Source organism: Pantoea folii (assembly GCF_056678875.1).
The window spans coordinates 1-52,511 of the sequence record NZ_JBWXON010000029.1; the positions used below are offsets into that span (position 1 = coordinate 1).

A 52,511-nucleotide genomic window follows, 5' to 3' on the forward strand; every position below is an offset into this window, starting at 1 on the left:
TTTCTTCACTCCCTGCTGAGCCGTCTGCGTTGCCGCTTTGCCGTCTCAGTGGTGGCGCATTATAGGGAGTTATTCGGAGCTGACAAGGGTTTATTGCAAAAAAATGATCGTTCGACCTAAATTTAGCCACAACGCTTTATTTCACAACGATTTGCCTGGTAACTGCACAAAATCCTGGGCAAAAACCGCCACTTTATTCCAATCGGTGTATTCCACTTCTTTAGAGGTATCGGTCTCACCGCCCGTCATACGCATAATCAGTTGAATCATGACACGGTCAAACCAGCGATAGTGGGGATAACGCAACGCGCCGGCAAACACCGCACAGCAATCTGGCTGCCAGGGTGACTGCTCCAGGAACTTATGCGTATAGGCGTTGGTTGCTGGCGTGCACTTATCCGCTTTACGTGCCGTAAGATTGACGCTGAAGAAGCCACTGACGCGCTGATGCAGCTCAGTCTTATGCTGAGTAACAAACTTCATTAATGCCGGATGGAAATGTCCGTAACGGATTGAAGCGCCAATCAGCACGCGATCATACTGCGACCACTCAACCTGCTGTACTTCCAGTAAATCAATCACGTCACACAGCTGCTGCGGCGCTAGCGTCTGTGCAATACGCGCCGCGATCTCACGGGTTTGCCCATCACGGCTGGAATATAGAATCAATGCTTTCATTAGATAATCCTGTTTCTCTTATTCACGCCAGAAGGTCGGGGTGAACAGGACCAGCAGTGTGAACACCTCAAGGCGTCCAAACAGCATGGTTAAAATCAAAATCCACTTAGCGACGTCATTCATAGACGTGAAGTTATCCGCTACAACACCTAAGCCTGGGCCGAGGTTATTCAGCGTCGCGGCAACCGCAGCGAAAGCGGAGAAGTCATCGACGCCCGTCGCGATAATCGCCAGCATGCTGAGTAAGAACACCAGCGCATAAGCAGAGAAGAATCCCCATACCGCTTCAAGGATACGCTCCGGCAGTGCGCGATTACCCAACTTGATGGTGTAGACCGCGTTCGGATGCACCAAACGCTTAAGCTCACGCGACCCCTGCTTAAACAGCAGCAGAATACGAATCACCTTCAAGCCACCGCCAGTCGATCCCGCCATACCGCCGATAAAAGCCGAACAGAGCAACAGTACAGGCAGGAATAATGGCCAGCGCGCAATACTATCGGTGGTAAAGCCAGCAGTCGTTGCCATCGACACCACCTGGAAAAAGGCCTGGTTCAATGTTTGCCAGCCGCTGGCATAGACGTTGTGGAACCACAGCACTACCGTACAGATCAGCACTAACGTCAGCTGTACGCCAATAAACATGCGAAATTCGGGATCGCGCCAGTAAACTTTGAGGCTGCGGCCGCTCAATAAAGAGAAGTGCAAGCCATAGTTACAGCCCGAGATCAGCAGGAACACCGCCACGATGGTATTGATGGTAGGACTGTTGAAGTAGCCGATACTCGCATCATGTGTAGAAAAGCCACCAATCGCGATGGTCGAGAAGCTGTGACCGATGGCATCAAACACCGGCATGCCCGCCAGCCACAGCGCCACCGCACAGGCCACGGTAAGTAAGACATAGATTAGCCACAGCGTTTTAGCCGTTTCCGCAATACGCGGACGCATCTTGTTATCTTTTAACGGGCCCGGCATCTCAGCACGATAAAGCTGCATGCCACCCACGCCCAGAATCGGCAAGATGGCCACCGCCAATACAATGATCCCCATACCGCCCAGCCATTGCAGCATCTGACGATAGAACAAAATCGCTTTCGGTAAGGTATCAAGGCCCACCAACGTAGTGGCGCCCGTGGTGGTCAGCCCAGAGAAGGATTCGAAGAAAGCATCGGTAACCGAAAGGTGCGGCTGTTCAGCAAAAATGAAAGGCATCGCACCCACACTACCCAGCACCGTCCAGAACAGCACGACGATCAGAAACCCTTCGCGCGGTTTAAGTTCGGTTTTCTTTTTGCGATTAGGCCACCACAGCAGCGAACCAATCACAATCGCCATCATAAAGGTCTGGCTAAACGCGCGTCCGGCGCCATCGCGATAAATTAAGGCCACCAGCCCCGGTAGGATCATCGTCACCGAGAATAAAATTACCAACAGTCCCACGATGCGGGTAATGGCGCGAAAATGCATTCAGCTGTTCCTTTAAACAGATGCTTTTAGTTGTCCAGCGGGATGAGCGTCAGCGCGCCCCGGCTGTAATCAGAAAGGTTTTGCCGAAAGCCATCAATTTGCGGATGCGGCAACGCCAGACGTAGCGCGATACGATCCTGATAATGGCTCTCTTCAATGATGCCGTCAAAGCGTTGCAACAGACGCTCGATATCACTCAACTGGGCATAATCACATTGCAAGGTAAAAGATTGCATCGGCACTTTACGCGCTCGCATCAGTTGCTTCAGCCCCTGCTGCACGCCGCCGCCATACGCTTTCACTAATCCACCGGTACCCAGCATGATGCCGCCATAATAGCGCACTACCACTGCGGTAATTTCACCGACGCCGCTACCCATTAGCTGTGCCAGCATCGGTTTTCCCGCCGTGCCAGAAGGCTCACCATCATCGGAGAAACCCAGCTGCTGCGAATCATCCGGCGCACCGGCAACCCACGCCCAGCAGTGATGGCGCGCCGCAGGATGTTCCAACTTCACCTGCTGGACAAAAGCACGCGCCGCCTCAACGCCAACGGTATGCGCCAGATAAGTCATAAAGCGGCTTTTCTTGATGGTTTCCTCGCTGAGGCTCACAGCCTCAGCGGGAATATCGTACGCATCCATCAGGCCAGATGCAGATCGCGCGTCATGTTTTCAACGCGATTGGCATGGATCACCACATTGTCTTCGATACGAATACCCCCGTACGGTTTCAATGCGTCGATCGCCTGCCAGTCAAAGTACTGGCTGTATTTACCGCCACGCAGTTTTGCCAGTAGTGAATCGATAATGTAGAAGCCTGGCTCGATGGTCAGCACCATGCCCGGCTCGAGCACGCGGGTACAACGCAGATAAGGATACTGTGATGGTGCCGCCAGGTGCGCGCCATTGTCATCCTGCATAAAGCCTGCGACGTCATGCACCTGCAAGCCCAGCGGATGGCCCAAACCGTGCGGCATAAACGGACCGGTCAGGTCTTCCGCCACCAGCGTCTCTTCGGTCAGACCTTTCACCAAATCGAACTTCAACAATAGACGGGCAATACGCTGATGCATTTGCAAATGGTAATCGGTGTAACGCACGCCCGCTTTCAACGTCGCAATCAGCGCCAGCTCTTCTTTATTCATCGCCTCTACCATTTCGGCATAACGCGATTTGCTTTGGGCTGCATAGCTGCGCGTCAGGTCGGCGGCGTAACCAAGGTATTCCGCACCCGCATCAATCAGGAAACTGTGGCGCTTCGCAGGTGGCTGATGGTCGAGCCTGGTGTAGTGCAGCACCGCAGCATGTTCGTTAAGCGCGATAATATTGCCGTAGGGCACATCCGTATCACGATGGCCAGTCGCCGTCAGATACGCCTGGTTGATATCGAACTCACTCATACCTGAGAAGAAGGCTTCTTTTGCCGCACGATGTCCTGCTACCGCCAGCTTCTGCGCTTCGCGCATACAGGCCAGCTCGTAATCCGTTTTGATGCTGCGATGGTAATGAAGGAAGTCGATCACGCCTTTTGGATTCACGCGATCGCTATTGATGCCGAGTTGTGTGGCGCGGGAGGGCACAGGTCCGATATAAGCCACATTGTCGCGCTGAGCCGGCAGCAGTTGCCCAATCTCATCGGCATCTTTCAGGCCCACCACCTCAACATCCTGAGTCCAGAAGCTGTTGGGCAATGGCTCGACGTTATGCCAGTAATCCACAGGTGAGTAGAACCACAACTTTGGCTTGTTAACGCCATCGATCCATAACCAGCAGTTAGGCACTTGTGTGACAGGAACCCAAGCCTTGAATTGCGGATTCACCTTAAACGGGTAGTCGTGATCGTCGAGAAAAACGGTTAACAGCTCGCCAGAGTGAATCAACATCGCATCAAGTTTAAAGCGTGCCAGCACCTGTTGCGCTCGCTGTTGCAGCGTATTGATATGCGCGTGATACAGGGTTTTCAGTGAATCCATGGACTTGTCTCCGATATCGCGAAATTGGCCGCAGTGTAGCACAGCCTCAAGTCTGTTGCCGTGCTGCACTCGCTGTGATCGGCGTATCAAATAAGCAAAGACTCGTTTGCAAAAAATTAACATGCCGCCCACACTCCAACTCATCTGGTATGACCAGATCACCTTTCGCGGTTTCAGGAGACGGACATGCTCTACCAAGGCGATACCCTTTCAGTTCACTGGCTTGATGACGGCATTGCCGAGCTGATTTTCGATGCCCCCGGTTCAGTGAACAAACTCGACACCAAAACAGTTGCCTCATTGGGCGATGCACTCAGCATGCTGGAGCAACAGCCCGAGTTGCGTGGCCTGCTGCTCACCTCGGCCAAACCGGCATTCATTGTCGGTGCCGATATCACCGAATTCCTGTCGCTATTTGATGCGCCAGAAGAGAAGCTGAGCCAATGGCTGGCGTTTGCCAACAGCATCTTCAATCGCCTGGAAGATTTGCCGGTGCCGACTGTCGCTGCGATTGACGGCTACGCGCTGGGCGGCGGCTGCGAGTGTGTGCTGGCGACAGATTTCCGCGTCGCGACGCCTGCTGCACGCATCGGCTTACCGGAAACCAAACTGGGCATCATGCCGGGGTTTGGCGGCAGCGTGCGCTTGCCACGTTTGCTCGGCGCTGATAGCGCACTGGAGATCATCGCCGCTGGAAAAGATGTTGATGGCACCAGCGCCCTGCAACTCGGTTTGGTCGATGCCGTGGTGAGCAGCGATAAACTGCGCACCGCAGCGCTCACCATGCTTCAAGATGCGATGGCACAAGGCAGCTGGCAGGCCCGCCGGGCACCTAAACTAGCGCCTCTGAAGCTCAGCCCGATTGAAGCGGCGATGAGCTTCACCATTGCCAAAAGCATGGTGATGCAAACAGCAGGCAAGCATTATCCCGCGCCTATCACCGCGGTGAAAACCATTGAAGCGGCAGCCGGTTTACGTCGTGACGATGCATTGAAACTGGAAACCGCTGCATTCGTGCCGCTGGCACAAAGCGATGTGGCGTGCGCGCTGGTCGGTATCTTCCTGAACGATCAATATGTCAAAGGCCTGGCGAAGAAACACAGCAGTGCAGCCGGTGCACCGCAGCAAGCGGCCGTGTTGGGCGCAGGCATTATGGGGGGTGGGATTGCTTATCAGTCGGCATGGAAAGGCGTGCCGGTGAAAATGAAAGATATTAATCCGCAGGCGCTGACGCTGGGGATGACGGAAGCCAGCAACCTTCTTAACAAGCAACTGGAACGCGGCAAGATTAACGGTGCCAAACTGGCGAGCGTTCTCACGACGATTCAGCCCACGCTGGATTACGCCGGTTTCGAACGTGCCGATGTGGTGGTCGAGGCCGTGGTCGAGAACCCGCAAATCAAGGCCAAAGTGTTGGCAGAAACCGAGCAACATCTGCGCGATGATGCCGTACTCGCCTCCAACACATCGACCATTCCGATTAGCCAGCTGGCGCAATCGCTGCAGCGTCCAGAAAACTTCTGCGGCATGCACTTCTTTAATCCCGTACCACGCATGCCACTGGTTGAGGTAATCCGTGGCGAGCAGACCTCAGAAGCCACCATCAGTAAAGTGGTGGCCTGGGCCAGCAAGATGGGCAAAACGCCGATCGTGGTGAATGACTGCCCGGGTTTCTTTGTGAACCGTGTGCTGTTCCCCTACTTTGCCGCTTTCAGCCTGCTGCTACGCGATGGCGCTGATTTCCGTCAGATCGATAAGGTGATGGAGAAACAGTTCGGCTGGCCTATGGGCCCGGCCTGGTTGCTGGATGTGGTGGGCATTGATACCGCCCATCACGCACAACAGGTGATGGCGCAAGGCTTCCCTTCCCGCATGCAGAAGGATTACCGCGACGCGATTGATGTGCTGTTTGAAGCCAAACGCTACGGCCAGAAAAACGGCCTGGGCTTTTACAGCTGGGAGCAAGATAAAAAAGGCAAAACCCAGAAGAAAACCGATCCGGCTGTTGATGCGCTGCTGGAACCGATTTGCGAGCCGAAACGCGTGTTCAGCGATGAGGACATTGCTAACCGCATGATGCTGCCAATGCTCAATGAAGTGGTGCGCTGCCTCGAAGAGAAGATTATCGCCTCACCGGCTGAAGCCGATATGGCGCTGGTGTACGGCCTCGGTTTCCCTCCGTTCCGAGGGGGTGCCTTCCGCTATATGGATACGCTCGGCCTTAGCAATCTGGTTGATCAAGCCAAACGCTACACCCCACTCGGCCCGTTGTATGCGGTACCTGAACTGTTAGTGCACAAAGCGCATCAGCATCAAAGCTGGTATCCCGCAGCCCAACCGATTGACGAAGCGACACTGCAAAGTGCCTGAGGTAAAGAATATGGAAAAGGTAGTCATAGTTGATGCGGTACGTACACCGATGGGCCGTTCAAAAGGCGGCGCGTTTCGTCAGGTCCGCGCGGAAGATCTCTCGGCGCATCTGATGCGCGAATTGCTGAGCCGCAACCCCGGCGTTGATCCGGCCTCTCTGGATGACATCATCTGGGGATGCGTGCAACAGACGCTGGAACAGGGCTTCAACATTGCGCGTAACGCAGCACTGCTGGCCGAAATTCCGCACCGCGTGCCAGCCAGCACGGTGAATCGCTTGTGCGGTTCGTCAATGCAGGCGCTGCACGATGCGGCACGCGCCATTATGGTGGGCGATGCGCACAGCTGTTTGATTGGCGGCGTCGAACATATGGGCCATGTGCCCATGAGCCACGGCGTTGATTTCCATCCGGGTTTGGGCCGCACCGTGGCAAAAGCTGCAGGCATGATGGGATTAACCGCTGAAATGCTGGCGCGCATGCATCACATCACCCGTGAGCAGCAGGATGCCTTTGCGCTGCGTTCACATCAGCGCGCCTGGGCTGCGACTCAACGCGGCGATTTCAAACGCGAAATCGTGCCGACCTATGGCCACGATGCCGACGGCGTGTTGAAACGCTATGAAACGGATGAAGTGATTCGCGAAGATACCACGCTGGAAGGGTTGGCTGCGCTGCGTCCCGCGTTTGATCCGGTCAACGGCACCGTTACGGCGGGTACATCATCGGCACTATCCGATGGCGCGGCTGCCATGTTGATCATGAGTGAAAGCCGCGCGCGCGAACTCGGCCTGACCCCGCGTGCGCGTATTCGCAGCATGGCAGTGGTCGGCTGTGATCCTTCCATTATGGGTTACGGTCCGGTGCCAGCCAGCAAACTGGCACTGAAGCGCGCCGGATTAAGCGTGCAGGATATCGATCTGTTTGAGCTTAACGAAGCCTTTGCCGCGCAGACACTGCCGTGCATTAAGGATTTGGGATTGCTGGATCAGCTTGATGAAAAAGTGAATTTGAATGGCGGCGCGATTGCGCTGGGGCACCCACTCGGATGCTCAGGGGCGCGTATCAGTACGACGCTGCTCAATCTGATGGAACGTCGTGATGCGCAATTTGGTCTGGCGACCATGTGCATTGGCTTAGGTCAGGGCATCGCGACGGTATTCGAACGCGTTTAATATGTTGATGCACGTGTTCCCGCCCTTTCGGGCGGGCTTTTTTACTCAGATAAAGGCAAACGCATCGCCAAACATCTGCGCTTCAACCGCACCACGTTCCGCGCAGAAACGCTCGCGCGCTATCTTCGCCATCTCGAAACGACCCGCAATATAGATATCGTGCTCGCTGAGAGTTTCATAGTCCTGCATCACGGCGGTCAACACCGTGCCACTACGTCCATCCCAACCCTCTGCGGGTTGCTCCACCACCGGAATCACCTTGAGATGAGGATGCTTGACCGCCAACGCGTTCAACTCATCCAGATCGTACAAATGCATCAATTCCCGGCCGCCCCAGTAGATGGCGATATCGCGGTCTGGCTGCTGCGCCAGTGCCGTCAGCAGAATCGAACGTGCATAGGAGAAACCGGTGCCGCCCGCGATCAGAATAATGGGGCGATCGCTGTCTTCACGCAGCCAGGCATCGCCATGCGGCATATCCACCGTGATTTGACGATCGTTTTTGATGCGATCCATCACCGCCATCGCGTAGAGATTGAGGTCAGATGCGCCAATGTGCAGCTCAATGATGTCTTTTTCCATCGGGGTTGAAGCCAGTGAGAAGGGGCGCTTATCACGCTCATCCATCACCACCATCAGATATTGCCCCGCGCGGAAAGTAAAATCCGCCGCCGGAATCAAACGAACGCGGTAAACGGTATCCGTAATCGCTTCGACCGAAGTCACCTTGCAGTTTAACGTCGTCATACGTGCCCTTTTTTATGGTTTTCTGCCGCCTTTAGCGCTGCGGCGGCTCGGCAAAGATAGCTAACTCATCCCAAATGGCGTCAATACGCGCGGTCACCGCCGGATCTTTCACAATCGGTGTGCCCCATTCGCGAGTGGTTTCGCCCGGCCACTTATTGGTGGCATCAAGTCCCATCTTCGAGCCCAGGCCGGAAACCGGAGAGGCGAAGTCGAGATAGTCAATTGGCGTATTCTCCACCATCACGGTATCGCGCGCCGGATCCATACGCGTGGTGATCGCCCAAATCACATCGTTCCAGTCTCGTGCGTTGACGTCGTCATCGCATACGATCACAAACTTGGTATACATAAACTGGCGCAGGAAAGACCAGACGCCAAACATTACGCGCTTGGCATGCCCGGCATATTGCTTCTTGATCGTCACCACCGCGAGGCGATAAGAACAGCCTTCCGGCGGCAAGTAAAAATCGACAATTTCCGGGAACTGCTTGATCAGAATCGGCACCAGCACTTCATTCAGCGCCACACCCAATACCGCAGGTTCATCCGGTGGACGACCGGTATAGGTTGAATGATAAATCGGGTTACGGCGTTGCGTTACGTGCGTCACGGTAAACACCGGGAAGCTATCTACTTCATTGTAGTAGCCCGTGTGATCGCCGTAAGGACCCTCTGGTGCCATATCGCCCGGCTCGATATAACCTTCCAGCACGATTTCTGCACTGGCGGGTACTTCAAGCTCGTTCGACAGGCACTTCACCACTTCGGTTTTGTTACCACGCAGCAAACCGGCAAAGGCATACTCCGACAGCGTATCCGGCACTGGCGTCACGGCGCCCAGAATCGTGGCCGGATCGGCACCCAGCGCCACGGACACCGGGAAGCGTTCGCCCGGATGGGCTTTGCACCACTCCTGGAAATCCAGCGCGCCGCCGCGATGCGACAGCCAGCGCATGATCACGCGGTTTTTGCCGATCACCTGCTGGCGATAAATACCCAGATTCTGACGTTCTTTATGCGGACCACGCGTGACGGTTAAGCCCCAGGTAATCAACGGCGCGGCATCGCCCGGCCAGCACTTCATCACCGGAATGCGCGACAGGTCGACATCATCACCGCTGAACACTTCTTCCTGACACGGCGCATTGCGCAGGCGCTTAGTCGGCATGTTCAGCACTTGTTTGAACTGCGGCATCTTATCGAACAGATCGCGGAAGCCTTTTGGCGGCTCGGGTTCTTTCAGAAACGCCAGCAGCTTGCCCACTTCGCGCAGGGCACTGACTTCTTCCTGTCCCATGCCCATTGCCACGCGCTTGGGAGTACCGAACAGGTTGCACAATACGGGCATGTCGTACCCTTTCGGGTTCTCAAACAGCAGCGCCGGACCGCCGGCACGCAGAGTGCGATCGGCAATTTCGGTCATCTCCAGCTCAGGATCGATCTCCTGAGTGATGCGCTTTAACTCGCCGCGCTGCTCTAGCAACGCGAGGAAGTCTCGTAAATCCTGATATTTCATGCGGCGTTAGCTTCCAGCCAGAGTGAATTGGCCATTATAGGTCTGATTCACGCTGGCGTGTTGTGGTTTGTGGTTCAAGCTGGCTGACAGGAGAAAGGCACCAGCGATTGAATGGCCAGCACATCGTGATGTGCGGCGATTGGCTCACCATGACGGAACACTTTAAAGTCTTCGCCGCGCGCGCTGTAGTAACGCAGGCGGTTTTCACTGACGTGCAGGAAACTGGCTTCTCGCAGGGCGATCACCGACTCATGTGGGTTGACCGCACAAAACTCCGCCAGACGCTCATCCCGCGTCTCCCCCATATGCCCGCTGACGTGAGCATCCAGATAGTGCGGATTGATCTGCACCGGGAACAGACCTAATGCAGGCAAGACCACGCTGCTGCGCACCGGCATATCGTTGGTGGTACGGATCGATGGCGTAGCCACATTGCAACCGGCGCTCCAGCCGACGTAAGGCACATCTCGCTCACGCACGGCACGCTGAATCGCCACGATCAGTCCGTGCTCATGCAGCATCTGATTGAGGAACCAGGTGTTGCCGCCGCTCACCAGGATCAACTCCGCCTGTTCAATCGCTGCCACCGGGGAGTCAAACTCATGCACGGTGCGCACCTGAATACCCAATGAGTCAGACAGGTCTTGTGCACGCTGCGCATGGTCGCCACGAATAATGGCATAAGGCACCAGCACCGCCGACGTAATGCCGCGCTGCGCAATCATTGCGTGCAGTTGTGGGTGAGCGTAGCTCAACAGTGGCGCGTCTTCGGCCACTTTGCCATTACTTAATAAGAACAGTTCCATCAGCCAGTCCTTTTTCAAATGAGAGCGAAAGATGGGGAAGGAGTCTGATACAGATGGTCATCAGCCGTCAATTTTCTTGCAAGAAAGCGTTAATAAGCCGCACCAATCGGAAAATTCGTAGTGATTTTTATTTCACAGCCGCGTTTCCACTGGCCGATGCGCTATAACTCTGACAGCAGGTTTGTTATTCTTAGCGTCCAATATTTGGGAGCAGTTATGGAATCCTGGTACTTACTCTATTGCAAACGTGGACAGCTGTTGCGCGCGAAAGAGCATCTTGAGCGGCAGGAGGTGAATTGCCTCAGCCCGATGATCGCTCTGGAAAAGATTGTGCGCGGTAAACGCACCACGGTGAGTGAGCCGCTGTTTCCCAACTATCTGTTTATCGAATTCGATCCGGAAGCGATTCACACCACCACCATCAGTAGCACGCGCGGCGTCAGCCACTTTGTGCGCTTTGGCGCGCAACCGGCGACGGTCTCCAGCGAAGTGATTGAAGCGCTGCAAACCGATGTGCCGCAAATTATGCTGGATCCAGAAACGCCACAAAGCGGTGATGAAGTGATCATCACCGAAGGGACTTTTGAGGGGCTGCGCGCTATTTTTGCCGAGCCTGATGGCGAAACCCGCTCGGTGTTATTGCTAAACCTGCTCAACAAACAAGTGATGCGCAGCGTCGACAACAAACAGTTCCGTAAGCTTTAAACCAGTTTAAACAGCTGACGTGCGTTGTGATTGACCTGCGCACCCAGCGCTTCAGCCTCCTCCCCACGCCAGTTCGCCACCTGCTGCACAATATGCGGCAGGAAACAGGGCTCGTTTCGACGCGAAGGCGGCCGTGGATGCATATCACGCGGGAGCAGATAAGGCGCATCGGTTTCCAGCAGCAGACGCTCTGCTGGAATCAGCGGCAGCATTTCCCGCAGCTCCAGTCCACGCCGCTCATCGCACACCCAGCCGGTAATGCCCACCGATAAGCCCAAGGCCAGGCACGATTCCAGTTCATCACGCGTGCCGGTAAAACAGTGTGCCACCGCGCCCGTCAATTTCGGCAGCCACGGCTCCAGCACTGCCACAAAACGATCGTGTGCTTCGCGGCAGTGGAGGAACACCGGCAGTTGTAACTCTGCTGCCAGCGCCAGCTGTGCATCAAAGGCGTATTCCTGCTGGTCGTGCGCCGCGAGATTGCGGTTAAAATCGAGGCCGCATTCACCGATGGCCACCACTTGCTCACTCTCAGCCAGACGGCGCAGCGTGTTCGCCGTGTCTGCCGACCATTCACTGGCGTGATGCGGATGCACGCCGGCTGTAGACCAGCAGTAGCCTGGATGCCTTGCCGCGAGCTGACGCGCCTGCTGGCTCTCCAGCGCATTGGTGCCGGTAATCAGCAGGCCGGTGACGCCTGCTTCGCGCGCGCGTTTAACCACCTGATCGCGATCTTTTGCGAATTGCGTGCTGGTCAGGTTTACACCGATATCAAACATGTCTTCTCCCAAATAAAAACCGCCCAATGTGTGGGCGGTTTAGATTCTTAACGCTCATCCCGCTCGCTTGCGGGAATGCCTTGTCAGGATTCGGTATTTTGTTCCTCATCCTCTGAATCTGACGCCTTGCGCCCTTTACCCACATAGTAACGGGAGAAGAATACGCCGACTTCAAACAGGCAGTACATCGGAATAGCGAGCAAAGTTTGCGAGAAAACATCCGGCGGTGTGAGCAGCATCCCAACAACGAACGCGCCCACCAGCATGTAAGGACGTTTCTTTTTCAAATCTTCTGGTGAGGTAATGCCGGTCCAGCACAGCAGCACAATCGCAATCGGCACCTCAAACGCCACACCAAATGCCATGAAGATAGTCATGACGAAGTCGAGGTAGTTGGTGATATCGGTAGCGATGGTGACACCCTGCGGCGCGGTTTTGGCAAAGAAGCCAAATGCCAGCGGGAACACGATGAAGTACGCGAAGGCCACGCCAACGTAGAACAGCAGCGTGCTGGAGAACAGTAACGGCATCACCAGCTTACGCTCATGGCGATACAGCGCAGGCGCCACAAAAGCCCACACCTGATACAAGATCACCGGCACCGCAAGGAACACCGAAACAATGATGGTGAGCTTAATGGGGGTGAAGAACGGTGAAGCCACGTCAGTGGCGATCATGCTGGCACCGGCCGGCATCTGGCTAATCAGCGGCGAAGCCACTAAGTGATAGATGTCGTTGGCGAAATAAACCAGGCACAAAAAGATAGCAAACACCGCAATAATGCAGTTCAGCAAACGCTTACGCAGCTCAATCAGGTGGCTGATGAGCGGTTGGGTATCTTCAACGGCCATGTTTATCTTTCATCTTTTACGGTGGGGGTGGGCGTCGCATTCTGCGCGGTATTAACAGGTGCCTCAGCCTCTGCTGTTACCGGTTGAGGTTTCTGAGCCGGTGCGCTGGCCTTGTGCTCTGCCGCCACTGCCTGAGGTGCCTGAGCCGGTGCGCTGGCCTTGTGCTCTGCCGTCACCGCCTGAGGTGCCTGAGCCGGTGCGCTGGCCTGATGCTCTGCCGCCGCGGGAGTGACCGGAGGCTGGCTTACCGGTGCAGAAGAGGTGCCTGCAGACGGCGGTTGATGAATGGTGTTCGCTTCATCTTCCGCTTTCTCGATATCGATGCTCTGCTGTACAGAACGCTTCATCGAATCGGCGGTTTTACGCAACTCTTCCATCGACTCTTTCAGTTCCGGTGACAGTGAGCCACGGCCCGCTTCCTCGACCTTTTTCAGGCTGTCCTGCAATTCCTGCAGTTTCAGCTCCTGCGCCAGTTCGTTTTGCACGTTAGCAGCCAGGGAGCGAATCGCCCGAATCCAGCCCACGACGGTTTTCACCGCAACCGGTAATCGTTGCGGGCCTAGAACGATCAGCCCGATAACGAACACCAATACCAGTTCACTAAAACCAATATCGAACACAGTTAACCCTTACTTGTCCCGGGCGTCGTCTTTACTCGCCGAGGTTTGCTGTTTGTCTGCCAGAGTCTTGGCGTTGAAGTCAGCGTCCTGCTCTTTCGGCTGATCCTTTTTATCGTCTTCATCGCCCATGGCTTTTTTGAAGCCACGAATAGAAGAACCTAAATCCGAACCCAGGTTACGAAGTTTATTGGTACCGAACAGAAGAACAACAATGACGGCAATGATTAACAATTGCCAAATACTGATACCGCCCATGAGATATGCCTCTAATATTCTGTGAAAAACTTTGAGTTGAAACGCACAGAAAGCCCGTATGAATTCGGGCTTTAGCCTGCGACATTACGCGATTTGCACCAGGCAAACAATCAGTTTGTCTTGCGCCAGCCTATCAGCCAGGTGACGATGCCAGCGGCCATTAATAAGGCGGGGAAGAAATCCCAGTCGGGTCGACTTAACAGCACCGCGGTGCCACTTAATAACAGTGTAGCCCCTACACCAAACAGATAACGTGCCTTGTGATGGCGCGTGCGTTGCGCATTCATATCGTTGACCAGTTTATCGACGCTGTGCTGCAATAATTTATGCTGACGCATGCTGTCGTAGAACAGTTCAGGCAACTCCGGCAGTTTTTCAGCCCAGAATGGCGCCTTCTCTTTCACTGCGCGCAGAATCGCAGGAATACCGATCTGATCTTTGATCCAGTCTTCGAGGAACGGCTTCGCGGTTTTCCAAAGATCGAGCTGCGGATAAAGCTGACGGCCAATCCCTTCGATGTAGAGCAATGTTTTCTGTAACAGCACCAGCTGCGGCTGCACTTCCATATTGAAGCGACGCGCGGTGTTAAACAGGTTCAGCAGCACGTGGCCAAATGAAATCTCAGCCAGTGGTTTCTCAAAAATCGGCTCACAGACGGTACGAATGGCGAATTCAAAATCTTCCACATTGGTATCCGGCGGCACCCAGCCCGAATCCACGTGCAGTTCCGCCACTTTGCGGTAATCACGGTTAAAGAAGGCAATGAAGTTTTCCGCCAGATAGCGCTTATCTTCTTTATTCAGCGAGCCGACAATGCCGCAGTCAATCGCGATGTACTGCGGATCTTCTGGATGGTCATAACTGACGAAGATGTTGCCGGGGTGCATGTCAGCATGGAAGAAGCTATCGCGGAACACCTGGGTGAAGAACACCTGCACGCCGCGTTCTGCCAGCAGCTTCATGTTGACACCATGCTTCTCCAGCGTCGCCACATCAGAAATGGGAATGCCGTAAATACGCTCCATCACCATCATCGATTCGCTGCAGTAATCCGAGAACACTTCCGGCACATACAGCATCGGGCTCTGCTCAAAGTTACGACGCAGCTGAATGGCGTTCGCCGATTCGCGCAGCAGATTGAGTTCATCAATCAGGGTCTTTTCGTAATCGCGCACCACTTCAACCGGGCGCAGACGACGACCATCCGGCAACAGACGAGGAACCCAATGCGCCATGCGGTAAATCAGCTTCATATCCGCTTTAATCACCGGCAGGATGTCCGGACGAATCACTTTGATCACTACGTCACGGCCGTTAGACTTAAGCGTGGCAGTGTGAACCTGCGCAATCGAAGCAGAAGCCAGCGGCTTAATATCAAAATCGTCAAACCATGTGTCGACAGGACCGCCAATGGATTGTTCAATCTGCTGCTGGGCTTTCAGCCCATCAAAAGGCGCCACGCGGTCCTGCAACACCGCCAGTTCATCGGCGATGGCCGGTGGGAAGAGATCACGGCGCGTCGAAAGCATCTGACCAAATTTGATCCACACTGGACCAAGTTGCTCCATTGCCAGACGAATGCGCACGCCCGTCGATTCATTTTTGTGCTTGTTAGGGATCCAGAAAATACAACGTCGCCAGATACGAAGCGGCAACGTGATGCGCATGTGAGGGATCAGTTCATCAAGCCCGTAAGTCAGAAAGACCTTGATGATGAAGTATAAGCGCCGAATTTCTCCCAGCGTCATTTCGCCTCCAGCTGTGCTAAACGCGCTTCGAGCGCATTAAGCGAACGTTCCATCGCTTCAACCTCTTCACAGAACCACGCCAGCTCCAGTGCACCGGGCGCAACCCGCCACTCTTCCGTCAGCACCTGACCGAGATAATCCTGCCGACGTGTCACCTGTTGCTGCACAAATTTCAGCGCCTGCTGAGCAGCCTGACTGACACCCTGCGCAGCAATGTCGCCGATCCACGGCGCCAGATACTCGGCTGGATCGAGCTCAGCAAGATCCATTAGCGCGGAGAATTGCTGAACCACTTGCAGATCGCCTTCCACGTCCAGCTCACCGCTACGGATCAAACTGGTCAGCTGCTGGCGATCGCGCAGTTTCGGCAAGGTGCTAAGGCGCAGACTCACGCTACAGTCGCTGCTGTCCTGCCAGTCACTCAGCACATCCAGCTGCGATTCGCTAAACACCAGCACCAGAGGGAAATCCAGCTCCTGCAGGCGCAGCATCAGCACTTTACCTGCCAGACGTTGACGCGCGGCTTTCAGGCTACGATCACGATACAGAACACGATTGAGGGCGGTTTCAAGGCCGCCCGTGATTAGCGGGGTAAAAGTCATGATCAATCAGAACTTAAAGCCGCGATGCAACGCCACAATACCGCCGGTCATGTTGAAGTAAGTGGTATTTTCAAAACCCACATCGTTCATCATCGCCTTCAGGGTTTCCTGATCGGGATGCATACGAATCGATTCTGCCAGATAGCGATAGCTATCGGCATCCTGCGCCACCAGCTGCCCAATACGCGGCAGGATGTGGAAGGAATAGGTATCGTAGGCTTTGCTCAGCGGTTCCAGCAGCGGTTTGGAAAACTCCAGCACCAGCAAGCGTCCGCCTGGTTTCAGCACCCGGAACATCGAGGCCAGTGCCTTCTCTTTTTCGGTGACGTTACGCAAACCGAAAGAGATGGTGATGCAATCGAAATAGTTATCCGGGAACGGCAGCGCTTCGGCGTTGGCCTGCACATAGCTGACGTTGCCTGACACGCCCATATTGCGCAGCTTCTCGCGGCCCATCTTCAGCATCGAGCTGTTGATATCCGCCAAAACGACCTGACCCGTCTCGCCCACCAGGCGAGAGAATTTTGCTGTCAAATCACCGGTGCCGCCGGCCAGATCCAGCACACGCTGACCACGACGCACGCCGCTGCTGTCGATGGTAAAACGCTTCCAGACACGATGGATGCCAAACGACATCAAATCGTTCATCAGGTCATATTTTGCCGCTACGGAATGAAACACGTCCGCGACTTTATCGGCCTTTTCGCTTTTCGCGACGGTCTGAAAGCCAAAATGAGTAGTTTCCTGCTGTGATTCATTTGCCATCGGGTTTACCTGTTCCACAAACAATTCTTGCCGAAGTGTATCAGAGTCGCGCTACGCGAGCACGCGACCACCGTGCTATTCGTTGATGCGGCGCAGTGAAGCGGTGGAAGAATCTGCCACATTTTCATCAGGCTTGGGATCGTCCGCCCAATCTTCATCCGCCTCTTCCGGCTGCGCTTGCTCCACCAGTTGGGGATTGATCGGCCGTTTGATTTCCACACCTAACGCGCGGAAGGATTCGCTTTGCGCAATCAAATTGCCGCGCCCTTCTGACAGCTTTTTCATCGCCTGATGATAACTCTGCTGCGCTTTATCGAGGCTGTGACCGATACCGCTCATATCATCCACAAACAGCCGCATTTTATCGTACAACCGCGTAGCTCGGTCGGCGATGCGTTGCGCATTGCGACTCTGATGCTCATAACGCCACAGGTTGTTGATGGTGCGCAGCGCCACTAGTAATGTCGTAGGGCTTACCAGCATGATGTTCTGCTGCAGCGCTTCGCTGATCAGCTCTGGCTGCCGATCAATCGCCAACAAGAACGCGGGCTCGACCGGAATAAACATCAACACATAATCCAGAGAGCGTAAACCGGGCAATTGTTGATAATCTTTTCGCCCCAGCAGCCGAATATGGCCGCGCATGGCGTTAACGTGCTCCTGGATCGCCTGCTCGCGCGTGGCTTCATCTTCCGCGTTGAAATAGCGTTCGTAAGCCACCAGCGTCATTTTTGCGTCAATCACCACATCCTTGCCCTGCGGCAACCGCACGATCACATCCGGTTGCATCCTGCCCTGCTGTTCCAGCTGCACGCTGACCTGCGTCTGATATTCATAACCTTCGCGCAGGCCGGAAGCCTCCAGCACGCGCGCCAGCACCACTTCACCCCAGTTGCCCTGAATTTTGTTGTCGCCTTTCAACGCTTTGGTGAGATTGACCGCTTCCTGTGCCATCTGTGCGTTAAGCTGTTGCAGCTGGCGAATTTCATGAGCCAGCGTATGGCGTTCGCGGGCTTCCTGGCCAAAGCTATCCGTCACCTGGCGACGGAAACCATCCAGCTGTTCACGCAGCGGACCAATCAACCCGTTGAGGCTTTGCCGATTCTGCTCATCCACCCGACGTCCGCTGTTTTCAAAGATGCGGTTGGCCAGATTCTCAAACTGTGCGCTGAGACGCTGTTCGCTGTTAGTGAGCAGGCGCTGCTTCTCTTCTGCGCCAAAACGCGTCTCTTCTAAACGGATGGTGACTTCACGCAGTTCAGCTTCTTGCGCACTGTTCACTTCCAGCTGATTGCGCAATTCCCGGCTAAGCTGCTCGCTTTCGCCACGCCAGTAATCGAGCTGTTGCAGCCGTTCCTGTGCACCGCTAAGCGTGCCATGAAGCTGCCGCAGTTCTTGCTCGCGCTGCAGAATTTGTTGTTGTAACTGTTCGAGCTGCTGCTGCTGACGGTGTTGCGCCTCTTCCAGCAGTCGGCGTTCTGTGGTGAAGCTGGCGTGCTGGTGCCCGGCACGCAACTGGGCCAAAATCCAGCCGAGGCCCAGTCCGGCCAGCGCCAGCGCACCGCTAATGATAAGTTGCTGATCCATAATCCCCCCGCGGATCGTTTCGCTGAGGGAAAAGGTAAGTCGCTACTGTATGAATGTCCAGACAGTTGTGTAGCTGGCAGATGATTTACAGCGCTTTCACCGTCAAATCACCCGCCTTCCACGCATCAATCAGGAAAAACGGCATCGGCAACAGCCATTCACTGCCCTTCACTTTGGCGGGATAGCACCAGCTTTGTCCGTTGTGAGTGAGTTCAACCTGCTGCCAGCCGTTATCAACATTCTCCACCTTGCCCGCCATGCTGGAATACCCTGCGTTGCTGCCGACGTGAAAACGCTCGGTTTGCCAGCGAATTGGCGGATGTGCGGGCCACGCCTGGGCATGATGGAATCGGAAGATGTCATCATGATTCAGCAGGCTTTCGCGCACCGTCGGCCACAACGCCACTTTGAGGAAGTATTGATCGGTGAAGCGTTCACTGCCGCTGTACTGGGCGATAAAGTCGCGTATCTGCTGTTCAACGTTGTGGAATACGCCATGACAGCCGCCCCACATGCCTGCCAGCAGCAGTTCGGTATGCGTAAAGTAGTCACGCATGTGATGGAACCAGCAGGGCGATTGCAGCCAGGCTTCTACCGCCGCCACTTCACGCTCCGACAGCAGGGAGTCCGCATCTCGCACGATATAACGCTTGACGCATGGATCATCCATCACCAGAAAGCGCCACAGCGTCGGGAATATGGTCTTCTCATGTGACATATCCACTAACTGGACATTTGACTGCTTCAGACGCTGCCAGACGTGTTGCGGCACGCTGTCGTCAAGATAGATGCGACACATCCAACCGGGATAGAACTCGCGCGCAACGTCGATATTTTTGATCAGCGTTTCACAGTAGCGCGGTTGGCCGCCATACAGACTGAAAGAGATGATATTTTCAGTTGGATTGGTGGGATTGAAACACGGCGGCGCTTCTGCGGGATACGCCACTGTGTGGCCCTGACGAAAGATCGCGTCAGACTTCTCCAGCGACTCACGGCCGTAACGTGCCACTTCATCGTGCTTTTCCAGCCAGCCACACACTTCGGTTAAGCCATCGAGCCAGGTGTCGGAAGCCTGCGCACGCTGCGCTGCCGATGCCTGATAGATCTTTTGATAAGTTTTGTAGGATTTTTTGTACTCCCCCACGCGCATTAGCGTCAGCGCATAGTCACTCAGTACCTGCATGTTTTGCGGCATGACGCGCAAAACCTCTTCACAGCACTGACGTGCCACGGGGAAATCAGAGGCCGCCATCGCCTGGCGGAAACGCGCTGCCACGCTCTCAATGCGAGACTGAGCAGCCGTGGAAGGATGATTAAAGGCAGGACGCGGAGCAGAAACCGTTTTGCGCATAGTTGTTTTCTCAGTATCAGCTGAAAAACGTGCGCAATGTGATGGCAGCAGGGAATTCCTTATCCGTAATACCTGCTGCCTTGCGCACTAAATTAAGCGACGCGCGGCTTCTACAACAATTTTCACCGCATCGCTTTCGGTCTGTTTCATGGTCGCGGCATCCGGGATCTCTTTCTGCGTACGGTTAACGATAACACCCGCCACCATGCCCGCTCGCAGCCCCTGACTGGCGCACATGGTTAACAGTGTAGCGGATTCCATCTCATAGTTAAGAACCCCCATTTGCTGCCACTCTTGCATTGAGCCCTGGAAGCGATTCACCACACGTCCTGAGAACGTGTCGTAACGCTCCTGCCCCGGATAGAAGGTGTCAGATGAAGCGGTGATACCAATGTGCGTTTTGGCACCGCAGGCTTCTGCTGCGGCCACCAGCGCGGTGGTGCAGGTGAAATCGGCCACTGCCGGGAACTCCATCGGCGCAAAGTGCAGGCTGGCACCGTCAAGACGCACCGAAGCAGTAGTCACCAGCACGTCGCCTACATTGATATTCGGCTGGATCGCCCCGGTCGTGCCCACACGCAGGAAAGTGCGCACGCCGAGCTGCGCCAGTTCTTCCACGGCAATAGAGGTCGATGGACCGCCGATCCCGGTAGAACAGACCACCACCGGCTTGCCATCCACTTCCGCCAGGTAAGTGGTGAATTCACGGTGCGAAGCCAGATGCTGCGGATTATCCATCAGCGCAGCGATTTTTTTCACACGCTCCGGATCGCCGGGAACGATAGCCAGTGTGGCTCCTTTCAGATCGGCTTTAGTGATACCAAGGTGGAAAACGTCAGACTGGGCCATAACAGACTCCTGATAGATAAGGGATATGCGTGTCACTCTACGCCAGAGCGCCATATATATATGTGATTTATTTCACCATCGACAATGAAACTTACATTATCAGAAAATTATTATGTGATTCACATCACACATTGCAGCTCGGCAATTCTGAATTGCTACAAGCGGTGCTGTGTAAGTTCGGGTGGCAGTGTTAATAGAGAAGAAGAACATAAGTACACATCCCTCTGAACCCTACGTCAGCCTTGCTCCTGAAGCAGGCTATAGTTACGTGATTGCGCATTTGCTAGCACGGAGAGAACCATGAAAACCGAAGACAATATGGCACAAAAATCAGTAGCCGGTGGCTTTGCCCCTGCCGTTCAGCCCATCGCCAGCAGCACCATTACCACCGTCAGTGACGCTATTCACACCGGTGAAACTTCTGTTCCCAGCCAGGGAGAAAACCTTCCGGCTTATTATGCTCGCCCCAAATCCTATGAAGGCAAACTACCGGTGATTCTGGTGGTGCAGGAGATTTTTGGCGTTCATGAACATATTAAAGATATCTGCCGTCGTCTGGCGCTGGAAGGCTATCTGGCGGTCGCACCTGAACTCTACTTCCGTGAAGGCGATCCCGGTGACTACAGTGATATCCCGACACTGTTCAAAGAACTGGTCAGCAAGGTGCCCGATTCTCAGGTGCTGTCCGATCTCGATCACGTTGCCAACTGGGCCGCACGCCACGATGGCGATATTCGTCGCATGGCCATCACGGGCTTCTGCTGGGGCGGACGCATCAGTTGGCTGTTCGCCGCGCACAATCCGCAGGTGCGGGCGGCAGCGGCCTGGTATGGTCGGTTAGAGGGTGAGAAAACCCTCAAACAACAAAAACATCCTATCGATGTAGCCGTCGAGCTTAACGCACCGGTGCTCGGATTGTACGGCGGTCAGGATGAGAGCATCCCGTTAGAGAGCATTGATAAGATGCGTCAGGCACTGCATGCCGCCAATGCCAAAGCGGAAATCGTGGTGTATCCGGAAGCGGGACACGCGTTTAATGCCGATTATCGCCCAAGCTACCATGCTGACTCAGCCGCTGATGGCTGGGCACGCATGCTGGCCTGGTTTAAACAGTATGGCGTTGCACCCAACGCGTAATAACAAGGGGCGCTGCAAGGCGCCCCTGTTTCTCACGATTAAGCCGATTCTGCGCGCAGCTTTTTCGCGGCGGTCACCATGTTCGCCAGCGCCTGCCGGGTTTCACTCCAGCCACGGGTTTTCAGACCGCAGTCCGGGTTGACCCACAAACGCGCGGGAGGAATACTTTGCGCCGCTTTACGCAGCAGCTCTTCCATCCATTCAACGCTGGGTACGTTCGGGGAGTGTATGTCATACACACCTGGCCCAATTTCGTTCGGGTATTCGAACGCTTTAAACGCATCCAGCAATTCCATATCCGAGCGTGAGGTTTCGATGGTAATCACGTCCGCGTCCAGTGCCGCTATCGATTCCATGATGTCATTGAACTCGCAATAACACATGTGCGTGTGGATCTGCGTTTCATCCTGCGCCACAGCCGCGTTGAGGCGGAAGGCATCCACTGCCCAGGTCAGGTACGCCGCCCAATCCGACTGGTGCAAGGGTAAGCCTTCGCGCAGCGCGGGTTCATCAATCTGGATGATCCCGATCCCGGCTTTTTCCAGATCTTCCACTTCATCACGCAGCGCCAGTGCAATCTGTTTAGCAAGGGTTTCCCGCGTCACGTCTTCACGCGGGAATGACCAGCACAAAATCGTGACCGGGCCGGTGAGCATGCCTTTCACTGGCTTTTCAGTCAGCGATTGCGCGTACTTCGCCCACTCAACGGTAATCGGCTGCGGACGACTGACATCACCGATGATCACCGGCGGCTTCACACAGCGAGAGCCATAGCTTTGCACCCAGCCATTTTGCGTAAACACGAAGCCATCGAGGTTTTCGCCGAAGTATTCCACCATGTCATTACGCTCTGCTTCGCCGTGCACCAGCACATCCAGCCCGAGCCGTTCCTGTTCGGCAATCGCCTGCTTGATGTGCTCCGCGATGCCGGTGCGATAGTGGCCTCCATCGATATTGCCTTTTTTGAAGTCGAGTCGCAGGCCGCGAATTTCGGTGGTTTGCGGGAAGGATCCAATCGTGGTGGTCGGCCAGGCAGGCAGATTAAAGCGATGGCGCTGCGCTTTGGCGCGTTCGTCATAGTGGCTGGCGCGCTCAACGTCTTTGGCCTGAATATTCGCCAGACGTGCGCCCACTGCGGCATTGTGCACGCGCGAAGAATGAGAACGGGCGCGAATCGGCGCGCTCCACTCCGTCAGCGAGGCCGCATCGTTATTATTGAGCGCCTGGCTCAACAACCTCAGCTCAGCACACTTCTGTAAAGCAAAGGCAAACCAGCTTTTCACTTCCGCATCGAGCCGGGTTTCGACACTGAGATCGATCGGGCTGTGCAGCAGCGAGCAGGAGGAACCAATCCACAGATTTTCACGCTGCCCGACCAGCGGTTGCAGGCGATCGAACCAGCAGCTGAGCTCGGCACGCCAGACATTGCGGCCGTTGATCACCCCGACTGAGAGCAGCCAGTCGGCGGGGAGCTGTTGGTGGATATGCTGGATGTCATCTCTGCCATGCACCAGGTCAACGTGTAAACCTTGAACCGGTAGCGTCTTAATCACGTCGAGATTTTGACCGATGCTGTCAAAGTAGGTCGTCAGTAGCAGTTTTACATGACCTTGTAGCGCATCGTAGGCAGGCTTGAACGCATCACGCCATTCCTGTGGCAGCTCCAGCACCAGCGCGGGTTCATCGATCTGCACCCATTCAATACCGCGCTGATGCAGTTCAGCCAGCACTTGCTGATAGACCGGCAGTATCGCTTTCAGCAACGACAGGCGGTCAAACGGCTCACCTTTGACTTTGCCCAACCACAGGTAAGTGACCGGTCCCAGCAGCACCGGTTTGATCGCGTGACCCAGCGCCAATGCTTCATCCACTTCTTCAAGGAGCTGTGTCCAGCTTAGTGAGAACTGCTGGCCCTGAGTGAATTCCGGCACCATATAGTGATAGTTGGTGTTGAACCATTTGGTCATTTCAGCGGCGGCAGCAGGATTGCCGCTGGGGGCGCGGCCACGTCCCAGACGGAACAGCGTATCGAGATCGACCGATCCATCCTGGTTCTGATGGCGCGCCGGCACATTGCCCAGCATCAGGCTGGTGGTCAGCACATGATCATACCAGGCGAAATCGCCCACGGGCAGCAGATCCACCCCCGCGTCTTTCTGCTGTTGCCAGTGGCGAGCGCGCAGCTCGCACCCCACGGCCAGCAGCGCTTCCTGTGAGCTGTTACCTGCCCAGTAGCTTTCCTGTGCTTTTTTCAGTTCACGACGCAGACCGACACGAGGGAAACCGAGCGTATGGTTCAGAATGGTCATTTAGTGATCTCCAGATATGCTTAACGGGTCGAGCCCGTTTACGTTCATCCAGCGAGTGACATTGCCGTCCGCTGAACGCCTGAACTGGACGAAAGTCATGTGGCGGTGGCGCTTGCTTGAGATGTTTAGCCGTCCAGATGTTTACACCGCCATAATCTGCGGGTACTGTATGTTCCTCAAGCGCAATTTGTTCAATCTCGATGTGAAGGACTCTCATGATCGAACTCAAACATCTGAGAACGCTGCAGGCGTTGCAAAATACCGGCTCGTTGGCCGCTGCCGCCGCTCAGCTTCATCAGACACAATCGGCGTTATCGCATCAGTTCAGCGATCTGGAACAGCGGCTGGGCTTTCGCCTGTTTGTGCGCAAGAGCCAGCCGTTGCGGTTTACGCCGCAGGGGGAAATCATGCTGCAGTTGGCCGAGCAGATTTTGCCGCAGATTCAGCAGGCGTTGCAGGCATGCCACGAGCCGCATCAGACCACGTTACGCATCGCCATTGAGTGCCACAGCTGCATTCAGTGGCTAACGCCAGCCCTCAATAATTTCCGCCAGAGCTGGCCGCAAGTGGTGGTCGATTTTAAATCGGGCGTGACTTTTGATCCCCAGCCCGCCCTGCAACAGGGCGAACTGGATGTGGTGTTGACCTCCGATATCCTGCCGCGCAGCGGTTTGTTCTATACGCCGATGTTTGATTTTGAGGTACGTCTGGTGCTGGCCCCGGACCATCCGCTGGCGAAGCTGGAACATATCTCGCCGGAAGATTTGGCCGATGAGGTACTGATGATCTATCCGGTGCAGCGTCAGCGTCTCGATATCTGGCGTCATTTCCTGCAGCCTGCAGGCATCAGCCCGGCGCTGAAGAGTGTGGATAATACGCTGTTGCTGATTCAGATGGTGTCAGCACAGATGGGTATTGCGGCCCTTCCGCATTGGGTGGTGGAGAGTTTTGAAAAGCAGGGTCTGGTGGTGACCAAGACATTGGGTGAGGGTTTGTGGAGCCGTTTATATGCCGCCGTGCGCGATGGTGAGCAGCGTCAGCCGGTGTTAGAAGCCTTTGTGCGCTTCGCCCGCCAGCACGCCTGTGACCATCTGCCGTTTGTACGTGATGCCGCTCGCCCGGGTTCATTGCAGTCAATTTCTTGATCATCCCACGGGCGACCTGTGTCGCCCGTGCTGTTATCCCTGCCCGGCCTGCTCTATAATGCGCCGCCTCAATCCGCGACCAAGAGAGTTTCACCATGACGAGTAACGATGTTCTGCGCAGCGTGCGCTATATGCTTGATTTGAGCGATAGCAAAGTGGTGGAGATTTTTGCCTTAGCGGGCAGTGAAGTGCCGCTGGAGGATGTGCAGGCGTGGATGAAGAAGGATGAAGACGCGGCATTCCGTAAGCTGCCGGACGTGCTGATGGGCTATTTCCTCAACGGTTTGATTTTCTTCCGTCGCGGTAAGAGTGAAGATGCACCAGCGCCGTCAGTCGAACGTCGTATGAATAACAATATTTTCATCAAGAAGCTGCGTATCGCCTTTGCGCTGAAGACCACGGATATTCCGGTGGTGCTGGAGAAGGCAAACTTTAAGATTTCCCAGGCGGAAGTCGGTGCGATTTTCCGCAATCCGGATCATAAAAACTACCGCGAGTGCGGTGACCAGATTCTGCGTAACTTTTTGAAGGGATTGACGATGATGAATCGTCCTGCGGCGCCCGCGAAAAAGCCCTGATGGCTTTGTGTTAGTGCTCAGTCGGGAAAGGGCTGATTGCTATGTGTTAGTGCTCAGTCAGGGATAGCATGGCAGATCGCAAAAGAAGCCCACATCCCTGTGGATCGGCCTCGCCATCCATAGCTCGGACGCTTTACTCCTCTGCCACGCTATCCCTTCCCTTTAGCTTTGAGCGTCGCTTTGATACCAGGTCAGATGCAGGCCGCTCCGATCATGAAGGAATCTCACTTCCCTGTTGATCGGCCTGTCTCTTCACTCTGGCTCAGGTGCTACTTTTTACTAACACCTCATACAGCGAAGCCAGAGCAAAGCAAAGAGCGTCTTAGCAGTTCAGCTAATTAGGCATCGCTTTTAGCGACATGCCCCACTACCCAACGCTTGTGCACGTATAGTGAAGCGAAAATGACGATCGCCCCGGCAATAAAGCTCGGCCAGTGCGGTTTTTCCTGCCAGATCGCCAGATTCACCAGCAAGCCCGCCGGCACGTGCATGTTGTTCATGATGCCCAGCGTACCGGCATCGACCTGCGTCGCACCGTAGTTCCACATAAAGTAGCCCAGCCCGGAAGCCGCCACGCCCAGCCACACCAGAATGCCCCACTGCAGTGAGGTGGTTGGCAGTTTGTTCGGGTTACCCCACAGGCTCCACGCAATGATGGCGATGATCACCGCGCCAAGATAGAACCAAGAGAAGGCCGTGTGTTGCGGCATTGGGCGGGTTTCCTGCAAGCGCTTGTAGCCAACCATACCAATGGCGAAGCAGATGTTAGCCGCCTGAACCAGCAGCAAACCGAACCAGAAATGATCGCTGACTTTGTCATAGCGAATGATGGCCGCACCGGCTACCGCCAACAGCGCGCTGAAGGCATAGCCTATTCGCAGCCGACGTCTGCTGAGCAAATCGTAAATCAACGTGACGTAGAGCGGCGTCATCACGGTAAACAACAGGAATTCTGTCACGCTCAGGTAGGTATAAGCCTCAAAACTCAGCAGATACATGATGCCGAGTTGCAGCATCCCCACCAGCATATACAGCAGGATGGTTGAGGCGCGATAGCCCTTCCAGCGCAGGAAGGGCAAAAAAACGAGCGCAGCCAACCCAAGGCGCATTAGTACAGAGAACCAGGAGTCAACCTGGCCCGCAAGGTATTCCCCTATCAAACTAAAGGAAAAAGCCCACAAAATGGTGGTAACGATCAGTAACAGCACGGTATTGATCCCAAAATGAACAGTGGCGCTAGTGTAAACAAACTGTCGTGGACGGGCTGAAATATCTGGTTGACGAGTGGTCAAATTAAAATCAAACAAATCGCCGTATCCCCGTCACTCATTAAGATAAGGCCCACTGCTGAAATCAGGTTGCTGGTTGCAGATGCAGTGAATCTGATTCGACACGGCAACGGATTCCCCTTACAAACCCAAAAGCCCCGACGCTTCATGCGCGAATACCAACATTTCCTGGTTTATATCGCTCTTTAATGTCATCAAACTGTAACAATTGTGTCACACATCACAGTAACGTAGCGTAACCATCACTATCCTTTGCGCGAAATGGAACTTTGGTTTTGTTGTTACGCCAGAGGGCATTTGACCCAACCTGCTGGGAATTTATAAAAATATTGCGCCCTGGAGGGCCACCTTCATGTTAAGTATCTTCAAACCGGCACCGCATCAGCCGCAAGTCGCTGACGATCGTGTCGATCCGCTCTATCGTCGGCTACGCTGGCAAATCTTCATCGGCATTTTCTTTGGCTATGCCGCCTATTACCTGGTCCGTAAAAACTTTGCGCTGGCGATGCCCTATTTGGTTGAGCAAGGCTTTTCGCGTGGCGATCTTGGCTTTGCGCTGTCCGGAATCTCCATCGCCTACGGTTTTTCCAAGTTCATCATGGGTTCCGTCTCTGACCGTTCAAACCCGCGTGTCTTTTTACCTGCCGGACTGATTCTGGCCGCTGCGGTGATGCTGTTTATGGGCTTTGTACCCTGGGCCACCTCCAGCATCATGGTGATGTTTGTGCTGCTGTTCCTGTGCGGTTGGTTCCAGGGTATGGGCTGGCCACCGTGCGGGCGCACCATGGTGCACTGGTGGTCACAGAAGGAGCGTGGCGGGATTGTCTCGGTGTGGAACTGCGCCCATAACGTGGGCGGTGGTATTCCACCCTTGCTGTTCCTGCTGGGTATGGCGTGGTTTAACGACTGGAAAGCCGCGCTCTATATGCCGGCGTTTGGTGCCATCCTCATCGCGATTATTGCCTTTGCTCTGATGCGCGATACGCCGCAGTCTTGTGGTTTGCCGCCGATTGAGGCGTACAAGAATGATTATCCGCCAGACTACAGCGAGGATCATGAGGAGGAGTTGACGGCGAAGCAGATTTTTATGCAGTACATCCTGCCTAATAAGCTGCTGTGGTATATCGCGCTGGCCAACGTGTTCGTTTACCTGCTGCGCTACGGCATTCTCGACTGGTCACCGACCTACCTGAAAGAGGTGAAGCATTTCACGCTGGATAAATCTTCGTGGGCTTACTTCTTCTATGAATATGCGGGCATTCCCGGCACCTTGCTGTGCGGCTGGATGTCGGACAAGGTGTTCAGAGGCAATCGTGGCGCCACCGGCGTGTTCTTTATGACGCTGGTAACCATCGCGACGGTGGTGTACTGGCTTAACCCACCCGGCAATCCAGGTCTCGATATGCTGTGCATGATCGTCATTGGCTTCCTGATCTACGGCCCGGTGATGCTGATTGGTCTGCATGCGCTGGAGTTAGCGCCGAAGAAAGCGGCCGGCACGGCAGCAGGCTTTACCGGTTTGTTTGGTTATCTCGGCGGTTCAGTGGCAGCCAGTGCGATTGTCGGTTACACCGTGGATTACTTCGGCTGGGATGGTGGATTCATGGTGATGATTGCCGGATCGGTGTTGGCGGTGATTTTGTTGCTGCTCACCATGGTCAGCGAGCATAAACATAAGAAACAGATGGCATAACAAAAATGGGCCAGTATCACCGGCCCATTTTTTTTAAGCAAGGAACAACTTACGTAGCGTATGCGGCACCGCATCTTCAGCGTTGCTGCCAATCACTTCCAGCGTCGGCAAGGTATCTTTCAGGCGCTGCTGCGCATTACGCATGATGCAGCCTTTACCCGCCATACTCAGCATTTCCACGTCATTCATGCCATCACCAAAAGCGATGCACTCTTTCAATGAGAAGCCAAGCTGCTTTGATACCGCCTCCAGCGCGTGACCTTTGGATACGCCACCCGCCATCACTTCCAGACAGGTCGGCAGTGAGAAGCTGACGTTAACGCGATCGCCCCAGCGCGCTTCGATCGCTAGCTCCAGCGGCACCAGACGTTCAGGATCGTCGCAGGTAAAGAACACCTTGCTGATGCCGTCGGTTTCAAGCATGCCCGGCTGATAAACCTGATAGTTAAACACCGACTCACGGAAGTAGTCCTGCTCCTCCGGGCGATGGCGGCTCATATACCACTCATCGTCACGATACACGTGCGTCAGGATATGTTCATCGTGGTACTGCAGACCGTAAAGCTCGCTGGCGATGTCGGCGTCGAGGTTATGGCTAAACACCAGTTCACCGTCTGCGTTGTGTACGCGGGCCCCGTTGGAAGTAATCATGTACGCCGGAATGCCAAGGTTATCGCGCATCTGGCCTACGTCGATATAGTGGCGGCCGGTGGCGAAAACGAAGTGGACATCTTGCGCCACCAGTTCCTGCAGCGTGGTACGGGCAAAAGGTGTCAGGCGGTGTTCCGGTGAGAGCAGCGTGCCATCCAGGTCGGATGCGACGATGTGGTACATGTAAACCTCTGGTATTGATGTCGGAAAATGAGTTAAACGTGGCGCTCGAAAAAATCGACCACCAGGTTGAGCGCTTCAGCGCGCATGGCGTCTGTTTCGAACAAAATCTCGTGACGCGCGCCTTGAATCACATACGGCACGGTGCCTTCGCAGGGATGTCCCGCCTCAGCCATCGCCGTACAAAAAATATCTTGCGAGCGGTTATCCACCACATCGTCTTCACTGGCCTGCAATACCAGGGAAGGCGTGGTGATTTTCGCCGCCTGGCTGATGATACTGCGTCCGGCATGCACGCCTTCGCGCACCCAATGATAGGTTGGGCCACCGACGCGCAGCCCCGGATCGTCCGCGTAAAAACGCAGGTTGCGCCGATAGCGCTCCCGGCTGTGCGTCAGGCGATTAATGCCAAACGGGCTGGCGCGCCAGCGGCCGGTGCCAAGCGCATAGCGTTCGCGAATCGCCGGCAGTTTTTCCGCCCAGTCCAAAATCGGGTGAGCCATCCAGTCAGGCAACGGCAGCACAATGCCAAACATCGGTGCCGAAAATACCGCGGCATGGAACGCCTGCGGCTGACGCGCCAGAAACAGCGCTAAAATCGCGCCGCCCATCGAATGCGCCAGCACGTAGCGTTGCTGATAATGGTTGCTGACCATCTCTTTCAGATACAGCGTTTCTAAGTCGTCGACATAGTGGCTGAACTCCACCACATGGCCGCGATGCGAATCCGCCAGCAAGCGATCGGAGCGGCCCTGCCCGCGATGGTCAATAATCACCACGTCATAGCCGCAGTGGAACAGATCGTAAGCCAGTTCCGGGTATTTGATATAGCTTTCGATGCGGCCAGGAACAATCAGGATGACACGGCGATGTTGCGGTGAGGTGAAACGAACATAGCGAATCTTCAGGTTACCGACGCCGGTGAATTCGCACTCTTCACGACGACGCCAGAAGTCGAGCAGCGGACCGGTAGCAAAGGCGGAAAAGCCTTTCTCTCGCCCGAGCCAACGCTGTTTGTGATGCTGCATCCGTCCCCCTGAAAAAAAGCCTCATCGCGCGTCTGTACGCCATAGCGCACCGCGATATTCTGGCGTATTGTGTCACACTTCGTTCACTTCAGGGAATGTCACACATGACCATTGAATGGTGGTTAACCTACCTGTTGACCACAACTATCCTCAGCCTTTCACCCGGTTCCGGTGCCATCAACACCATGAGCACCGGCATTAGCCATGGCTATCGCGGCGCGGCGGCTTCCATCACTGGCTTACAGCTTGGGCTGGCGATTCACATTGTGCTGGTGGGTGCCGGTTTGGGTGCGCTATTTTCACAATCGATCATGGCGTTTGAAGTGCTGAAGTGGGCAGGCGCCGCCTATTTGGTGTGGCTGGGCATTCAGCAGTGGCGTTCCGCAGGCGGTATTGATCTGGATGCCGTGGCAAAAGCGATGCCGCGTCGTCGCCTGTTCAAACGCGCCATTCTGGTGAATCTCACCAATCCGAAAAGCATCGTGTTTCTCGCCGCGCTTTTCCCGCAGTTTATTCAGCCACACCAGCCGCAGTTGATGCAGTATCTGGTGCTCGGTGTCACCACCATCGTGGTCGATATTATCGTGATGATTGGTTACGCCACGCTGGCAACCCGTATTGCGGGCTGGATTAAAGGGCCAAAACAGATGAAGCTGATGAACCGCACCTTCGGTGGCTTGTTTATGGCCGTCGGAGCCTTGCTGGCAAGTGCGCGCAGAATCGCGTAAGAGGCTTTAAAAAACCGCGGCACCGAGGTGATAACCGTCAGTGCCGCAGCTATTTCAAGGTAGTCAGTGCGCAAGTTCTAATGCACAGATGCTGAACGTAAAGCACGCGAGCGCTGCCCGGTGGCGAAATGGCAAGTAAACCCGATTTAACGCGAGATAATCAGGTGAATGCCGAATCCGGCAAACAGCACACCCGCCATCCCATCGACCCACTTCGCCATACGCTGATACTTATCACGCATCCACGGTAGTGCAAAAATCGCCGCGACCAGCGTGAACCAGGCAAAGGTCTCACCGATAATCAGCAGGAATAACCCCCAACGCTCCATCGCGCCCACATCATTACCCACAAACAGCGAGAACACGCTGCCGAAATAGATAATCGCTTTCGGGTTCGACAGATTAGTCAGAAAACCTTTCAGGAAACTCATGCCTTTTTTTGGCAGCTCCACCACCGGCGCATCAACCTGCGGGGCTTTATGCTGCTGACGTGCCGAGCGCAGGAGTTGCCAACCCATCCACAGCAGGTACAAACCACCGCCCACCATGATGATTTCATGCAGCCAGGCCATTTTTTGCAGGATCAGATGCAGCCCCATCAGCGCCACACTGGCCCAGATCACGATTCCCAGCGTGATGCCCAACACGCCCATCATCGCCTCTTTACGTGAACGGCTGGCCGCCGTTTGCGACACAAAGAAGAAGTCCGGGCCGGGACTCATCAGCGCAACCAAATGCACCAGCGCGACGGTGGCGAATAACATCAACATGGTTTCTTTCCTTTACTCTTCATCGACATGTTCTTTGATCATCACCAGGAACGGTTTACCAAAACGTTCCAGCTTGCGATGACCGACACCGTTCACGCTCAGCATTTCTGACGCGGTAATCGGCATTTGCTCCGCCATCTCAATCAATGTGGCATCGTTAAACACCACGTAAGGCGGAATGTTGGATTCGTCGGCAATCGCCTTACGCAATTTACGCAGTTTGCCAAATAGCGTGCGATCGTAATTGCCGCTGTGCACTTTCGGCGAGCTGCTGCGGCTCTTCACCGTGACGATACGCGGCACCGCCAGCATCAATGGCACTTCGGCACGCAATACCGGACGCGCCGCTTCCGTTAGCTGTAAAGCGGAGTGCATGGCGATATTTTGCGTCACCATACCAAGATGGATCAGCTGACGCAGCACGCTGACCCAATGCTCCTGGCTCTGCTCACGACCAATGCCGTACACCGGCAATTTGTCGTGCCCGTTATCGCGAACGCGATGGTTAGTGGAACCGCGCAGCACGTCGACAATATAGCCCATACCAAAGCGCTGGCCGGTACGATAGATGCTGGAAAGCGCCTTCTGCGCCTCCACCAAACCATCATAGCGACGCGGAGGATCAAGGCAGATATCGCAGTTGCCGCACTGCTGCTGACGCCCTTCACCAAAGTAGTTGAGCAGCACTAAACGACGGCAGGTTTGCGCTTCGGCAAACGCGCCCATCGCATTGAGCTTGTGACGCTCAATATCCTGTAACGGGCCGGGCGCCTTCTCCTCCAGACATTTACGGAGCCACGCCATATCCGCCGGATCGTAAAGCATCATCGCTTCTGCGGGCAGGCCATCACGCCCGGCGCGGCCGGTTTCCTGATAGTAGGATTCGATATTGCGCGGAATATCGAAGTGCACCACGAAACGCACGTTAGGCTTGTTGATGCCCATACCAAATGCCACAGTGGCGACCACAATTTGCAAATCATCACGCTGGAAGGCTTCCTGCACGTGCGCACGCTGAGCGCTGTCGATACCGGCGTGATACGCGCCGACACTCAGCCCACGGCTTTGCAGACGCGCAGCCGTGTCTTCCACCTTGGCACGGCTGTTACAGTAAATGATGCCGCTCTTACCGCGCTGCTCTTGCACATAGCGCAACAGCTGATCGGTGGGTTTGAATTTCTCCACCAGCGTGTAGCGAATATTTGGGCGGTCAAAGCTGCTGATTTGAATCAGCGGATCGTCCATCTGCAACAGATGGGCGATGTCGTTACGCGTGGTTTCATCGGCGGTTGCCGTCAGCGCCATCACCGGCAGATCCGGGAAACGCTGACGCAGTTGACCAATCGAGCCATATTCCGGGCGGAAATCATGGCCCCATTGCGAGATACAGTGCGCCTCATCCACCGCCAACATCACCGGATTCCACTGGTGCAGGCTGTCGAGGAAGTTATCCATCATCAGACGTTCAGGCGCGATATACAGCAGTTTCAGCTTGCCGGTACGGCAATCCGCAAAGACCTGTTGCTGCTGCTCACGCGTTTGCGTCGAGTTAAGACACGCCGCTGCCACGCCGTTGGCCAGCAATTGATCGACCTGATCTTTCATCAGTGAGATCAGCGGTGAAACCACCAGCGTCAACCCTTCGCGCACCAGCGCCGGGATTTGATAGCACAGCGATTTCCCGCCGCCGGTCGGCATCACCACCAGACAATCACGCCCGGCAAGAGCGGTTTCGATGATGGTTTGCTGACCGGGACGAAATTGCTGGTAGCCGAAGGTATCTTGTAATACCTGCTGCGCCAGCATTTCCTGATTAAGCACTGCCGATGTTGCCACGGTAATCCTGTTTTTCTGACTGGTTAGAACAGATCGTTAAGTGTTACGCCCACGCCAAAACGGGTCTGGCGGTGGTTATAGTCGATAAGCGATTCACCATACCCGCTGAACAGCTGGGTGTAAAAGCGCACATGTTCAGAGATAGGATAGCTCCAGGCAAAAGTCGCGCCGCCATAGCCGCTGTTCCAGTTGTAATTACCTTCCACGCTGAAAATACTTTCACCCATTTCATAACCGAGCTTGGCGCGATAGTAGCCCATGTACTTGGTGATGTCGGGGTTATCATCATTATTTTCATTTTCTGGAATTCGATACCAGGGTTTGATTTCCGCGAGGAAGTTACCGTTCTGTGCCATCAGACGCGCATAGACGCGGTTCCAGCTGCGTGAAGTCGGATCGCTGCGGCCGTTCGACTCGTGGTTCAGACCGGTTTCAATATCACGCAGTGTCCAGCCCGCAAAGGTATAATCCGTTGCCCAGCCGAGGAAAATCTGCGGTTCATAGTTGGTTTCACGGAACGGCGATGAGGCTCCACGGTTAGAGAGCTGCCACCACGAACGTTGGGTATAGGATGCGGCCAATACCGAATTATCACCCAGAATGCCACGCCACAGCGGGAACGCCAGGCTGAGCTGGAATTTTACTTCATCGTTTTTTGCTTTGTCTGCCCAGTTGTACGAAGAGATCGCCTCTTTGTTCATGTCGCTGGTGTAGGTGTAGAGCAAATAGTTGTTTTCGTAAGGATAAAGCACGAACGGGTTATCGTGTTTCTCCAACAGGTTCGCAATAATACTGCCCTTCACTGCCGGGGCGTCATGCACCTCTTTTATGGTGGCTTCATCAGCCTGTGCCAGCGCAGGTATCATCAAAGCTGCGGTCAGCAACGCGTATAGCTTACGCATAACATTCTCCAGGGAACTGCGTGTTGTCATTATTAGGCCCATGTTCAAAAAGCACGCCATTCTACACGCAAAGAGACAGGTTGATCAGTGCCGATTTCTGAAACTGGAAAGCCGCGCGAACGCGGCATAATATACACAACTCTTTAACATCTTAAGGCAGAAAACATGTCATCCCCGTTGCTGTCACAGCAGGAAGCTCGCCGACTGATTGGCGAAATCTTTGTTTATCACATGCCCTTCAACCAGGCGCTGGGTTTAGAGCTGGATCGACTCGAAGCGGATTACGCCGAGTTGGGCTTTGCCAACAAAACCATGCTGGTTGGCAATGCTGCCCAAAATATTTTGCACGGTGGCGTGATTGCATCAGTGCTGGATGTCGCTGCCGGGCTGGTGTGCGTCAGTCATGCACTGTCGCGTCAGGAGAGCACCAGCGAAGAGGAACTGCGTCAGCGTCTGTCGCGCATGGGCACTATCGATATGCGCGTTGATTATTTACGTCCCGGACGCGGCGATCGCTTTGTCGCCACCAGCAGCCTGCTACGCGCCGGCAATAAAGTGGCGGTAGCGCGAGTGGAACTGCACAACCAGCAGGGCGATTATATCGCCACAGCAACCGCCACCTATTTGATTGGCTAGTTACCTTTTTTGGAAAGCATGATGGATACGCAACAAACGCGTCAGGGCATTGGCTATGCGCTCGGCGCTTATTTTATCTGGGGCATTGCGCCAGCCTACTTCAAGCTGGTGAAAGAAGTCCCGCCAACAGAAATCATGACGCATCGCGTGATTTGGTCGGCACTGTTTATGCTGGTACTGATTACCCTGAGCCGGAGCTGGCAGCAGGTGCGCACGGTGCTCGCTCAGCCAAAGAAAGTGCTGTTGCTGGCCGTCACTGCCGTCACCATTGGCGGCAACTGGCTGCTGTTTATCTGGGCAGTGAATAATCAGCACATGCTGGAAGCCAGCCTCGGCTACTTTATCAACCCGCTGATCAACGTAGTGTTTGGCATGCTGTTCCTGCGCGAGCGCTTCCGCCGCTTGCAGTGGCTGGCGGTGTTGCTGGCAACGATTGGCGTACTGGTGCAGCTGTGGCAATTTGGCTCGCTGCCGATTATTGGCCTGGGGCTGGCGCTGAGTTTTGCCGTCTACGGTCTGCTGAGGAAAAAAATCCAGGTGGATGCGCAAAGCGGCATGCTGATCGAGACCGCATGGTTATTCCCGCTGGCGGCAATCTATTTGTTTGGCTTTGCTGACAGCGCCACCAGCCACCTCAGCGTCAATCCAATGAGCCTCAATTTCAAGCTGATCGCGGCGGGCATCGTCACCACGATTCCGCTGATGCTGTTTGCCGCCGCCTGTGCGCGTCTGCGTTTGTCGACCGTGGGCTTTTTCCAATACATCGGTCCCACGTTGATGTTCCTTTTGGCCGTGCTGTTCTACGGCGAGAGCCTGACGCCGGACAAGATGGTCACCTTCGGCTTTATCTGGCTGGCACTCGCCGTATTTATCGTTGATGCAATCGCGTTCTCAGCTCGCACCCGCGTGCGCGTAGCGTGAGATAAAGCGCGCGATAGCCGGGCCGGTCAGCAGGATGGTGAACAGGCGTAAGGTCTGCAACGCCATCACAAACGCGATATCGACCCGGCTGCCCGCCGCAATAATCGCCACGGTATCCAGCCCGCCCGGGCTGGTTGCCAGATACGCCGTCATCAGATCGACGTGCAGCACCTGCGTCAGCATCCACGCCAATCCACCACACAGCAGCATCAAGCCGAAAATCGACACCAGCATTTGCGGAAGGGTGCGCAGCGCCAGCAGGAAGATCGGGCGCGTAAAGCGCAAACCCACGCTCCAGCCAATCAACGCATAGGCCAGCGCCAGCAACCACTCCGGCACCTGCAAAGTGGCGACATCGGTGCCGTGGAGCGTCGCACCAATCAGCGCGGGCAGCAGCAGCGCACCCGAAGGGATACGCAGTTTTTGTCCCAGCCAGGCGCCCGCGAACATCACCACCAATGTCAGGATGAAGCTGCTTTGTAAGGCAGGGAACCATACCAGCTCCACTGCACCACCGTTGGTGCCCAGCCCAATGCGCGCCACCACTGCCGCTGCAGTCGCCACAAACAGCACGCGAAGATACTGCATAAACGCCACTAAGCGCACGTCCGCACCGAAATCACCGGCCATCGCCACCATCGCAGAAGCGCCGCCGGGAGACGATCCCCACGCACCGGTAGGCCCTGGAAGGTTGCTAAAGCGTACCAGTAGAAAACCTGACAAACCGCTGGCCGCCAGCGTAAGCACCAACACCGCCAGCACCACCGGCCAATCCGCTAACAGCGGTGAGAGAATAGCCGGTGAGAGTGTTTGCCCGATCATGCAACCCAACACCGCTTGTGCGAGCACAAACAAACGTTTGTCGATGCGTACGGTGGCGCCAGAAAGGCCCATGACGGTTCCGACGATCATCGGACCTAACAGCAGTGCAGCAGGAAGGTGAAACAGCTGGAGAATGATCCCCAGTACTAACGAAGCAATCAGCAGAATGGTCCACTGCTGTCGCAAAGAAAAACGCGCCATAGGGTGGAAATCAGAAAGTGAGAAGTGACAACAGCCTACGCAGAATTGTGATGCAGCGCCAGTTTAAAGGGCCGCAAATGCGGCCCCGAAAGCGTTACAACCAGTTTTTCCGTTTGAAATAGAGGTACGGCGCCAGACCGGCAAGGATCATCAGCGTAATCGCGCCAGGATAACCAAAACTCCATTTCAGCTCAGGCATAAACTCGAAGTTCATCCCGTAGCTGGATGCCACTAGCGTGGGTGGCAGGAACACCACCGACACCACTGAGAAGATCTTAATGATGCGGTTCTGCTCGATGTTGATAAAGCCCATCGCCGCCTGCATCAGGAAGTTGACCTTCTGGAACAGCGATTCGTTATGCGGCAGCAGGGATTCGATATCGCGCAGGATCTCACGCGCCTGCTCCAGCTGATTGCCTGGCAGACGGGCTTTACGCACCAGGAAGTTAAGCGCGCGTTGGGTATCCATCAGACACAAACGCACTTTCCAGCCGATATCCTCCAGCTCCGCCAGACGCGACAGCGCCTGATCGTACTCTTCGCCCTGTTGCCCTTCCATGATCACGCGGCTGAGTTTTTCCAGCGCGCTGTAGATGTTCTCGATCTCATCCGCCAGCTGTTCGATTTTCGTCTCAAACAGATCCAGCAACAGCTCGTAGGCGTTGCCATCGGTCAGCGTCTGGTTGCGCGCACGCATACGATACAGACGAAAAGCCGGCAGCTCGCGCTCGCGTAATGTATAGAGGCGATCTTCACGGATGGTGAATGCCACGGTGGAGTTGCCAGCGTGATCTTCCGCATCTTCAAAGAAGAAGAAGGAGTGAATGTGCAGACCATCTTCATCTTCGAAGAAACGTGCGGAGGCCTCGATGTCTTCCAGCTCCGGACGCGTCGCCAGGCTTTGACCCAGCTCGGATTGCACACGATCACGCTCAGTGTCGTCGGGCTCGATGAGATCGACCCACACCGAGGTGTTGAGTGTGTCGTTGTTATCTTCCAGTTCGATGCGCGTCAGGCGATCGCGTTCGAGTTTAAAAGCGCTCAGCATAGCAATACTCCCCATTGCAGACTTAATGGGACAAGGCGGCACACCGTGATGCCGAAGGCAAAACGGGCACGGCAAAGCCTGAACGCGGAAACTTTCGCTTCAAGGGTAAATCAGTGCTGACTCGTGCGACGAGAGTGTAAAGGGAGGTCGCTGATAACCGCTAAGGCTACCCGCGTATAGAGGTAGCCTTAGATGTTATTCCTGTTAAACAGGCGGTTGAGCCAGCATCGACTGGGCGCGTCCAAGGCATTGTCCTCTCATGATAATAGTGCGCGCATGTTACGCTGAGACGAAAAAGTCGTCAAGGTAACGCAACGGCGCTACACCGTTTCCAGACGCGCGTACGCCGCCACCAGCCACTTGATGCCCTGGCCCTGAAATGCCACCTGCAAGCGGCTGTGTTCACCGCTGCCTTCGAGGTTGATGATGGTGCCTTCACCGAATTTGGCATGGCGTACACGCTGGCCCAGCGCGAAACCACTGTCGTTTTCCGTGATTGGCGTGCCCATGCGTTGATGGCTCACCGGACGGCTCACACTGGCGCGCAGACGCACTTCCTCGACGCACTCTTCCGGCAATTCGCCGATGAAGCGCGATGGACGGTGATACACTTCTTTACCATAAAGGCGGCGAGTTTCGGCGTAGGTCAGCGTGAGCTTCTCCATCGCGCGCGTGACGCCAACGTAGGCAAGACGACGCTCCTCTTCCAGACGTCCGCCTTCATCCAGCGACATCTGGCTTGGGAACATGCCCTCTTCCATACCCACGATAAATACCTGAGTGAACTCAAGACCTTTCGCCGAGTGCATGGTCATCAGCTGTACCGCATCCTGCCATTTGTCGGCCTGACCTTCACCGGCCTCCAGCGCCGCATGCGACAGAAACGCCTGTAGCGGCATCAGATCTTCGTCCTCGTCCTGATAGCTGAACTGACGCGTTGCCGTCACCAGCTCCTCTAAGTTTTCGATACGTGCCTGGCCTTTTTCGCCCTTTTCCTGCTCGTACATGATCCACAGGCCGGAATCCTTGATCACGCGATCGGTCTGCACGTGCAGTGGCATATCGGCGGTTTCCGTGGCCAGCGAATCCACCAGCTCGCAGAAGCGCTGCAGCGCGGAAGCCGCACGTCCCGCCAGGGCTTTGTTTTGCAGCAGTTCACGCGTCGCTTGCCACAGCGTTAATTGCTGTTCGCGCGCGGTCTGGCGCACCACATCCAATGTGCGATCGCCCACGCCGCGCACTGGCGTGTTCACCACGCGCTCAAACGCGGCATCGTCATTGCGGTTCGCCATCAGACGCAGATACGCCAGCGCATCTTTGATCTCCTGGCGTTCGAAGAAGCGCATGCCGCCGTAAATGCGGTACGGCATGCTGCCTTGCAACAGCGCTTCTTCCAGCACGCGCGACTGGGCGTTGCTGCGGTAAAGAATAGCGCAATCCTGCAGCGCGTTGCCATTCTCATGCCAGGTTTTGATGCGGTTGACCACAAAGCGCGCTTCATCTAACTCATTGAACGCGCAGTAGAGAGAAATTTTTTCGCCGTCGCTGCCATCAGTCCACAGCTCTTTCCCGAGGCGGCCATTATTATTGGCGATCAGCGTGTTGGCCGCTTTCAGGATGTTATTGGTCGAGCGGTAGTTCTGCTCCAGACGGATGGTTTCTGCGCCAGGGAAATCCTGCAGGAAGCGCTGGATGTTCTCGACCTGCGCGCCACGCCAGCCGTAAATCGACTGATCGTCATCCCCGACGATAATCACACGACCGGTATCGCCCGCCAGCATACGGATCCACGCGTACTGGATGTTGTTGGTATCCTGGAATTCGTCCACCAGCACGTTGCTAAAACGCTCGCGGTAATGATTCAGGATATGCGGCTTGTTCAGCCACAGCTCATGCGCACGCAGCAGCAGTTCGGCAAAATCCACTAAGCCCGCGCGATCGCAAGCCTCCTGATAAGCCTGATAGATGCGCAGCCAGGTTTGTTCAATCGGATTACCGTAGCTTTCGATGTGTTTTGGACGCAGCCCTTCATCTTTTTTGCCGTTGATGTACCACATGCCCTGGCGTGCAGGCCACTGTTTCTCATCAAGGTTCATGGCTTTGATCAGACGCTTGAGCAGGCGCAGCTGATCGTCGCTATCGAGAATCTGGAAATCCTGCGGCAGATTGGCATCAAGATGATGGGCACGCAGTAAACGGTGCGCCAGGCCGTGGAAGGTGCCAATCCACATACCGCCCTGACTGGTGCCGATCAGTTGATCAATACGATGGCGCATCTCTGCCGCCGCTTTGTTGGTAAAGGTCACCGCCATGATCGAGTAAGGCGAGCAATTCTCTACCGACAGCAGCCAGGCAATGCGATGCACCAGCACGCGCGTTTTGCCACTGCCTGCCCCGGCCAGCACCAGCAGATTGCTGCGCGGCGCGGCGACCGCCTCGCGCTGTTTGTCATTCAAGCCGTTAAGCAGATCAGAAACGTCCATAAGCACCGTTTTGCCAAAATAATAAAAGGAGGATTGAGAAATGCGGTTTCTCAGCATTCAGTCAACGCACCATTTGTAGCGGCGCTATTCATCGCAAAATGAAGGGTGCCGCTACGATTTGTGCGTCAGGAAATGCCTGCCATCATCCAGCCATTAGCTGGATGAACATACAGCATTATAGCAGCGAGGTCAGCGATGCCAACTGATGAATTTCGACGTGCGGCAGCAAACGCGCATCATCAATCTTCATCAGATTGCCATCGCGCAGGTTGATCCAGCAGGCTTGCATGCCCGCGTTTATTGAACCGACCACATCGGTGGTGAGATCGTCGCCCACATGAAGAATATGCTCAGGTGCGATGTTCAAACGCTCAGCCGCCAGCTGATACATATCCTGCCACGGCTTAGCACGGCCGTGCGGGCCAGCGCGCAGGGCGAACTGGAAGTAATGGTTGATCCCCAGCTTTTCCGGACAGGCGTTGCCGTTGGTGATCGCCACCAGCGGGACGCGCTCGCCCAGCCACGTTAGCGTTTGATGCGTCTCATCTGGCATCTCGACTTCGCTGCGCCACTGATGGAACACGCCCATCACTTCGCTGGCACCGGCGCGGGCTTCAGCAGCGGATAAGCCGATATTGATCATTGCCAGCTCAACCGAGCGGCGGCGCCACTCAGATACGTCGTGGTAAATTTCCGGCTCACGCGCCAGCAGTTCGTCACGCAGCGCCTGATAATCAGCGGGGGTGAATTCACGCAGTGCCGGATGGAAGGCCTGCAACGCGGCGTGGGATTCGGCGGTGGTTTTACGGATCACCGGATGGTTGTCATACAGCGTATCGTCGAGATCGAATGTGATCGCTTTGATCGGGCCCAGCGGGCGGTAGAACTTCATTCAGACTTTCCTCGTTTAGCACGTGGATGCGCCGCGTCGTACACGGTCGCCAGATGCTGGAAATCGAGATGGGTATAGATTTGCGTGGTCGACAGATTGGCGTGCCCGAGCAGTTCCTGCACTGCACGCAGATCGCCACTCGATTCGAGCAAATGGGTCGCAAAAGAGTGACGCAGTTTATGCGGATGAATATGGTTGGCCACGCCCTGCTTGATGCCCCACTCAGCAAAGCGCTTTTGCACGTTACGCGCTGAAATACGCGTGCCGCGACTGGAAACAAACATCGCATCATCCTGCGGCGCGAAGCTTGCACGCAGTGGCAGCCAGTGTTGCAGCCAGGTCACCGCCGTGCCACCAATCGGCACACGTCGCTCTTTACTGCCTTTCCCCAACACCCACACTTCACCGGCATCGAGATCGACATGACGACAATCCATGCCCACCAGCTCCGACAGACGTAAACCACCGCCGTACATGGTTTCCAGCATCGCTCGGTCGCGCACCGCCAGCGGATCGTTCAGGTCGATCTCCAGCAGCTGGTTAACCTCGTCGACATCCATATTTTTTGGCAGATGACGAGCATTGCGCGGCGTGGAAATGCCTTTGGCTGGATTGGCACTCAGCATGCCCTGACTGACCTGCCAGTCAAGAAAACTGCGCAGCGCCGACATGCGTAACGCCAGGCTGCTGGGCCCTAGTCCGGCACGACGGCTGCGAGCTGCCAGCTGACGAACCTGTGCGGGCTCCAGTTGTGCCCAGGAGACGATCTTCATCTCATCGGCCATCGTAGTCATGGTCTGCAACTGACGAGTGTAATTCTTTTGCGTCAACGGGCTGAGCTGACGTTCGACTTTCAGATAACGCAGAAAGCCCTCAACGGCAGGCTGCAGCGGGCTGACGTCACTCATGCGCGTTCAATCCAGCGAGACAGCAGGTCCGGCAGCATTTGCGCCAGATGCTGTAACAGCAAAGTGCCCATGCCCGCTTGATAGTGCTGTTTGTCACGGCTGCTGAAAATCAGCACGCCAAGCTCGCCGCGTTCGCCCATCAGCGACATCGCCACCGAACCGATGGCTTTCGCCTGTGGCAACAGCAGCAGCAATTCGGGGCCGTTCAGGCTGCCAAGGTAATGATGTTCATCACCAAAGCGTTGAATGCGCAGCGGCTCAAAAGCCTGACGAGAAAGACCCAACTGGGTGAAATCAGAAGGTGCGCCGATGTGCCAATGGTCGTTGAACACCCGCACATTGGCGCCGGCCAGACCCAACTCACGCGCCCAACGGTGCAGACGCGTTAACATTTCCTGCAGGCTGTCCGCCGCGGCAAGATGGCCTTGTAACCCCAGCAGACGATCGAACAGTTGATGGTTGGCCGTAGCCTGCTCCATCAACAGCGTGATTTCCTCTTCCAGCTGCTGGATGTGGTTGCGCTGACGCGCCATATGCCACTCCACCAGCGATACGCTGCCGCGCACCGGATGAGGCACCATCATCTGTTCGACCTGGCGCGCATTGCGAATAAAGAAATCGGGGTTCTGGCGCAGGAAGGCGCTTACCGACTGATCGTCCAGCAAAACCGCGCTGTCGGTTTGCTCTTCGACATTTTTCATAGATGAATAAACCCATCGTAGACGTGTGTGGCTGGGCCGGTCATATGCAGCGGCTGACCTGCCCCTTTCCAGGCGATATGCAAGGTTCCGCCAGGCAAATCAACGCGGACTTTCTCCGCCAGAATGCCCTGCTGAATGCCGCAGGCAACGGCTGCGCAAGCGCCGCTGCCACAGGCCTGGGTTTCACCTGCGCCGCGTTCATACACACGCAGACGGATGTGTTCAGGATTAACCACTTCCATAAAGCCCACGTTGACGCGCTCCGGGAAGCGTTCGTGGCTTTCCAGCAGCGGACCGAGGGTTTCCACGGCGGCCGTTTTCACACTCTCAACCTGAATCACACAGTGTGGGTTGCCCATCGACACGGCGCCAAACATCACGGTCTGCTCAGCAACACGTTGCAGATACAGGCTTTCCGCTTTATTGGCGCGCAGCGGCACCTGCTGCGGATCGAAGTTGGGTTCACCCATGTTGACACGCACCAGCTCATCGCTGGTCACGCTCAGCACCATGCGCCCGGTTTGCGTACTCACGCGAATGTCGCTTTTGTTGGTCAGCCCTTTCAGGCGCACAAAGCGAGCGAAACAGCGCGCGCCGTTGCCGCACTGGGCCACTTCACTGCCATCGGCGTTGAAAATTCGGTAATGAAAATCGAGGTCCGGATCATAAGGCGGTTCGACGATCAGCAGCTGATCGAAACCGATCCCCAGATGCCGATCCGCCAGACGGCGAATCAGTTCCGGCGAAAAAAAGACGTTTTGCGTCACAGCATCCACAACCATGAAATCGTTGCCGAGACCGTGCATTTTAGAGAACTGCATTTTCTGCTCCGCCGGATTACTCATAGAGATTAGTTCGCCTGTGAACCCGATTTGCTGGTGACCAAACCGTTAACGTCAGCATTCTGCGCCGCTTTTTGCTGCTGCTCGGTGACCTGCTGATTTTGTTTAGTCGGCTGATCTTTGGGCGGGAAATACAGCGGTCCTTTCAGGCCACAGCCTGCGAGGCTGACCAGTGCCAGCGCGATACCCAGCTGACTTATCATGTGTCTCATTCTGTCTGCTCTTCCTGTCCTTAAGCCTTGGCTGCTTATCATCGCAGTTGACGTTGTAAAAGCAACAGGAAATACCCGCAAATCCGGGCGCATGTCAGAGGAAAAGCCAATCCCACCGCGCGAACGCGGGCGGGATCAGTGCATTTGGTATCGCGGCTGGAAATCGCCGTTGTCGTTATCGGGTTGCGTCGCGCAGAGCTGCGTCAGCGTCTGGCTGCGGAAAGGAATCACCTGGAAGCGATCGCCCGCGTGCACAATCTGGTAGAACTGCGGCAGGTTGAAGTTAATAAAGCTGGAGCCGTAGGTGAAACGGTCATGCGACGAGGAGTAAAAACGGCTCACGTCACGTACCAGCTCTTCTTTGCTGCCTTCGCAATGGTGATAAACCTCAACGCGATTGGTTTCGTCGAGGATATAAATGTTGAAGCCGCGATCGTCATTGGTGTCTTCGAAGAAGAACTGAATGATACCTTCGCTGGCATAGCCATTCACCACCGGCGGCAATGGCGTCTGATTCGATTCCACTTTGATCGACAAACCGTGCAGCTTGTTGTTGGAAATCGCGCCGTAGAACTCCACCGCATTTTCCAGTTTCTGCACCGAGACGCTCATGCGCTCGAAGAACAAGCCCCACGTCTGGCCCGCCATGCGCAGCGCTTTAAAGCGGCCAGGCTCCTGACGGGTACTCGACAGGCGCAGCTCAATACACTCAGACACCAGCTGCTGTACGCGGGTACGAATCAAACCGCGCAGGTGCTGGCTGTAGCAGAACACTTCCACCGTATCCGGCGGTGCGGCATCCTGATGCATTTTGCCGAGAATGGTTTTCAGCGCTTCGATCATCGCCTGCTCACCGCTGAAGTGCAGCGTACGCACTTCATTCCATGAGTTGCGGTACAGCAGATCAATGCTGCCAATCAGGCACTGTTGCTGCTGACCGAAGCTGAACACATCCAGCTTGCGGAAATCAAAGTGCACCACCTGATTGCGGAAGGCGGAGGTCGGATCGTGTTCGAGGTTAACGATAATCGCCAGATGACGGATTTCGCACGGACTGTATAACGCTTTTGGCGTCGGTGCAGGCACACGCAGCGGGAAGTGGCTCGACACATCGTTCACCAATTCCTGCAAACGTGGCAGATCGCAGAATTCGTTGCCCTTCATGTGCAGACGCGTTTTGCTGGTCAGTAAACCGTTGAACCACGCCCACGCCACTAACTTGTTCAGGTAGCGGTTAAATTCCAGCGGCTGATGGCTGATGATCGAACTCATGTCCGGCGACTGGTTGTAAAGATACCAACCCGCACGATTAGCGCGGCCTTCCGGCACATGAATGAAGGTCAGATTATCTTCCGACAGATCTGGCGAAATCTGTGGGTTCACCAGCGTCACTTTACCCGGCAGCGCTTCAAACGCGGCATACAGTTTACGCGTCAGCACGCCGATGTCCTGCGGGCTGGCACTGACGCTTAAATTGTTACGACGGGCAAAACGGATCAGGTTGCGATAGCTCTGCATCATCGCATCCAGCAGCTCGTTGTGTGCTTCACGCACACGTTCGATTTTCCACTGGGCGCGGTTATCCAGCACTGCAAGTTTCTCTTCATCCCAGCCCCACTCTTTCACCAGCTGCGAAAGAATCTCGCGACGCCAGCCTGAGCGGTGATGATGGTGATCGTCGCTCGAGAGCTTCTCGCACACTTTCAAATAGAAACATCGACGCACCAGATCGAGGCGCGCCATGTCATCGACGCTGGTCAGATAGCGCGTCACGCGCTCCAGCATCATGCAATAGGGGTCGAGGCCGAAGCAGACGATTTCGCCATCGTGCAGGCGCTGTTTGATATCCATCGCCAGCAGTTGCGTGTTCGGGTATTCCCAGCTGTACGCTTCTAACAGCAGGGTTTTCAGCACCGCTTTGTAGGGTGAATCGATGCTTTTATACAGCTGCCACAAGCTGGCGCCGAAGTACTCTTCGGCTGACAGCGTGCCGAGGCCGCCGAGATCCAGCCATTCATTCGGCGTCAACACGCCTTGTGAATAGAGTGACATCACGTAATCGTCGTAATGCTGCTCTTCTTCGCCAGGCACCATGTTCCATAGGATGCGTTTGCCCGCCATGCGCACAGCGGTACGGTAAAACTCATCCAGCAGCAAAATATGTTGGGTCGAACCGCAGTCTTCGCCACCGAGGCTGCCGCTCTCATTGTGACGGAAGCGGTTCTCGTCGATCAGGAAGAAACTGACTTCCACACCCATCGACACACACCATTTCTGTAACAGCGTACACTTGCGCTGCAGATTGAGGCGTTCTTCATTATCTAACCAGGATTGGTGACACACCCAGATGTCGAGATCGGACACGCTGTTCTGACCGACGGACGAGGTACTGCCCATCGAATAGATGCCGGTAATCGGACGCTCGCCTTTGACGGCAGTGCTGAGATCCAGAGACTGATCGCCTGCCAACTGTTGCAACAGATGCTGTTGGTTTTCATCAGGCGTGAAGAAGCTGACGCCGTGGGGAACGCTACCGTCAAGGTAGCCCGGCATCAGCGGGTGATGATAGTGCAGTAATGTTGGCAGCAGACTGTAGACTTGCTGGAAGGCAGGTCCCATAGCAGCCAGTGCGCGATCAACGCGCAGCTGGTTAATTGCATCCAGTCTCTGTTTCAGTGTCTCAATGTAGAGGTACAAGACGTTTCGCCTGATTGTCCCAGTGTTAAGCACCCTGTTTCCAAAACCTGCCGCTTAATAATAAAGATGTTGGGCAAATTATTGCTGGAAACGTGATCAATCTAACACCTGGAGGATTGACCGTAAAGAAAGTTGCGCTACATGACAGTTTAGCACGTTCCCCATGTAGCCCTGCTTTTTCGGACTTAGACGTCAGAAAATGACGCAATAATGCGTAACAACTGACATCGAGGCCTTTTCAATCCGTTGAAACTGACAGCATTCCCCTATCAATGATAGGATAATCGATGAACGATCAAAATGGTTAACAGCATGTTAAACAAAATTTTCAGAATTGCTACCAGACAAAGTCCCCTTGCTTTATGGCAGGCACAATATGTCCAACAACGCCTGATGGCAGCACATCCGGGCGTGCAGGTTGAGCTGGTGCCGATGGTCACTAAAGGCGACATCATTCTCGATACGCCGCTGGCTAAAGTCGGTGGAAAAGGCCTGTTTGTCAAAGAGCTTGAACTGGCAATGCTGGAAAACCGTGCCGATCTTGCGGTGCACTCCATGAAGGATGTGCCGGTGGATTTCCCGGAAGGCCTGGGCCTCGTCACCATCTGCGAGCGTGAAGACCCGCGTGATGCCTTCGTTTCCAATCTTTATAACAGTATTGATGAACTGCCACAGGGCGCGATTGTGGGGACGTCCAGTCTGCGTCGTCAGTGTCAGCTCAGCGCGCGTCGTCCCGATCTGATCATCCGTTCGTTACGCGGGAACGTGGGCACCCGTTTAGGTAAGCTGGATGCCGGAGAATATGACGCCATTATTCTGGCCGCGGCAGGCCTGAAGCGCTTGAACCTCGACGACCGCATTCGTCAGGCGATGCCCGCTGAAATCTCGCTGCCCGCCGTGGGCCAGGGCGCCGTCGGCATCGAATGTCGCCTTGATGATCACGAACTGATTACCTTATTGCAGGCGCTGAATCACGACGACACCGATGTTTGTGTGCGCGCTGAACGCGCGATGAACACACGCCTCGAAGGCGGTTGTCAGGTACCGATCGGCAGCTTCGCCGTGCTGGAAGATAATCAGCTATGGTTACGTGGCTTAGTCGGCTCACCGGATGGCCAGCAAATGGTGGTAGGTGAACGCCGTGGTCCGCGCGAAAACGCCGTGCAAATGGGGATTTCCCTTGCAGAAGAGCTGCTGGATGGCGGCGCCCGCGACATTCTGCGCGACGTTTATCAGGGGCAAACACCCGCATGACCATTCTCGTGACCCGCCCGGAACCCGCTGCCAGTGAACTGGTTTCGCGTCTGCGAACCCAGGGAAAACTGGCGTGGACTCTACCGCTGATTGAATTCACGCCGGGTCGCGATCTGCAACAATTGCCGCAAAAACTGGCGGCTTTACGGCCGGGCGATCTGGTGTTTCTGCTGTCACAGCAGGTGGTGCTGTTTGCCCATCCAGCGCTACAGCAGAGTGCCCTCACCTGGCCCAAAACACTCGACTACTATGCGATAGGGCGCAGCACCGCGCTGGCACTGCATACCGTCAGTCATCTGAAAGTAGACTATCCTCATGCGCGGGAGACCAGCGAAGAGTTAGTGCGCCTCAACCGTCTGCAGCAGGTAAAAGGCAAGCGTGCGCTGATTTTGCGCGGCAGCCCAGGCCGTGAGTTACTGGCTGAAACCCTGCTGGAACGCGGCGCCGAGGTGGAATACTGCGAGTGCTATCAACGGTGTGAAAAGTATTATGAGGGCGCGATTGAGGGTCGTCGCTGGCGCGATCGCGGAATTACCACGCTGGTGGTCACCAGCGGTGAGATGTTACAACAACTGTTTGCACTGTTTCCGCCAATCGATCGTCGGGAATGGTTATTGCACTGTCGACTGGTGGTCGTCAGTGAACGTTTGGCTACTCAGGCCGCCGAATTAGGCTGGCAGGATATTGAGGTAGCCGATGGTGCTGATAACGATGCGCTGCTGCGCGCGTTACGCTGAACTTAACAATGGGATGAGCCATAATGACGGAACAAAAAGCCTCCTCCGCCATGGTTGAAGAAACCACCCCTGCGGACACTTCCCCCACGCCAGACGGTAAAAAGCCTCGCGATAAAAAAAGCGATGGCAAAGTACTGAGTGCGGTGGCGATTGTGATTGCGCTGGCGATTGGCGCGGGACTTTACCTCAATGGGAAACATCAGGCCGATTTACAGGCTCAGACAAACCAGAATCTGAGTGAACAGCTGAGCGCCCTGCAGCAGCAACTGGGCAGCGACAAACAACAGCTGACGCAACAACTGGACACCGCGAACACAGCGTTGCAGGAAGCGCGGACGCAGCAGGACAACAGTGCCAAAGAGCTGGAAACCCTGCGCGATAAAGTCGCGACGATTTCCGGCAATGACACCCGCACCTGGCTGCTGGCACAGGCGGATTACCTCGTGAAACTGGCCGGCCGCAAGCTGTGGAGCGATCAGGATGTCACTACCGCCGCCGCGCTGTTGAAAAGTGCCGATACCAGCCTGGCCGATATGAATGACCCGAGCGTAATGAATGTGCGCCGTGCGCTGACGCAAGACATCAGTTCTCTCTCAACGGTGAGCCAGGTCGATTACGATGGCATCATCCTCAAACTCAATCAGCTGTCGAACGGCGTCGATAATCTGCGTCTGGCTGACAATGACAGTGATGATTCACCGATGGATGCCGATGGCGGAGAGCTTTCCAGCTCGCTGCACGAATGGCGTCAAAACCTGGTGAAGAGCTGGCATAACTTTATGGATGATTTCATTACCATCCGCCGCCGTGATAATACCGCACAGCCGCTGCTGGCACCGAATCAGGACGTTTACCTGCGTGAAAACATTCGTTCACGTCTGCTGATTGCCGCCCAGGCTGTGCCACGTCATCAGGATGAAATCTACAAACAGTCGATTGATGCGGTCTCGACCTGGGTGCGCGCCTGGTACGACACCAATGACGCTGCCACCAAAGCTTTCCTCGCACAGCTGGATGAACTGAGTCAGCAAAACATCTCAATGGATGTGCCGGATACGCTGGAAAGTCAGGCGCTGCTGGAAAAATTGATGCAGACGCGCGTGCGCAACCTGCTGGCACAGCCATCGGTTCCGGCTGATCAACAGGGAGGCTAAGCATGCTGAAAGTATTGGTGCTTTTCCTGCTGCTGATCGCAGGCGTGGTATTGGGGCCGATGATTGCCGGCCACCAGGGCTACGTGCTGATTCAGACTGATAACTGGAACGTGGAAACCAGCGTTACGGGACTGGCAATCATCCTGATTCTCAGTCTGCTGGTGATTCTGTTCATTGAATGGATTTTACGCCGCGTATTCCGCACCGGTGCACGCACGCGTGGTTGGTTCACTGGACGTAAACGCCGCAGCGCACAGCGTCACACGCAGAGCGCTCTGATGAAGCTGGCGGAAGGTGATTACAAGCAGGTTGAAAAACTGCTGTCGAAGAATGCCGATCACGCCGATCAGCCGGTGGCTAACTATCTGTTAGCAGCCGAAGCGGCACAGCAGCGTGGTGACGAAGTGCGTGCCAATCAACATCTGGAACGTGCGTCTGAGCTGTCTGAGAATGACACCATTCCGGTTGAGATCACTCGCGTGCGCCTGCAGCTGGCACGTAATGAAGATCATGCAGCACGCCACGGCATTGACCGTTTGCTGGAAGTCGCGCCGCGTCATCCTGAAGTGCTGCGTCTGGCTGAACAAGCTTATATTCGCACCGGCGCATGGGGCGCATTGCTGGATATTCTGCCCTCTATGCAGAAATCTCAGGTCAACGACGAAGCCCATCGTGAGGCGCTACAACAGCAGGCCTGGCTGGGCATGATGAATCAGGCCATGGCCGATCAAGGCAGCGAAGGCCTGAAGAAGTGGTGGCAAAACCAGAGCCGTAAAACGCGTCAGGAAACGGCGCTGCAGGTGGCGATGGCGGAACATCTGATTGAGTGTGATGACCCTGATACTGCACAAAGCATCGTGCTGGAAGGATTGAAGCGCCAGTATGACGATCGCCTGGTGCTGTTAATGCCACGCATTAAAAGTGGCGATCCGCAATCGCTGGAGAAAGCGCTGCGCCAGCAAATCAAACAACATGGCGCAACGCCGCTGCTGCACAGCACCTTGGGCCAGATGCTGATGCGCCACGGTGAGTGGCAACAGGCCGCTGAAGCTTTCCAGCAGGCACTGGCACAACGCCCTGATGCTTTTGATTATGCCTGGTTGGCCGATGTCTATGATCGCCTGCATCGCCCCGAGGACGCTGCTCAAATGCGCCGTGAAGGTCTGCTTCTCACCTTGAAGACGAATCCAAACGCTTGATTTAACGATTGTTACTTTTGTGCACGCCGGGCTTGTCCCGGCTTTTTTTTTGCCTGAAGAGTAGCGGCGTGAGGGTAAATCGCAGATAAAAAAACACCTGCCATAAGCAGGTGTAAGATCAGGTCGTTCAGACAACTGATGGTATCCGACTCAACGTAATGTCCTTCTTACTGCAGTAAAGCGTGCGCAATAACTGCCAGGCTGGACAACGGATACCGTAAGGGGCTCTGCATCATTCCCAGGTTTATGTAGCATCAGCAAACATAAGAGGTGGAATGAGCATCTACAGGATTATTATTGCATAAGCCGTGCCAGAATTGCAGATTCAGAGATAAGTTATTTTAAATCAGCAAGATAACCGTACAGCCTCACTTCAGGCTGAAAAGTGCGTCGTTATTTCGCAACACTCCCCTCAATAACTGTCTCCTCTCAACGACAACCAATGCAAGGAACTGTCAGTCCATGTAAAATCAATGGCTTATGAGTCTCATAATGACGACAACAGCCGGTGGCGTGATTTAAGAAGCAGCTTGATGTTTAGAAGCCGGGATGCTGAATTGCTGAGTTGCTGAGTTGCTGAGTTGCTGAGTTGCTGAGTTGCTGAGTTGCTGAGCTGCTGAGTTGCTGAGCTGCTGAGTTGCTGAGTTGCTGAGTTGCTGAGTTGCTGAGTTGCTGAGTTGCTGAGTTGCTGAGTTGCTGAGTTGCTG

47 protein-coding genes are annotated in these 52,511 nt (G+C 55.2%); 14 read left to right on the plus strand and 33 right to left on the minus strand.

The window, feature by feature from the left end; all coding sequences use genetic code 11:
- Positions 1-141 precede the first annotated feature (141 nt).
- From hemG to pepQ, 4 genes are read right to left on the minus strand one after another with little or no spacing between them, the layout of a single operon-like run.
- Complete coding sequence (hemG, locus tag AC1MDE_RS24390) at positions 142-678, minus strand: menaquinone-dependent protoporphyrinogen IX dehydrogenase (protein WP_479397933.1); 537 nt, start codon at positions 676-678, stop codon at positions 142-144.
- An 18-nt stretch (positions 679-696) separates the two neighbouring features.
- Positions 697-2,148 (minus strand): Trk system potassium transporter TrkH, encoded by a 1,452-nt coding sequence (gene trkH / locus AC1MDE_RS24395; RefSeq protein WP_034827948.1) that lies wholly within the window; start codon positions 2,146-2,148, stop codon positions 697-699.
- 26 nt (positions 2,149-2,174) lie between these two features.
- Positions 2,175-2,792, minus strand: coding sequence for an IMPACT family protein (locus AC1MDE_RS24400; RefSeq protein ID WP_034827946.1), 618 nt, complete (start codon positions 2,790-2,792; stop codon positions 2,175-2,177).
- Complete coding sequence (pepQ, locus tag AC1MDE_RS24405) at positions 2,792-4,123, minus strand: Xaa-Pro dipeptidase (protein WP_480345157.1); 1,332 nt, start codon at positions 4,121-4,123, stop codon at positions 2,792-2,794. The genes AC1MDE_RS24400 and pepQ overlap by 1 nt, the downstream gene beginning before the upstream one ends.
- A 186-nt stretch (positions 4,124-4,309) precedes the next feature.
- On the opposite strand from pepQ, the gene fadB reads away from it, so the two are divergent.
- Together fadB and fadA are read left to right on the plus strand one after the other, a co-directional pair.
- On the plus strand, positions 4,310-6,493 hold the full coding sequence (gene fadB, locus AC1MDE_RS24410; RefSeq protein WP_480345158.1) for a fatty acid oxidation complex subunit alpha FadB: 2,184 nt from the start codon (positions 4,310-4,312) through the stop codon (positions 6,491-6,493).
- 10 nt (positions 6,494-6,503) lie between these two features.
- The gene (gene fadA / locus AC1MDE_RS24415) at positions 6,504-7,667 is read left to right on the plus strand and encodes an acetyl-CoA C-acyltransferase FadA (protein ID WP_182056795.1); all 1,164 of its coding nucleotides are present in this window, start codon (positions 6,504-6,506) and stop codon (positions 7,665-7,667) included.
- A 45-nt stretch (positions 7,668-7,712) separates the two neighbouring features.
- Here fadA and fre read toward each other — a convergent pair whose 3' ends face one another.
- From fre to pepE, 3 genes are all read right to left on the minus strand, one after another.
- On the minus strand, positions 7,713-8,414 hold the full coding sequence (gene fre, locus AC1MDE_RS24420; RefSeq protein ID WP_097118532.1) for an NAD(P)H-flavin reductase: 702 nt from the start codon (positions 8,412-8,414) through the stop codon (positions 7,713-7,715).
- A gap of 31 nt (positions 8,415-8,445) precedes the next feature.
- Positions 8,446-9,930 (minus strand): 4-hydroxy-3-polyprenylbenzoate decarboxylase, encoded by a 1,485-nt coding sequence (ubiD, locus tag AC1MDE_RS24425; protein ID WP_058960346.1) that lies wholly within the window; start codon positions 9,928-9,930, stop codon positions 8,446-8,448.
- A 74-nt stretch (positions 9,931-10,004) separates the two neighbouring features.
- Positions 10,005-10,736, minus strand: a complete 732-nt coding sequence (gene pepE / locus AC1MDE_RS24430) for a dipeptidase PepE (protein WP_166936634.1) — start codon at positions 10,734-10,736, stop codon at positions 10,005-10,007.
- Positions 10,737-10,952: 216 nt separating this feature from the next.
- Between pepE and rfaH the strand changes: the two genes are divergently transcribed.
- Positions 10,953-11,441 carry a transcription/translation regulatory transformer protein RfaH gene (gene rfaH, locus AC1MDE_RS24435; protein ID WP_038643771.1) on the plus strand — a complete coding sequence of 163 codons (489 nt, stop codon included), beginning with the start codon at positions 10,953-10,955 and terminating at the stop codon, positions 11,439-11,441.
- Here the strand turns inward: rfaH and tatD are convergent.
- The 10 genes from tatD to udp form a co-directional block, all read right to left on the minus strand.
- The gene (tatD, locus tag AC1MDE_RS24440) at positions 11,438-12,220 is read right to left on the minus strand and encodes a 3'-5' ssDNA/RNA exonuclease TatD (RefSeq protein ID WP_058960347.1); all 783 of its coding nucleotides are present in this window, start codon (positions 12,218-12,220) and stop codon (positions 11,438-11,440) included. The genes rfaH and tatD overlap by 4 nt on opposite strands.
- A gap of 83 nt (positions 12,221-12,303) precedes the next feature.
- Positions 12,304-13,071 (minus strand): Sec-independent protein translocase subunit TatC, encoded by a 768-nt coding sequence (gene tatC / locus AC1MDE_RS24445; protein ID WP_038643773.1) that lies wholly within the window; start codon positions 13,069-13,071, stop codon positions 12,304-12,306.
- A 2-nt stretch (positions 13,072-13,073) separates the two neighbouring features.
- Positions 13,074-13,691, minus strand: a complete 618-nt coding sequence (gene tatB / locus AC1MDE_RS24450) for a Sec-independent protein translocase protein TatB (protein WP_479414818.1) — start codon at positions 13,689-13,691, stop codon at positions 13,074-13,076.
- A gap of 9 nt (positions 13,692-13,700) precedes the next feature.
- Complete coding sequence (gene tatA / locus AC1MDE_RS24455; protein ID WP_038643775.1) at positions 13,701-13,946, minus strand: Sec-independent protein translocase subunit TatA; 246 nt, start codon at positions 13,944-13,946, stop codon at positions 13,701-13,703.
- 110 nt (positions 13,947-14,056) lie between these two features.
- The gene (gene ubiB, locus AC1MDE_RS24460) at positions 14,057-15,694 is read right to left on the minus strand and encodes a ubiquinone biosynthesis regulatory protein kinase UbiB (protein ID WP_058960349.1); all 1,638 of its coding nucleotides are present in this window, start codon (positions 15,692-15,694) and stop codon (positions 14,057-14,059) included.
- Positions 15,691-16,296 (minus strand): ubiquinone biosynthesis protein UbiJ, encoded by a 606-nt coding sequence (ubiJ, locus tag AC1MDE_RS24465; protein ID WP_058960350.1) that lies wholly within the window; start codon positions 16,294-16,296, stop codon positions 15,691-15,693. Before ubiJ ends, ubiB begins: the two co-directional genes overlap by 4 nt.
- A gap of 6 nt (positions 16,297-16,302) precedes the next feature.
- The gene (gene ubiE, locus AC1MDE_RS24470) at positions 16,303-17,061 is read right to left on the minus strand and encodes a bifunctional demethylmenaquinone methyltransferase/2-methoxy-6-polyprenyl-1,4-benzoquinol methylase UbiE (RefSeq protein WP_058960351.1); all 759 of its coding nucleotides are present in this window, start codon (positions 17,059-17,061) and stop codon (positions 16,303-16,305) included.
- Positions 17,062-17,136: 75 nt separating this feature from the next.
- The gene (gene rmuC, locus AC1MDE_RS24475) at positions 17,137-18,648 is read right to left on the minus strand and encodes a DNA recombination protein RmuC (RefSeq protein WP_058960352.1); all 1,512 of its coding nucleotides are present in this window, start codon (positions 18,646-18,648) and stop codon (positions 17,137-17,139) included.
- An 85-nt stretch (positions 18,649-18,733) separates the two neighbouring features.
- Positions 18,734-20,002 carry a tetratricopeptide repeat protein gene (locus AC1MDE_RS24480; protein ID WP_058960353.1) on the minus strand — a complete coding sequence of 423 codons (1,269 nt, stop codon included), beginning with the start codon at positions 20,000-20,002 and terminating at the stop codon, positions 18,734-18,736.
- A gap of 87 nt (positions 20,003-20,089) precedes the next feature.
- Positions 20,090-20,851: a uridine phosphorylase gene (gene udp, locus AC1MDE_RS24485; RefSeq protein ID WP_038643781.1), complete on the minus strand. Its 762-nt coding sequence runs from the start codon at positions 20,849-20,851 to the stop codon at positions 20,090-20,092.
- Positions 20,852-21,151: 300 nt separating this feature from the next.
- On the opposite strand from udp, the gene AC1MDE_RS24490 reads away from it, so the two are divergent.
- A complete protein-coding gene (locus AC1MDE_RS24490) occupies positions 21,152-21,988 on the plus strand; it encodes a dienelactone hydrolase family protein (RefSeq protein WP_058960354.1) in 837 nt (278 codons plus the stop codon).
- Between the two features lie 38 nt (positions 21,989-22,026).
- Here AC1MDE_RS24490 and metE read toward each other — a convergent pair whose 3' ends face one another.
- Entirely contained in the window at positions 22,027-24,297 is a 2,271-nt protein-coding gene (metE, locus tag AC1MDE_RS24495) for a 5-methyltetrahydropteroyltriglutamate--homocysteine S-methyltransferase (RefSeq protein WP_479397929.1), read from the minus strand.
- A 215-nt stretch (positions 24,298-24,512) separates the two neighbouring features.
- Between metE and metR the strand changes: the two genes are divergently transcribed.
- The gene (metR, locus tag AC1MDE_RS24500) at positions 24,513-25,442 is read left to right on the plus strand and encodes an HTH-type transcriptional regulator MetR (RefSeq protein WP_034827906.1); all 930 of its coding nucleotides are present in this window, start codon (positions 24,513-24,515) and stop codon (positions 25,440-25,442) included.
- A 95-nt stretch (positions 25,443-25,537) separates the two neighbouring features.
- Entirely contained in the window at positions 25,538-26,020 is a 483-nt protein-coding gene (locus AC1MDE_RS24505; RefSeq protein ID WP_058960356.1) for a YehS family protein, read from the plus strand.
- A gap of 338 nt (positions 26,021-26,358) precedes the next feature.
- Here AC1MDE_RS24505 and AC1MDE_RS24510 read toward each other — a convergent pair whose 3' ends face one another.
- Complete coding sequence (locus tag AC1MDE_RS24510) at positions 26,359-27,228, minus strand: carboxylate/amino acid/amine transporter (RefSeq protein WP_479397928.1); 870 nt, start codon at positions 27,226-27,228, stop codon at positions 26,359-26,361.
- A 433-nt stretch (positions 27,229-27,661) separates the two neighbouring features.
- On the opposite strand from AC1MDE_RS24510, the gene glpT reads away from it, so the two are divergent.
- Positions 27,662-29,002, plus strand: coding sequence for a glycerol-3-phosphate transporter (gene glpT, locus AC1MDE_RS24515; RefSeq protein ID WP_058960357.1), 1,341 nt, complete (start codon positions 27,662-27,664; stop codon positions 29,000-29,002).
- A 33-nt stretch (positions 29,003-29,035) separates the two neighbouring features.
- Here glpT and yigL read toward each other — a convergent pair whose 3' ends face one another.
- Positions 29,036-29,836, minus strand: a complete 801-nt coding sequence (gene yigL, locus AC1MDE_RS24520; RefSeq protein WP_034827894.1) for a sugar/pyridoxal phosphate phosphatase YigL — start codon at positions 29,834-29,836, stop codon at positions 29,036-29,038.
- 32 nt (positions 29,837-29,868) lie between these two features.
- The gene (gene pldB / locus AC1MDE_RS24525) at positions 29,869-30,861 is read right to left on the minus strand and encodes a lysophospholipase L2 (protein WP_058960358.1); all 993 of its coding nucleotides are present in this window, start codon (positions 30,859-30,861) and stop codon (positions 29,869-29,871) included.
- Positions 30,862-30,965: 104 nt separating this feature from the next.
- Between pldB and rhtB the strand changes: the two genes are divergently transcribed.
- Positions 30,966-31,589 carry a homoserine/homoserine lactone efflux protein gene (gene rhtB / locus AC1MDE_RS24530; RefSeq protein WP_034827889.1) on the plus strand — a complete coding sequence of 208 codons (624 nt, stop codon included), beginning with the start codon at positions 30,966-30,968 and terminating at the stop codon, positions 31,587-31,589.
- A gap of 146 nt (positions 31,590-31,735) precedes the next feature.
- Here the strand turns inward: rhtB and rhtC are convergent, their stop codons facing one another.
- Genes rhtC through pldA form a run of 3 tightly spaced genes read right to left on the minus strand, consistent with a single transcriptional unit; the run spans position 31,736 to position 35,097 of the window.
- Positions 31,736-32,359 (minus strand): threonine export protein RhtC, encoded by a 624-nt coding sequence (rhtC, locus tag AC1MDE_RS24535; RefSeq protein WP_058960359.1) that lies wholly within the window; start codon positions 32,357-32,359, stop codon positions 31,736-31,738.
- 12 nt (positions 32,360-32,371) lie between these two features.
- Positions 32,372-34,195 carry an ATP-dependent DNA helicase RecQ gene (recQ, locus tag AC1MDE_RS24540; protein WP_058960360.1) on the minus strand — a complete coding sequence of 608 codons (1,824 nt, stop codon included), beginning with the start codon at positions 34,193-34,195 and terminating at the stop codon, positions 32,372-32,374.
- 23 nt (positions 34,196-34,218) lie between these two features.
- Positions 34,219-35,097: a phospholipase A gene (pldA, locus tag AC1MDE_RS24545; RefSeq protein ID WP_034827877.1), complete on the minus strand. Its 879-nt coding sequence runs from the start codon at positions 35,095-35,097 to the stop codon at positions 34,219-34,221.
- 165 nt (positions 35,098-35,262) lie between these two features.
- Here pldA and AC1MDE_RS24550 point away from each other — a divergent pair, with 165 nt between their 5' ends.
- Positions 35,263-35,733 (plus strand): thioesterase family protein, encoded by a 471-nt coding sequence (locus AC1MDE_RS24550; protein ID WP_480345159.1) that lies wholly within the window; start codon positions 35,263-35,265, stop codon positions 35,731-35,733.
- Between the two features lie 21 nt (positions 35,734-35,754).
- A complete protein-coding gene (rarD, locus tag AC1MDE_RS24555) occupies positions 35,755-36,654 on the plus strand; it encodes an EamA family transporter RarD (protein WP_058960362.1) in 900 nt (299 codons plus the stop codon).
- On the opposite strand, the gene AC1MDE_RS24560 is transcribed toward rarD, so the two are convergent.
- The 9 genes from AC1MDE_RS24560 to AC1MDE_RS24600 all read right to left on the minus strand — a co-directional run bounded on the left by AC1MDE_RS24560 (position 36,625) and on the right by AC1MDE_RS24600 (position 47,460).
- Positions 36,625-37,677: an AbrB family transcriptional regulator gene (locus AC1MDE_RS24560; protein WP_058960363.1), complete on the minus strand. Its 1,053-nt coding sequence runs from the start codon at positions 37,675-37,677 to the stop codon at positions 36,625-36,627. The two genes, rarD and AC1MDE_RS24560, sit on opposite strands and share 30 nt — an antisense overlap.
- A 94-nt stretch (positions 37,678-37,771) precedes the next feature.
- Entirely contained in the window at positions 37,772-38,725 is a 954-nt protein-coding gene (gene corA, locus AC1MDE_RS24565; protein WP_034827871.1) for a magnesium/cobalt transporter CorA, read from the minus strand.
- Between the two features lie 320 nt (positions 38,726-39,045).
- Positions 39,046-41,208, minus strand: coding sequence for a DNA helicase II (gene uvrD / locus AC1MDE_RS24570; RefSeq protein ID WP_058960397.1), 2,163 nt, complete (start codon positions 41,206-41,208; stop codon positions 39,046-39,048).
- A 175-nt stretch (positions 41,209-41,383) separates the two neighbouring features.
- The gene (yigB, locus tag AC1MDE_RS24575) at positions 41,384-42,100 is read right to left on the minus strand and encodes a 5-amino-6-(5-phospho-D-ribitylamino)uracil phosphatase YigB (RefSeq protein WP_058960364.1); all 717 of its coding nucleotides are present in this window, start codon (positions 42,098-42,100) and stop codon (positions 41,384-41,386) included.
- Positions 42,097-43,008 carry a tyrosine recombinase XerC gene (gene xerC, locus AC1MDE_RS24580; RefSeq protein ID WP_479397926.1) on the minus strand — a complete coding sequence of 304 codons (912 nt, stop codon included), beginning with the start codon at positions 43,006-43,008 and terminating at the stop codon, positions 42,097-42,099. The genes yigB and xerC overlap by 4 nt, the downstream gene beginning before the upstream one ends.
- Positions 43,005-43,709: a DUF484 domain-containing protein gene (locus tag AC1MDE_RS24585; RefSeq protein ID WP_479397925.1), complete on the minus strand. Its 705-nt coding sequence runs from the start codon at positions 43,707-43,709 to the stop codon at positions 43,005-43,007. The genes xerC and AC1MDE_RS24585 overlap by 4 nt, the downstream gene beginning before the upstream one ends.
- Positions 43,706-44,530, minus strand: coding sequence for a diaminopimelate epimerase (dapF, locus tag AC1MDE_RS24590; RefSeq protein ID WP_200574331.1), 825 nt, complete (start codon positions 44,528-44,530; stop codon positions 43,706-43,708). Before dapF ends, AC1MDE_RS24585 begins: the two co-directional genes overlap by 4 nt.
- A 29-nt stretch (positions 44,531-44,559) precedes the next feature.
- On the minus strand, positions 44,560-44,763 hold the full coding sequence (gene lptM / locus AC1MDE_RS24595) for an LPS translocon maturation chaperone LptM (RefSeq protein ID WP_058960367.1): 204 nt from the start codon (positions 44,761-44,763) through the stop codon (positions 44,560-44,562).
- Between the two features lie 135 nt (positions 44,764-44,898).
- A complete protein-coding gene (locus AC1MDE_RS24600) occupies positions 44,899-47,460 on the minus strand; it encodes a class I adenylate cyclase (RefSeq protein WP_058960368.1) in 2,562 nt (853 codons plus the stop codon).
- Positions 47,461-47,772: 312 nt separating this feature from the next.
- On the opposite strand from AC1MDE_RS24600, the gene hemC reads away from it, so the two are divergent.
- From hemC to hemY, 4 genes are read left to right on the plus strand one after another with little or no spacing between them, the layout of a single operon-like run.
- Positions 47,773-48,714 carry a hydroxymethylbilane synthase gene (hemC, locus tag AC1MDE_RS24605; protein WP_097118546.1) on the plus strand — a complete coding sequence of 314 codons (942 nt, stop codon included), beginning with the start codon at positions 47,773-47,775 and terminating at the stop codon, positions 48,712-48,714.
- On the plus strand, positions 48,711-49,451 hold the full coding sequence (gene hemD, locus AC1MDE_RS24610) for a uroporphyrinogen-III synthase (RefSeq protein ID WP_479397924.1): 741 nt from the start codon (positions 48,711-48,713) through the stop codon (positions 49,449-49,451). Before hemC ends, hemD begins: the two co-directional genes overlap by 4 nt.
- A 23-nt stretch (positions 49,452-49,474) precedes the next feature.
- The gene (gene hemX / locus AC1MDE_RS24615; RefSeq protein WP_034827857.1) at positions 49,475-50,605 is read left to right on the plus strand and encodes a uroporphyrinogen-III C-methyltransferase; all 1,131 of its coding nucleotides are present in this window, start codon (positions 49,475-49,477) and stop codon (positions 50,603-50,605) included.
- Positions 50,606-50,607: 2 nt separating this feature from the next.
- Positions 50,608-51,804: a protoheme IX biogenesis protein HemY gene (gene hemY / locus AC1MDE_RS24620; RefSeq protein WP_058960370.1), complete on the plus strand. Its 1,197-nt coding sequence runs from the start codon at positions 50,608-50,610 to the stop codon at positions 51,802-51,804.
- The last annotated feature ends 707 nt before the right edge of the window (positions 51,805-52,511 follow it).

Coding starts and splice junctions, on each gene's coding strand:
- hemG (WP_479397933.1), bottom strand. CDS start 678: ATGAAAGCATTGATTCTATATTCCAGCCGTGATGGGCAAACCCGTGAG.
- trkH (WP_034827948.1), bottom strand. CDS start 2,148: ATGCATTTTCGCGCCATTACCCGCATCGTGGGACTGTTGGTAATTTTA.
- AC1MDE_RS24400 (WP_034827946.1), bottom strand. CDS start 2,792: ATGGATGCGTACGATATTCCCGCTGAGGCTGTGAGCCTCAGCGAGGAA.
- pepQ (WP_480345157.1), bottom strand. CDS start 4,123: ATGGATTCACTGAAAACCCTGTATCACGCGCATATCAATACGCTGCAA.
- fadB (WP_480345158.1), top strand. CDS start 4,310: ATGCTCTACCAAGGCGATACCCTTTCAGTTCACTGGCTTGATGACGGC.
- fadA (WP_182056795.1), top strand. CDS start 6,504: ATGGAAAAGGTAGTCATAGTTGATGCGGTACGTACACCGATGGGCCGT.
- fre (WP_097118532.1), bottom strand. CDS start 8,414: ATGACGACGTTAAACTGCAAGGTGACTTCGGTCGAAGCGATTACGGAT.
- ubiD (WP_058960346.1), bottom strand. CDS start 9,930: ATGAAATATCAGGATTTACGAGACTTCCTCGCGTTGCTAGAGCAGCGC.
- pepE (WP_166936634.1), bottom strand. CDS start 10,736: ATGGAACTGTTCTTATTAAGTAATGGCAAAGTGGCCGAAGACGCGCCA.
- rfaH (WP_038643771.1), top strand. CDS start 10,953: ATGGAATCCTGGTACTTACTCTATTGCAAACGTGGACAGCTGTTGCGC.
- tatD (WP_058960347.1), bottom strand. CDS start 12,220: ATGTTTGATATCGGTGTAAACCTGACCAGCACGCAATTCGCAAAAGAT.
- tatC (WP_038643773.1), bottom strand. CDS start 13,071: ATGGCCGTTGAAGATACCCAACCGCTCATCAGCCACCTGATTGAGCTG.
- tatA (WP_038643775.1), bottom strand. CDS start 13,946: ATGGGCGGTATCAGTATTTGGCAATTGTTAATCATTGCCGTCATTGTT.
- ubiB (WP_058960349.1), bottom strand. CDS start 15,694: ATGACGCTGGGAGAAATTCGGCGCTTATACTTCATCATCAAGGTCTTT.
- ubiJ (WP_058960350.1), bottom strand. CDS start 16,296: ATGACTTTTACCCCGCTAATCACGGGCGGCCTTGAAACCGCCCTCAAT.
- ubiE (WP_058960351.1), bottom strand. CDS start 17,061: ATGGCAAATGAATCACAGCAGGAAACTACTCATTTTGGCTTTCAGACC.
- rmuC (WP_058960352.1), bottom strand. CDS start 18,648: ATGGATCAGCAACTTATCATTAGCGGTGCGCTGGCGCTGGCCGGACTG.
- AC1MDE_RS24480 (WP_058960353.1), bottom strand. CDS start 20,002: ATGCGCAAAACGGTTTCTGCTCCGCGTCCTGCCTTTAATCATCCTTCC.
- udp (WP_038643781.1), bottom strand. CDS start 20,851: ATGGCCCAGTCTGACGTTTTCCACCTTGGTATCACTAAAGCCGATCTG.
- AC1MDE_RS24490 (WP_058960354.1), top strand. CDS start 21,152: ATGAAAACCGAAGACAATATGGCACAAAAATCAGTAGCCGGTGGCTTT.
- metE (WP_479397929.1), bottom strand. CDS start 24,297: ATGACCATTCTGAACCATACGCTCGGTTTCCCTCGTGTCGGTCTGCGT.
- metR (WP_034827906.1), top strand. CDS start 24,513: ATGATCGAACTCAAACATCTGAGAACGCTGCAGGCGTTGCAAAATACC.
- AC1MDE_RS24505 (WP_058960356.1), top strand. CDS start 25,538: ATGACGAGTAACGATGTTCTGCGCAGCGTGCGCTATATGCTTGATTTG.
- glpT (WP_058960357.1), top strand. CDS start 27,662: ATGTTAAGTATCTTCAAACCGGCACCGCATCAGCCGCAAGTCGCTGAC.
- yigL (WP_034827894.1), bottom strand. CDS start 29,836: ATGTACCACATCGTCGCATCCGACCTGGATGGCACGCTGCTCTCACCG.
- pldB (WP_058960358.1), bottom strand. CDS start 30,861: ATGCAGCATCACAAACAGCGTTGGCTCGGGCGAGAGAAAGGCTTTTCC.
- rhtB (WP_034827889.1), top strand. CDS start 30,966: ATGACCATTGAATGGTGGTTAACCTACCTGTTGACCACAACTATCCTC.
- rhtC (WP_058960359.1), bottom strand. CDS start 32,359: ATGTTGATGTTATTCGCCACCGTCGCGCTGGTGCATTTGGTTGCGCTG.
- pldA (WP_034827877.1), bottom strand. CDS start 35,097: ATGCGTAAGCTATACGCGTTGCTGACCGCAGCTTTGATGATACCTGCG.
- AC1MDE_RS24550 (WP_480345159.1), top strand. CDS start 35,263: ATGTCATCCCCGTTGCTGTCACAGCAGGAAGCTCGCCGACTGATTGGC.
- rarD (WP_058960362.1), top strand. CDS start 35,755: ATGGATACGCAACAAACGCGTCAGGGCATTGGCTATGCGCTCGGCGCT.
- AC1MDE_RS24560 (WP_058960363.1), bottom strand. CDS start 37,677: ATGGCGCGTTTTTCTTTGCGACAGCAGTGGACCATTCTGCTGATTGCT.
- corA (WP_034827871.1), bottom strand. CDS start 38,725: ATGCTGAGCGCTTTTAAACTCGAACGCGATCGCCTGACGCGCATCGAA.
- uvrD (WP_058960397.1), bottom strand. CDS start 41,208: ATGGACGTTTCTGATCTGCTTAACGGCTTGAATGACAAACAGCGCGAG.
- yigB (WP_058960364.1), bottom strand. CDS start 42,100: ATGAAGTTCTACCGCCCGCTGGGCCCGATCAAAGCGATCACATTCGAT.
- xerC (WP_479397926.1), bottom strand. CDS start 43,008: ATGAGTGACGTCAGCCCGCTGCAGCCTGCCGTTGAGGGCTTTCTGCGT.
- AC1MDE_RS24585 (WP_479397925.1), bottom strand. CDS start 43,709: ATGAAAAATGTCGAAGAGCAAACCGACAGCGCGGTTTTGCTGGACGAT.
- dapF (WP_200574331.1), bottom strand. CDS start 44,530: ATGCAGTTCTCTAAAATGCACGGTCTCGGCAACGATTTCATGGTTGTG.
- lptM (WP_058960367.1), bottom strand. CDS start 44,763: ATGAGACACATGATAAGTCAGCTGGGTATCGCGCTGGCACTGGTCAGC.
- hemC (WP_097118546.1), top strand. CDS start 47,773: ATGTTAAACAAAATTTTCAGAATTGCTACCAGACAAAGTCCCCTTGCT.
- hemD (WP_479397924.1), top strand. CDS start 48,711: ATGACCATTCTCGTGACCCGCCCGGAACCCGCTGCCAGTGAACTGGTT.
- hemX (WP_034827857.1), top strand. CDS start 49,475: ATGACGGAACAAAAAGCCTCCTCCGCCATGGTTGAAGAAACCACCCCT.
- hemY (WP_058960370.1), top strand. CDS start 50,608: ATGCTGAAAGTATTGGTGCTTTTCCTGCTGCTGATCGCAGGCGTGGTA.